Below are 40,907 nucleotides of genomic sequence, written 5' to 3'. Positions count from 1 at the left end.
GCTGTAAGAAACATAATGTCTGTGTGGAGGGCGGAAAATATCCGGCGGCGATGTTGGTGAAAGAATTGAGAACGGGGGCTTTGGACGGGAGAAAGTGGTACTATTCAGACAGCCCGGTGATGAATGTAGACGAGAAGGAAGCGGCGGCGTACGATGACAGTCTTGAAAAGATGGAGAAGAAGTGGATGCCCAGCCAGGAGGCATTTTACATTATGAGCCATTCATTTGTGGAGTAAGATTTATGATAAGAAGATTGCAGAAAACAGATATCGATGCGGTTGCACAGATCTGGCTGACATCAAACAGAGAGGCACATGATTTTGTTCCGGCAGAGTATTGGGAAAGTAATTTTACACCAGTAAAGGAAATGCTCCTGCAGGCCGAAGTATATGTTTGTGAAGATGAGGAGAGTAATGAAATCCGCGGATTTATTGGTCTGGAAGATGAGTATATAGCAGGTGTTTTTGTTCGAAAAGAAGCCCGGTCAAAGGGAACGGGAAAAGCACTGCTGGACTATGTGAAAGAGATTAAGAAGAAACTGACCTTACATGTATATGTGAAAAATGAAAGAGCTGTCAGATTCTATCAACGTGAAGGCTTTCAGATTCTTAAGAAAATGACAGATGATGCCACAGGCGAGGAAGAGTGCCTGATGGCATGGAGAACTTATACACCGATGAAATATGAGCGGGGATAATTTATGGATTATATGATTCGTGAAATGAGGGAGGACGAATATCCTCTGTTGAAGGAGTTTCTATACGAAGCAGTCTATGTTGCAAAAGGTGCAGCGCCGCCGGACAGATCTATTACAGACTCTCCTGAACTGCAGGTATATATCCGTGATTTCGGCAGTTCGCGGCATGACAGTGCTCTGGTTGCTGAGATGAACGGCGACATTATAGGAGCTGTATGGGTAAGGATCATGGACGACTATGGGCATATTGATGATGAAATGCCGTCACTTGCTATATCTGTACTCAGACCGTTCAGAAAATCAGGGATTGGTACTGCACTGTTGAACGCCATGATTGAAAGAAAGAAGGCTGACGGATACTCAGGGCTTTCTCTATCAGTGCAAAAAGAGAATTACGCCGTGGATATGTACCGGAAAGCCGGATTTCATGTTGCATTGGAAAATGAGGATGAGTATATCATGACAATTCGGTTATAGATAATACATCAATCCTGACTTGGGGAGAAGGGAGAGTGCCAGCCATGTCTAAAAAGAAGAGCGTCACATCTGTTATTATACTGTTCCTGCTGATTGCAGCCGGATGTCTAGTCTGGCGCTGTCGCTATTTTTTTCTCGGTACGAGCAGTGATCCGGTCCGGGCAAAAGAAAATGAAGATTTCGGAATAGAGGATTTCCACAGTTCAGTGGACAAAGATGGGGACGGGATCGATGACCAGACGGATATCCTTCAGGGAGCAAGAGATTATATTTCCACAAATCCGGTTTATAAGAGCAAGTATTATTCTACTGGGTATCCGGATGACAAATATGGCGTCTGTACGGATGTTGTTGCAAATGCAATGAAAAGTGCAGGGTATGATCTTATGGAACTTGTCAATGCAGATATTCTGGCGGATCCGGAGGATTACAATATTGAAGAGCCTGATATCAATATTGATTTCCGGCGAGTGAATAATCTGAAAGTATATTTCGCCCATACTGCGGTTGAGCTTACAATGGACGTCTATGATATCAGTCAGTGGCAGGGCGGAGATATCGTGATCTTTGAGAATCATATCGGAATCGTTTCAGACAAGAGAAATGATGACGGAGTGGCTTATGTGATCCATCACAATGATCCGTTTCAGAAGTCATACGAGGAGGATATCCTTGAGAGCAGGGATGATATTACCGGCCATTACCGTGTCAGTGAATAAGAACAGCGGGAGAAGGCTGATAAGAAATACAGGCAAAATAGTGGAGAACGGGGGAAAGTTATGGAGAGATGTCCGTGGTGTATGTGCAATGAAAAGATGATCCGCTACCATGATGAAGAATGGGGCGTTCCGGTGCATGACGACCAGAAACAGTTTGAGTTTCTGATGATGGAAGTCATGCAGTGCGGGCTCAACTGGAACATGATGATCCAGAAGAGGGAGATTTTCAGAAATTGCTTTGATAATTTTGATTATGACAAAGTGGCTGCGTATGGTGAAAAAGACATACAAAGGATTTTGGAAACAGAGGGGATGATTCGATCAAGAAGGAAAATTGAAGCAGTGATACATAATGCCCGGTGCTTTCAGGATATCCACAGGGAGTTTGGTTCTTTCAGCGAGTATATCTGGAGCTTTACTAAAAGGAAGACTTATCTGTATACCGGACATCAGAAAGGAGAGATCCCGGCAAGAAACGGTCTGTCGGACAGGATAAGCAAGGACCTGAAAAAACGCGGACTGAAGTATATGGGGTCTGTTACAGTCTATTCACATCTGCAGGCATGCGGTATTATCAATGATCATATGGAATCTTGTTTTCGGTATCAGGAGCTTCTGGAAATGACAGATCCGGTTCACAAGAGAAGAGATCACGAATAAGGAGGGGATTTAATGTATCAGGATTACAGACCATCGGTGGATATTAAGCTTTTGGCAAAATGGATCGGTGTTTTATTCTGGCTTACCATCGTAAGCATTGTGGCAGGACTTTTTACCGGTAATAACAGCGATGAACTGTATGGAATCGGATGGCTGATAAGAGCAGGAGCTGATCTGGCATATGGTATTGTGCTGTTACGTCTGGCTTCCGAGGATGAATCCTACAGGAGGTCAGGAATATGTGTTATCCTCTGTGCAGCTATTGGTATTGTTTCAACTGCGATGAACGTGGCAATCCCGGGAGCAGGGATCATGCTGGGAATGATTGCCGTAATCCTGACCGCAGTGCTGGATATAGCAGGCGAATATTACGAGTTTAAAGCGCATGCCGGTGTTATGAGTTATGTCAGCCAGATGATGTCGGATAAATGGGAAAGATTATGGAAATGGAAATTATGGACGATGCTTGGCATGTTGGCTGCCGTAATTGTATCGATACTGATTTCTGTGATCGGAGTGTTCATAGCGCTTGTCTCTGGAATAGGAACGTTTGTGGTAAGTATTATGAAGATCGTATACCTCCGTCAGACGGCTAAAACCCTGGAGGGATATGAATAGACTGCAGTGGAAGTACACTGTTACCGGATTGGAAACATACGGAATCCGCAATTCGTCTTTTCACGTACGATGCGATATTATATAGTTTTGATAAAAGAAAAGGAGGCTGTGTAATATGGCATTAGGGGATAACATTAAAAGGCTGAGAGAGGAGCGCCAGCTGACTCAGCAGATGCTTGCGGATAAGCTGTATGTATCAAGACAGACAGTCTGCAGATGGGAGAACGGCACAAGATGCCCGGATCTTATCATGGCGAAAAAACTCGCGGTGGAACTGAATATCAGTCTGGATGAACTGATATCAGATGAAGATGTAGATCAATTTACAAAGGAAGGATTCCCATTTCATTCAGATAAAGTGAAAGAGAGAAAAGCACTTGAGGAGCGGCAGAAGCGTGTAATGGAGTTTATTCAGCTTGTCGGTGCGATATTTCTTCTGATCTCTGTATTCTGCCGGATACAATTGGAGATGCGTGTTCCCATGTGGTGCTTCATCCTTGCATTATGTCTGGAAGCTGCAGCTTTTATTGCGAGGTATCGGATATCAAAGAGATTGGATCAGTTATACTGAGCGGTTAGAGGGAGTAGGAATGAAATTATGAATATAAAAGATACCCGGGCCGATACTATTATGGAATATTTGTGCCGGATCATGCTTATAGGGACGCTGATATACCTGATTGTCTGCTGGAGTACGATCCCTGATCAGATACCGACACACTATAACGCTGCAGGTGAGATTGACGACTGGGGCGGCAAAGGAATGATATGGTTTACTGTGATCATATCGTGGGCTTTGTATCTTGGCATCAGTTTTGTTGAGCGCTATCCTGATATATGGAATACCGGTGTAGAAATCACAAGGAAAAACAGTGAAAAAGTATATCGTTTGTTAAAGTATCTCATCAGGACGTCAAAACTCATTATGACGGCGGTTTTTAGTACATTGATTATATTTCCTGCAATGGAAAAGCCGCTGCCGGTCTGGTTCACGCCGGTTTATCTCATATTGCTGACAGGAAATGCGGCATTCTGGCTGATCCGCATATTCCTTGCACGAAATTAAGAGCCGTAATCCATTTTGGGTAAAACGAGGTATCTATGAACGAAAAAATATATGAATATGATGAAATCATCCGCTGTATTCCGGAAAAGGGCGGCGCATACGTCATTTTCCCGTGGAATATCAGAGAAGAATTCGGCAGAGGGCGGGTGAAAGTCCATGCGGAATTTGACGGACAGCCATATGATGGAAGTATCGTAAATATGGGAGTAAAACATGAGGACGGTTCTGTCTGTTATATTATCGGTATTACGAAAGCTATCCGCGCTAAGATAAATAAGGGGGATGGCGATCAAGTACATGTCATTATAAAAGAAAGAGAATAGTTATTCACTTCGGTATTTGGAGATTGACTCTTATGCCGAAGTGTTTTATTGTGCATTTTACAAAAGATATAGACACTGGATCAGGAAGAATGATACAATATTCTGGCGGCATCATAGTTGGATGTGAAGAGAATTTCCGGGGAGGCAGATCATGGATAATGAAAAAGTATATGCAATGACTTTTGCAAAGATATATCCGTTACTTGTCAATAAAGCAGTCAGAAAAGGCAGGACAAAAGCCGAGGTGGATGAGATCATCCGCTGGCTGACCGGGTACAGTCAGAACGATCTGGAAAATCTTCCGGAGACAAGCTGCACCTACGGTGATTTTTTCCGGAATGCTCCGCACCTTAATGAGAACAGAAAACTGATCAGGGGAGTGGTCTGCGGCGTGAGAGTGGAAGAGATAGAAGAACCGCTGATGCAGGAAATCCGCTATCTTGATAAGCTTGTTGACGAGCTCGCTAAGGGTAAGCCGATGGAGAAAATATTAAGAAAATAAGACTATGACGGATTCCATTTATTCATTATAGGCAGCAGCCGATAGAAAAGTGACAGGAGGCGTCAGTATGCAGATAACAGATCTGCGGATACGCAATTTTAAATCAATTAAAGAGATGCATATCAGCGGGATTGAAAACGCTCTGATACTGGTCGGCAAGAATGACACGGGAAAAACCGCCGTCCTGGACGCCGTGCGCGCAGTGGGCGGGGATTATACTGTGAAAGAAGAGGATTTCCGTGAGAGTTTTCCGAATGTAGAGATACGTGTGGAACTTCGGATCACGTCAGATGATCTGAAGCGTTTCCACCGCTTCGGACTTGTCAGCAGCTACCGAAGGTATGAGGCATGGTATCGGGATTTCTGTAGGAAGCTGCCGTCTTATCAGCCTGATGAAAGTCCCGCTGAGGAAGGCCGGGACGCGGGTACGGGCGGTATACTCGCTTTTGAGTTTACTGTCAACCGTGAGGGACGTGTCCGGTATAGTGACGGTCATCAGAAGAATAACCGGTACATCCCGCTGATATTTCCGCATATTTATTTTATGGATGCGCAGAGAAATCTGGAGAAGTTCCAGGATGATCTGCTGCTGATGCAGGAGGATGACCTGCTTAAGCAGATGCGTTCCGGCTGTTGTATGTTTGACATGGCGAAAGAATGCAACCGCTGTTTTTCCTGTATCGGACTGATCAGTAAGAAGACGACAGAAGAACTGAATGCCTTTGAAGCGGCAAAACTTCTGGAATATAAGCTGTACAATCTGAATCTGGATACATTTTCACGGAAAGTCAATAAAAACTTCCGCAAAAACGGCGGCCGTGATGAGATCATATACTCCATGAACCTTGATATCGAGCGGACGCTCGCCGTGACGGCAGATGTGAGGCTGGCCGGATATCAGGAGAAGCGTCCGGCAGGCAGCATGGGGAAAGGAATGCGAAGCATCTATATGCTTTCGCTCCTTGAGACATATGAGGAGGAGGGCATGGAAAATGCCGATATCATTATGGTGGAAGATCCTGAGATATTTCTCCATCCGAAGCTGCAGAAAGTATCAGGTGATATCCTGTACCGGCTGTCGAGAAAGAACCAGGTCATGTTCTCTACTCATTCGCCTAATCTGCTGTCGAACTTTAACAGCAGACAGATCCGGCAGGTGTTCTTAAATGAGGACGGTCTCTCTGAAGTGAAAGAGAAAACGGATATCAGCGCTGTCCTGGATGATCTCGGCTACTCAGCAAATGATCTGATGAATGTGAATTTTGTCTTTATCGTGGAGGGAAAGCAGGACAAAAGCAGGCTTCCGCTGCTTATACGCAAGTATTATTCAGAGACGTATGACAGTGAAGGCAATCTTTCACGCATTGCGATCATCACGACAAATAGCTGTACAAACATCAAAACCTATGCCAACCTGAAATATATGAATCAGGTCTACATAAAGGATAATTTCCTCATGATCAGGGACGGGGACGGCAAAGACAGTGAAGAATTGAAATCACAGCTCTGCAGGTACTATGCTCAGAGGAACGAGGAGGATGTGGACCGCCTGCCCCGTGTGACGGAGAAAAATGTGCTGATCCTCAGATATTATTCCTTTGAAAATTATTTTCTTGATCCGAAAGTGATGGCAGAGATCGGCATTATAGACTCAGAAGAACAGTTTTACAGGATATTTCTGGAGAAATGGCGTGAGTATCTCTGGCGGCTGCGCAGCGGCAGGAGACTTGTCGAAGTCATCGGGCATGATCTCGAAAATGAGCAGGACGTGGAACAGCATATGGAAGATATCAGGATCCATATGAGAGGACATAATCTGTACGATATCTTTTACGGGCGGTACAAAGAGAACGAGCAGGAGATACTGGGACGTTATATAGACGCAGCGCCGAGAGAAGATTTTGCAGATATTCTGGATTCCATCGACCGTTTCATCTACTTTGAGAGCAGAAAGAAAAAAGAATCAGAACTGTTAAGCGGAGAATAATTATGAGAGCAACGGTATTAACAGATAATACGGGAAACAATGAACTGGCAGGCGAGTGGGGGTTAAGCTTTTATATAGAATACAGAGATCAGAAGATACTTCTGGATGCAGGCCAGAGCGGTCTTTTTGCGGAAAATGCAGAGAAGCTCGGGATAAATCTGGCTGATGTGGATTATGCGGTGCTCTCCCACGCGCATTACGACCATGTGGACGGGATGCCTGTTTTTCTTGAGAAAAACAGGACGGCGAAACTATATATAAAAAAGCCCTGCGGCGAAAACTGCTATGATCTTAAAGAAGGACGTATGAAATACATAGGCATAATGAAAGGATTTCTCGAAAAGTATAAGGACAGGATCGTATATGTATCAGGCGAATGCCGGCCGGGCAGCGGAATATGGCTTATCCCTCACAGCAGACAGACGATGGAGGAAGCCGGCGAACGGGAGCATATGTATCTGAAAGAAGAGAGCGGCTGGGTGCCTGACTGTTTTGCCCATGAGCAGAGCCTCGTGTTCGAGGAAGAATCCGGCCTTGTAGTCTTTAACAGTTGCTCCCATGGCGGAGCAGCTAATATCATAAGTGAAGTGTCCGCTGCATTCCCGGGCCGGAAGATCCGGGCAATGATTGGCGGATTTCATCTGTACAATAAGTCAGAGCAGTATGTGCGGGCCCTGACAGAGAAATTGCGTGCGACCGGGGTGGAGGAAATCTACACCGGACATTGTACCGGAGAGGAGGGGTACCGCATCATGCGGGACGTGCTTGGAAACATGGTACATCCGCTTGAAGTCGGACTCAGAATAGTGTTATGATAATGTCACTTGCAGCCTGCGCGGCAGGCTTTTTCCTTGATTTTTTATTTGGCGACCCTGTATGGCTGTACCATCCGGTCAGACTGATCGGAAAGGGGATCGCTTTCGGAGAGCGGAAGCTCAGAAAATTGTGCTGCAGGAAAGAAAAGGGAGGACCGGGAGAGGACAGTGGAGAGAGCCGGGCGCTCGAAGCGGCAGGAGCCGTCCTGTGGGTATGTATCGCCGGACTCTCATTTCTCATTCCACTGGGACTTCTTGTTCTGGCGCAGAAAATCCATCCTGCATTAAGATTCGTGCTGGAGACATTCTGGTGCTATCAGATCATAGCTGCACGGTGTCTGTGCAGCGAGAGCGGGAAAGTGTATGACCGGCTGAAAGACGATGACCTGCCCGGTGCCCGCAAGGCGGTATCCATGATCGTTGGCAGAGATACGGAGAATCTGAGTGTCGAAGGTGTCACAAAAGCCGCGGTGGAAACTGTGGCAGAGAACACATCAGACGGTGTGACAGCGCCGCTTATTTATATGCTGATCGGCGGAGCGCCGCTTGGATTCCTTTATAAGGCAGTGAATACTATGGATTCCATGCTGGGATATAAAAATGACAAATATCTTTATTTCGGACGCGTTCCGGCAAAACTGGACGATGTCTTCAACTATATCCCGTCCCGTATCACAGCAGTGTTTATGATCGCGGCATCCTGGCTCTGCGGCCTGGACGGGAAAAATGCATGGAGGATCTACAGGAGGGACCGGCGGAAGCATGCGAGCCCGAATGCGGCACAGACAGAAGCGGTGTGCGCAGGAGCGCTGCGGGTCCAGCTTGCGGGTGACGCTGTCTATTTTGGAAAAGTATATAAGAAAGAATTTATCGGGGATGCCCTGCGGCCGGTCGAACCGGAGGACATCCGAAGAACAGGGCGGCTCATGTATGTGACGGCATTTTTAATGCTGATCGTATTCGGAGCAGTCAAATACGCTCTGGGGATATTGATATAAATTAAGAGGCTTGGAGGAGTATGATGAAATACGGACATGGCGGAGATATATACACTTACAGGAATATGCTGGACTTTTCTGTCAATATCAATCCTTTGGGTCCTCCAAAACGGGTGACTGAAGCAGCAAAACGAGGCGTGGAGCTCGCATCCGCCTACCCTGACAGCCAGTGCCGGAAGCTTCGGGAGAAACTGGCGCGCAAGCAGAGTATTCCGGAGGACAGTTACATATTCGGAAACGGCGCGGCTGAGCTTATCTATACCTTGGTACTGGCTGAGAGGCCGAAGCGGGCGCTGATACCGGTACCGGCATTTTCAGAATATGAACAGGCACTGAGGACTGTCGGATGCGAAATTATGTATCATAAAACGAAAGAAAATAATTTCTTCTGCATAGATGAAAGTTTCATTGATGAACTGGATGAAAGCTTTGATATTGTTTTCCTCTGCTCTCCGGTCAATCCGTCCGGCCATGTGATCAATAAGAAATTGTTACAAAGGATAGCAGAGCGATGTGAAGATCTCGGAGTTCGTCTGGTTCTTGACGAATGCTTTGTGGAATTTCTGCCTGATCCCAGGAAGTATTCTATGATCAGTGAGGCGGATAAGTATCGTCAGCTTTTTATCCTGCGTGCATTTACAAAGATTTATGCCATGCCCGGACTGCGGCTCGGATACGGGATATCATCGGATTCCGAACTGCTGGAAACGATGGGGCGGATGCGGCAGCCATGGAGCGTATCGATTCCTGCGCAGGAGGCTGGGGCTGCGGCACTGGACGAAGATGATTATGTGATGAAAGCGCGGCAGCTTGTCGCCGGCGAACGGGAATATCTTGAAGCTGAATTATATAAAATCGGAATGAAATATATTTCTTCTGATATTAATTTCATTCTGTTATATACTGAAATCAATCTGTTCGATGCAATGAAAGACCGTGGGATACTGATACGGAACTGTGAAAATTATAGAGGACTCGGAAAAGGGTGGTATCGGATAGCGGTCAGGACACATGAGGAGAACTCAAGTCTGATAAACGCCCTGAGAGATATCGGAAGCAGGAGCAAGAACGGCAATTAAAGGAAATGTAACGGAGGACTACAGATGAAAGGATCGATCATGATACAGGGCACAATGTCTAACGCCGGCAAGAGCGTGCTGGCCGGAGGACTCTGCCGCGTGCTGAAACAGGACGGTTACAGTGTGGCGCCTTTTAAGTCGCAGAATATGGCGCTCAATTCTTTTATCACAAAAGAAGGGCTTGAGATGGGGCGCGCCCAGGTGATGCAGGCGGAGGCTGCGGGAATCGAGCCTGCAGCGGCAATGAATCCGATCCTGCTTAAACCGACAAACGACACGGGATCCCAGGTGATCATTAACGGGAAGCCGGTGGGGACTATGTCGGCGGTGGAATATTACAGGCATAAAAAGGACTACATTCCTTATATTATGGAAGCATACGAGGGATTAAAGAGCAAGTATGATGTGATCGTGATCGAAGGAGCGGGAAGCCCGGCGGAGATCAATCTGAAGCAGGATGATATCGTAAATATGGGCCTGGCGGAACTGGTGGACGCGCCGGTGCTGCTCGCGGGGGATATCGACAGAGGAGGAGTGTTTGCACAGCTGATCGGGACCGTGATGCTGCTCGAGGAAAAGGAGCGTCAGAGGATCAAAGGGATGATCATCAATAAGTTCCGGGGAGATGTATCCATCCTGAAGCCGGGACTCGCCATGCTCGAGGAACGTGCGAATATTCCGGTGGTCGGAGTCGTGCCGTATTTTTATCTGGATATCGATGAGGAGGACAGCCTGACCGAACGTTTTCAGAAGAAAGATAATGCGGGGCTTGTGGATGTGGCTGTGATCCGCCTGCCGAGAATCTCGAACTTCACAGATATCGCACCGCTGGAGGCGCTCGGGGAAGTCAGCGTGAGATACGTAGGTTCCCCGGCAGAATTCGGGGCGCCTGACGCTGTTATACTTCCGGGGAGCAAGAATACGATCCAGGATCTGCTCTGGATGAGGCAGAACGGTCTTGAAGCAAAGATACTCCGCCATGCATCCGTCGGCGGGCTTGTATTCGGCATCTGCGGAGGATACCAGATGTTAGGAGAGGAAGTCTCCGACCCGGCCGGAGTAGAACAGAAAGGAAGCGTCAGAGGGCTCGGACTGCTCCCGATCCGGACTGTATTTGATACTGAGAAAACAAGAACAAGGGTACAGGGACGCTTCCTCAAGATGGAAGGAATACTGAGAGAACTTTCGGGAACAGAGCTTGAAGGATATGAGATACATATGGGAGAGACATTTGCGCTGACACCCGGAAGATCACTTGTAGAATTTGCAGATATAACAGATAAGAGCAATGATATTCCGGAAGATCTCTCCGGCGGTGTCCGTGCGGACGGCGCCCAGAACGGGAATGTCTATGGCTGTTATGTTCACGGGATCTTTGATGCCCTGGGATGTGCGAAAGGATTTGTGAGCGCGCTCCTAAAGAAGAAAGGGTACGATCCGTCTGCAATAGAGGTGACGGACTGGAAAGCATATAAAGAAGAGCAGTACGACAGGCTTGCGGATATTATCAGGGAAAGCCTTGATATGGAGAAGATATATCAGATCATAGAGAAAGGAAATGATGCGCCATGCGGTCTGTGATAAGGATCGGAAGCAGAGAAAGCCGTCTTGCGGTGAAGCAGGCGGAGATCATCAGGGATCAGATCATAAGCTGCGATCCCGGAGTTTCAGTCGAGATCATTACGATGAAAACGACAGGAGACAAAATACTGGATAAGAGTCTGGAAAAGATCGGCGGCAAAGGACTGTTTGTAAAAGAACTGGACCGGGCGCTTATGGACGGCGGGATCGATATTGCCGTGCACAGCCTGAAAGATATGCCGATGGAGGAAAATCCGGATCTCCCGATCCTTGCTTACGGCAGAAGGGAAGATCCAAGAGATGTGATCCTGTACCGTCCGGGGCTTGAAGAGCTCCCGGAGCAGGCGGTGATCGGCACGTCCAGCAGAAGGCGGATGATCCAGATGGAGAGGCTGTATCCGGGATGTACATTCCGGGGAATCAGGGGAAATGTTCAGACACGGATGCGGAAGCTGGAAACAGAAGGGTATGATGCAACGCTTCTTGCAGCGGCAGGGCTTAAGAGACTCGGGATGGAGCATGTGATCAGTCGGTATTTTTCCGTAGATGAGATGATTCCGGCAGCAGGTCAGGGGATCCTTGCCGTGCAGGGAAGAAAAGGTGAGCAGTACGGATGGACAGATAAGATTGACATTCCTCAGAGCAGGGCGGCGGCCCTTGCGGAGCGGCAGTTTATCCGTGTGACCGGGGGAGACTGTACTTCACCCTGTGCCGCTCATGCACAGGTGATCGGAAATGAACTGAAACTGATGGGACTCTACTATAATGAAGATACAGAAGAATATTCGGTGGACGTGATCGTGGCCGATACATCAAAGGCAGGGCAGGCAGGAGAGACTCTGGCAGAGCGGATGATGAGAGAAAGTCTGTAGGAAGAGGATGGTATAGAGATGGATGGCGTAAGAATGAATGACAGAGATTTGAAGGCAAATGGCGGAAAAGTATGGCTTGCCGGAGCAGGACCGGGCGATGCCGGACTGCTGACTGTTAAGGCGGCTGAGCTCATTGAGCAGGCGGACGTTATCGTATACGATGCGCTGATCAGCGCCGAGCTGTTAAGCCGTATTCCCCATGATACAGAGACGATATATGTGGGCAAACACGCGGGAAATCATCCGGTGCCCCAGGAAGAGATCAATCAGATCCTTGCGCGGGAAGCGAAAAAAGGAAAGAAAGTATTGCGATTAAAGGGAGGAGACCCGTTTGTCTTCGGCCGCGGCGGTGAAGAACTGGAGACGCTTGTTGAAGAGGATATACCGTTTGAAGTGGTTCCGGGCATTACTTCTTCCGTGGCGGTTCCTGCCTATGCAGGAATCCCTGTGACGCACAGAGATTATACCTCGTCTTTCCATGTGATCACCGGACATGCGAGAAAAGACGGAACACTCAGTATTGATTTTGATTCGCTCGTCCGACTGAACGGAACGCTTGTATTCCTGATGAGCGTTTCTTCGATGGAAATGATTCTGAAAGGGCTGATGGATGCGGGGATGGATCCTGATACACCTGCGGCAGTTCTGGAGAGAGGAACGACAGCAGGTCAGAGGCGTGTCGTTGCAACGGTAGAGAATCTGAAGGAAGAGTCTGACAGGGCGGGTATCCGGACCCCTGCTATCATCATTGTGGGGAAGGTATGCGCACTGTCAGATGAGCTTCACTGGGCGGAAGACCGGCCGCTTGGGGGACGCCAGTTCCTTCTGACACGCCCCAGACAGAGTATGTCATCTCTGGCAAAACGACTCAGGAATGCAGGAGCCCAGGTCATTGAAATGCCTGCTATCCATACAGAGCCGATCTCACCGAACGAGCAGCTTAAGAGTGCGCTTGGCCTGTTCAGACAGCATGAAGACGACAGATGGCTTGTATTTACCAGCCCAATTGGAGTAAAAGTCTTTTTTGACGCTATAAAAGAGATGAAACTGGATCTGCGATCAGTTCTCTGCGGAAAAGGCAATGTACGGATCGGCGCCATCGGATCAGCAACTGCGGACGCACTGTGCGGATACGGACTTATTCCGGACGCGGTACCGGAGACTTACAGCGCCGGAGAACTGGGAAAAGAGATAGCAAAAATGTCGGAGCCGGGAGAATATGCGCTCATTGCCCGGGCGGAAAAAGGATCTGAGGATCTGATACCGCCGCTTACAGAGAAAGGGATGTTTGTAGAAGATGTTCCCCTGTACAGTACAGAATATGAAGTAAATCCTGTACTGAAGGACGAAGCTGCACGTATGCTGCGCGACCGGGAGATCGATGCAGTGACATTTACCAGTGCCTCCACAGTCCGCGGATTTGTCCGGGCAATGGAAGACACAGAGACAGATTACAGCAGTATCTGCGCGGTGTGCATTGGAGAGCAGACAGCGAGAGCGGCAGAAGAGTACGGGATGCAGATCGAGATCGCAGATCAGGCTTCTATGGATGCGATGGTGAGAAAGATCATTGAGTTATTCGGAGCAAAAAGCTGAGATAATAAATGATGGCGGAGCGTAAATATGAAAAACGAATATGACGACAAACATTTTTTTGACCAGTACGCGCAGATGACACGCAGTAAAGACGGTCTTGCCGGTGCCGGGGAATGGCATCAGCTGAAGAAAATGTTCCCGCCGCTTGAGGGCAGCAGGGTTCTGGATCTGGGCTGCGGATATGGATGGCACTGCAAATATGCTGTGGATCAGGGAGCGGAAGAAGTTCTCGGCATCGATGTGAGCCGGCGGATGATCGAAGAGGCGAAGCGGCGTAATGCTGATAAGAGGATTACCTATCAGACAGGATCTCTGGAGGATTACGAATATCCGGCAGAGACATGGGACTGCGTAGTCTCAAATCTGGCTCTCCATTATATAGAGGACCTGGAGCCTGTATTTACATCTGTGTACCACACCCTGAAAGCGGGAGGAACATTCCTTTTTAATATCGAGCATCCTGTGTTTACCGCAGGGGTGGATCAGGAATGGATCTGTGATGAGAAGGGAAAGGCGCTGTACTGGCCTGTGGACGGTTACTTCTATCCCGGGGAGAGGAAGACACATTTCCTCGGATGTGAGGTGCTCAAGTATCACCACACACTGACCCAGATCATGAACGGGCTGATCAGATGCGGTTTTGTGATCGAGATGGTGGTGGAGGCGGAGCCGCCGGAAGAGATGATGGATCTGCCGGGGATGAAAGATGAGATGCGCCGCCCATGATGCTGATGATCCGGGCGGAAAAGAAATAACGTGCAACCTATTGCAGGAGATAACAGGAGATAAGAAGGAGCGGACAGGAGGACTGGAAATGCTGGAAGATAAGGATTATGTAATGCGGATCGTGCACGAATGGATCCGCACGCTTATCAAGCTTATATTTAATAAGGATATCGATAAAGAGGAAGACGCTGAGATTCCGCTGGAAGTGATGGAGCAATTCCGAAAACTGAACGCCATGATCGACGACGGCGAGATCAATGAGGCGGAGAATATCCTGCTGGACGGACTCAGGGAGGGGGACCGGACTTATTTTGAGATGTCTCTGCTTTTCTATGAGAAGCTGAGCGGGAAGACGGATGAATTCCTGGCAGAGCACGACTACTCCAGAGAAGAAGTTGTGGACGGTCTGAAATATGTGGTCAATTATTACGGATACGGGAGTCTCCTGGAAGCGTTTGCGGAGGATATAGAGATATGACAGAAAAGGGATGGCTATACCGGGGCAAAGACTGAGTTTGTGGAGAAGTATACAAAGATTGCTAAAATGAAATAGATATCATAAGACCTGCTGTCCGGAGAACCGGCAGCAGGCCTTACTTAGAATAGGTTTGTCGAAAGCAGAGAGTATGACTATTTTTTCCAGTATTTATTCATATAGATCTCTGACTCTTCCTGTGAAAGCTCGTATTTTTCATGAAGTTTCTTCAGAACGTTTTCGCGGGAGAGTTGCAGTTCCTGAAGTGTGGAGATGAATTGGCGGATGCCAGTCTCCTTAGCGGCAGCCAGACCTTCATTATATCCATCCTCATATCCCTCTCGCCGCAGTGTTTTGTCATGAAGTTCTTTATCATATGTTTCCAAAATCATCTGGATCACCTCGACTTTTTGTTTGATCAGGATATCCTTTAAAATATCATTGTCGATACATGAATCTACTGCATGAGAAAGTGACTGTTCTAATGGCGTGCCTGCTGAAAGTCCTTTCCGGACAGTATCAACGAAGATTGCATATTCTTTCAGCCGCCTGCATTTCTCCATCAGAACCTTATTATGTCCGTAATTAATATTCAGCATGATCGCAGTACATTCCAGACACGAAGTTTTTGGAGATGAAGGCATATCAAGCAGGTCTGTCAGCTTTAATTCAGATCGGTCTGGTTCGTCCATGGTGCCATTATAGAATACAAAGTATTGGGGGAATGGAAGCTTTTTTGGTGTTGAAGTATAGATATCTATTCCGTTTGTTACGATATATTTTTCGTATAGTTTGGAAAAATACATCAATCCCCGCACAGGCATATTTGGATTAAATGTGCTCTGATGTTCATAGAGGTTCATGGTCCCGCTGATTAGGAATGCTACATCATTTTTCATCGTTAAATACAGGACGTTATCCAGAGTATTTATCTCCAGTTCGTCCGGGTTGGAATAGTTACTTCCATTAAGAGCATTGTACAGCGAAAGCAGGTCTTCTTTTCTTTGAAACACCAAGCGGAAAAGCCCGTCCTTGTACGTTCTGTTTGCTGCAGGATAATCCTGATTATTTTGTTGTCTGATCAATAATTATACCTCCATTATAAAAAATAAAGCGAATAGTTGCAACCTTCTGCGAGCTCAAACAAAAGGAATCTGTGGCGGAAACCGCCGGATGTGGTTCATTGAACCAGATTGCTGCTTTTGGAACAGTATGACGGGAAGAAGAAACTCCCGCTGATGGTCTGTCTATTATATTCCGGGAAGTGAGAGAAAACAAGATGGCAGAATGCACAAATATAGAGCCTACAGCAGCGGTTTTAAGCATCTGACTATATTTTCGATCGTCCGCACGAAGGTGTCCGTATCCGCATCAGGATTACTCAGATATGCATAGTATGTCCCCTGTATGCTGTAAGAGAGAAGAATCTGCTTTTCCAGATCGTTTTCGTATTCCGGGTATTTGCGGAAGATCACTTCCTTGAGAGCCTTGTCAAGCCGGATGCCCAGATGGCTTAACTCCCTGCCGGAGAAAAGTATTTTAATAAGGGAAATCTGCGACATGAAGGCGAGGCAGAGTTCTCTTGTAAAAGCATCCGGGTTATCTGTTGTGTAGTCTTTCAGATGATCGATACTCCCGATGATCGAGGCGACAGTTTCCTGTTCCATCGCTTCGGAGAGAGCATAGATATCATCATAGTGAGAGTAAAATGTGGACTTGTTGATGAGGGCAAGTCCGCATAATTCTTTTACAGTGATTTTCTCAAGCGGTTTTCCGGCCCTGAGCTCGAGAAATGCATTTTTGATCGCTTTTTCTGTTTTCTGAATTCTGAGATCCATTTTTCACCCCTGTATATTGTAAATATGCGGCGGGCACATATTTGCCCATAGAATTTACAGTCGATTTTGTGTGCTGATACGGCTGTCAAAGATGAAGATACCGTCTTCATATCTGCAGTTCCCGTCTGTATACGTTCCTATTACATTTTCCCAGAACAGATATGCCTGCCGGCTTCCGAAAGACGGAGAGACTTCCCAGTTTCCCGGATACATCTCAAAACACTGGAAGGCAGCCTTTCTGCCGACGTGATTCCTGCGGAAAGAAGGAAGGATCATTAATTCTGCAATGCTGTGTCCGGTGAGGGATTTTTGCAGGAAGGTATTGATCATTACAAATCCAAGCAGACGGCTGGTGTCCTGTTCATGTATGAAGAAGGCATCCCGGTCTTTTTCTGTAAAATACAGGTCAAACCACGGATAATCAAATAATGCGTCTTCGTTTATTGTATTTTGGTCGTGCAGGCTTTCTTCAAAAAGAGAATACTGCAGAAGACGGAACAGAATTTCCTTTTTGGCCGGGTCTGCTTTTTTCAGACAGATATTCATATGTGTATACCTCATTTCTGTGTGCGCGTTTCTTTTTAATAATCTGTAGTTTTATGATTTACCCGACAGTTTTAAGACATAAGTTGTTTATCAGACTAATATCTGAAATTGCCGGTGGATTTTCAGACCTTTAGCGTATACTCTGATTATAGGATAAAAAACAACTGCTGTCGATTAATTATGAGAGAAAAGGAGTAAAATTATGGATTTCTATGGATTTTACACAGGAAAGATTTTTGATGCATACAAGTATTTGGGTGCGCATATTAACAGAGGAAAAAGCGGCAAAGCGGAAGAAGTCGTATTCCGCACATTTGCACCGTCAGCTTCAAGAATTTCTGTGATCGGGGAATTTAACGGGTGGACGGAAACCCCGATGGAGAAAGTGCATGATGGGAATTTCTGGGAGCTGATATCAAAAGAGGCGAAGCCCGGTATGATGTACAAGTACCGCATCTATGACCGTGCAGGGAACTGTATCGACCACTGTGACCCGTATGGATACGGGATGGAACTGCGGCCGAACACAGCGTCCATTATCCGTGATATGGATGCGTATAAGTTCCATGACGGGAAATGGATGAAAAAGAGATCAGATCACAGTGATCTGCCGCTGAATGTCTATGAGCTCCACTTCGGTTCTTTCAGGAAGCCGTCCGAAGAACCGGACGCATGGTATGATTATGAAGAAATGGCGGATATACTGCTCCCGTATCTGAAGGAGAACGGATACAACTATCTTGAGATCATGCCGCTGAACGAATATCCGTGCGATGAGTCATGGGGGTATCAGGGTACCGGTTTTTTCAGCCCTACATCAAGATATGGAACGGCGGATCAGTTGAAATATTTTGTGGATCGGTGTCATGAAAATGATATCGGCGTTATTCTTGATTTTGTTCCGGTTCATTTTGCCGTGGATGACTATGCACTGGCAAATTATGACGGGACGGCGCTGTATGAGTATCCGCATTCTGATGTGGGAGACAGTGAGTGGGGGAGCAGGAACTTTATGCACTCCCGCGGTGAGGTGAGAAGTTTCCTGCAGTCTGCGGCAGAATACTGGCTGAATGAATATCATATAGACGGACTACGCATGGATGCGATCAGCCGCGCGATCTACTGGCAGGGAATGCCGGAAAGAGGCGTTAATTCAAATGCGGTTGAATTTCTGAGGTATATGAATCAGGGACTAAAAGAAAGGCATCCGTCCGTAATACTGGCGGCAGAGGATTCCACATCATTCCCGGGCGTGACCAAACCGGCGGAAGAGGGAGGTCTTGGATTCGATTACAAGTGGGACATGGGATGGATGAATGACACACTGGATTATTTCCGTACAGCGCCTGAGTACCGCACGAGAGACTATCATAAGCTGACATTTTCTATGATGTACTATTATGACGAGCGCTATCTGCTGCCCCTGTCACACGACGAAGTCGTTCACGGCAAAGCGACGATCCTTCAGAAGATGTACGGGGATTACGGGCAGAAGTTCCCTCAGGCAAGAGCGTTTTATATGTATATGTACACTCATCCGGGCAAGAAACTCAACTTTATGGGAAATGAAATCGGGCATTTCCGGGAGTGGGATGAGAAAAGGGAACTGGACTGGAATCTTCTCACATTCCCGGCACATCAGGATTTCCACCGGTTTATGGAAGACCTGAATCATTTCTATCTGGAGCATCCGGCGCTTTCAGAACTGGATTACGATATGGAAGGATTTCAGTGGCTGGAGTGTCATGCGGAAGAAAAGTGCGTCTATGTCTTTGAACGCTGCACGAAAGAGAGAAGGAATGAAACAGGGAAAAGCCGTGATCAAATGAACCGTCAGGAAAGGATTGTGGCTGCTTTTAATTTCTCGGACGAAGAGCAGGAAATCGAGATCAAATGCGAGGATAAAAAATCTTTGAAAAGAGTATTCAGCAGCGAGTATAAGGAGTATGGCGGTCAGGAGGAGAAGAAAGAGAAGATAATAAAAGCGAAAAAGGAAATCGCCACTTTGAAGCTGAAGCCATTCAGCGCGGAATATTATCTGATCCAATCCTGCGATTAAAGAGTGAAATCCATCAAAATAAGAGAAAAAGGCGTGAGTGCATATTCACTCCGCCTTTTTCGTATCAAATCCCTTGCGTTTCTTCGCCGCTTCGATCAGTTCTTTCGCCTCCTCAAAGGCATCGGGAAGGTATTCTTCTGTCCATTCTTTCCCCTGTTTTTCCTGTCGTTTGATCTCATCCCAGCTTGCCTGTGATCCGTCCGTGCCCGGACCGTCCGAATCTCCGAAGACGTGCGGGTGACGGCGGACCATCTTGTCGATGATGGACTGGATCACGTCGTCCATTGTGAAAAGCCCTTCCTCTTCCGCAATCCGGGCATGGATCACGACCTGCATGAGGAGATCTCCAAGTTCTTCTTTCAGATTGTCGGCATCTCCGGTCTGATCAAGGATGTTAATGCCGCAGATCACTTCCGCGGCTTCCTCGATACAGGTGTTTTTCAGGCTCATATGTGTCTGCGCGCGGTCCCACGGGCATCCGTCCGGAGCTCTCAGACGCGCGATTACATTTTCGAATTCTTCAAACTTTGTCATGGCCGTTTCACCATACATTCCTTTCTGTAAAATGCAATACCGTATTTCAGAATATCAGTATACCCCTCCTGCCTGAGTGCTTCTTCATATTTCCGGTCTTCAATCTGTCTGAGTGCTTCATCACATTTACTTTCAAGCTCCTGATATGTCCTGGAAACCTTGATCTCCATGATCACGGCTTTTCCCCTTACACTCGGGTATTTCAGCAGGATGTCGGGACGCCCGTTCCCGGATTCCCGGTTGGAGAGTACGATATAATTCCCGATATTCTTGAGCATTCCTGCAAGAAAGCCGTGGTAATAGCTCTCCTGATAATCATAGAAGCTGATCGTTTCCATCAGATTGTCAGAGAGGAGCTGTGCCATTGTTTCGCAGTCGCCGTTCAGAATGCTCTGATAGAACGGAGTGAGTTCTTTTTCCTTTGTTTTCTCTTCGAACCAGCGCAGCACGGTATTTTTATAGATATAACGCACCTCGCTGTTGGGGATTGCCATTTCCATCAGAATATCCTCACCCTCCTGACGCTCGCTGATTTTTTTCAGATAACCGGTGAAGAACAGGAAATTCCAGAGGTTTTCCTGAGTAGAGTCCATGTCATCATAAGTGATATCCTCGTGGATAGCTTTTGTTATGGTCTTTCCTTCGATCAGGGCTTCGATTTCCTGCTTGACCGATAGATCAGCCCGCTCTACGAGAGTGCGGACGATACTGCTGGAACTTGTGTTGGACCAGTAGGGACGAGGAAATACCGTTTTGTCCTTGTAGCAGGAATCTACATAGTTAATGACACTCCATGGATTGTATACCTCGGTATCACCGAACTTATACCCGTCATACCATTTCTGTACAGATGCAAGATTCCCCTCAAATCCGTAATGTATAAGCATTTGCCGCACTTCGTCCGGTGTAAATCCGAAATGTTCTGCATAAGATTTGTCCCTGATTGAAATAATTTTCAGGTTATTTAATCCGGTGAAGATCGACTCTTTGCTGATGCGAAGGCATCCGGTGATCACAGCAAATTCCAGTGTATCGTTTGTCTTGAGAGCCGACTCGAACAACGAGCGGATCAGGCGCACCATCTTATCATAGAAACCGCTGAAATACGCGTTTTCCAGAGGAACGTCATACTCGTCGATGAGGATGACCGTCTTCTTTCCGTAAAAAGCGTACAGACACTCGGAGAGAAATTTCAGCGATGTAAGATATTCATCATCGTCAGCTTTACGGTTCAATAAAAGATCATACTTTGTGCGGTCGTCATTACTGCCCAGATTTTGGACGATCTGAGTATGTTTCTTGAATTCCCTCGCTATATCCTCTTTAAGACAGTGGAATGCCGATTCATAGCTTCCCTGCTTCATAGACTTCAGGGACAGCGAAATCACAGGATACTGTCCGAATTCCATTAGATATTTTTCTCCGGCGTCTATAATCTTCGTCCCTGCAAACAGGCGGGAGCGGTCTTCATCGGATTTTTCAAAAAAGTAGCGCACCATGCTCATGTTCAGTGTTTTACCAAAACGCCGCGGGCGGGTGAAGAGATTAACCTTTCCCCGCAGATCGATCAGATCTTTTATCAATAATGTTTTATCAACGTAATAATAGCCCTTTGTAATAATTTCTTCAAAATTATCTACTCCGACCGGCAGTGGTGTCCATTCCATACGAAGCGCCTCCTTCCTTTCGTAGTTCAATCTTACTACGTTTGGAAAGGAGGCGCAAGGGGAATGCAGTTCCGGTGCTGTCAACAGTTTATCAGGCTGTAGTGTACAGCAAAATATCTTTATCCTTGTCGCAGTGTATTTTGTCTCTGAGATCGTATACAACATTGCTGATCACATATTCGCCGTCGTTTATATATACTTCGATCAGGTGCGGATCTACGAGCACGTCCAGATGGCAGCCGCCTTTGAGTTCCGGAGTCTCTGATATGAGATGCGCGCCTTCGAAGGCCGGATATACGGAAGAGCGGTCAGTTACGATGCGGTTTCCTTTCCGGGAGATGATAAATCCGCCGATATCTGCTGCCTCGCCGTCTTCGAGGTCAAAGGAAGCCATATATCCGTCGTCCGATACGTCCTTTACATCACGCACAGCTCTGGAATATGCATTCCGGATGTTTGGATGCATACGGAAGAAGATATGGCCGTTTGCTACTTCCACCATACGGGGAGAGCAGAACATTCCGATCCATCCTTCCTCTGTTACCCTGGGCATCCTCACCCACGCGATCATAGTGCGAAGTCCGTCTTTATCGAGTGTAGTCTGCGGGGCGTAGAGATCCAGACCGTAGTCGAGGTACTGGTATGCGTCGGGAATCTGCAGGGCGCAGGAAGCCTCATCGAAAGTTACAGGAAAACAGATGGACTGGTTCCTCTCTTTTACATGATCCGGAAGGAGCTTCATCGCGGAGAGTATCAGGACTTCCCCGCCATCTGTCTCAAAGTAATCCGGGCATTCCCACATCCATCCGTATTTGGGCCCTTTCCATGCCTTGTTTACATAAGTCCATGTGTGGAGATCCTCGCTCCGGTAGAAGAGGACTTCTCCGTACTTCTCCTCAACAGTGCTGCCAAGGATCAGATACCATGCATCTTTTCCGCGCCAGATCTTCGGATCTCTTGTGTGGGTCCGGTCCCCGATGGATGGATCTGTGACAGGGGGAATGATGATTTCCTTGCCGTGTTCATTGTCAAAGCTGAATCCATCCTCAGAGGAGATCATAAGCTGGGCTGACTCAAACTGCTCATTCAGGCAGGTGTGCGGATCGTCAGGATTGACGACTTCATAGCGCACGCCTGTATAGACGAGATACAGCTTTCCGTCTTCCTCAATGGCGCTTCCGGAGAAGCAGCCGTTCTGATCCGCACGGGTTGTTGGATAGAGGGCGAGCCCCTTGTGTTCCCATGTGACCAGATCCCTGCTCACTGCATGGCCCCAGTGCATGGTCCCCCAGCGTGGTTCGTAGGGAAAATACTGATAGAAAAGGTGGTAGTATCCCTTGTAGTAAATAAAGCCGTTCGGATCGTTTATCCAGTTGTCCGGTGCTTTTAAGTGTAATGTCTGTCTTTTCATACTGCCTCCATAATTACTGCTTACAGTTCTGTATAGTTGATTCCGGTCTCTTTGTCAAAGAAATGCATCTTTGACGGCATGAATACGAAGTCGATCCTGTCGCCGATCTGGCTGATCTCGTACTTGGATACGCGGGCAACAGCCTGGGCTCCGCTGTAGTTAAAGTAGAGATTATTCTCATTTCCCATGACCTCTGTGTCCGTGATGACTGCGCGCTGCTTGTTTGCACTTCCAAGTTCCAGATTCTGGGCATCCATCTTGATATCCTCGCCGCGGATACCGAGAATCATCCCGCCCTGCCGGCCGTTCAGTTTCTTCGCCATTCCCTCGGAGAGTGTGATGATATGAGGCGATGGATATTCTCTCTTCCCAGATGGCGGAGCGGAAGAAGAGAAGACCGGAACCGTTAAAAGAACCGGTGCATAAGATCATACCGCCGGTACTGATCCGGCGGGAGACGACTGCATAGGGGGAGCATAACAATATTGGCAGGGGGGAGCGGAGTACAGAAAAGATTACATTTGACACATATTGAAATGTTGACTATAATACACTTAACAAGACAGCCGGAAGGCAGGTGGAAGCTGCCCGTCCCGGTGAAAGTATATTACGAAATAATCGTCCTATTCTTTACCAGGGAGCAGGACGGTTATTTTTTATGTATCTGATAAATTAGTGCTACGATACCTGTTATCATAATAACGAAAGTAAAGAGATCACTGAAAGTCACGTACATAAGCACCAACCCTTTCCGCAAGACTCGGAACGGGCAGAACCGTCCTACCGGCTGCCTGGGTAAATATATTAATAAATCATATCTGTACTGCGTCAGCTAACTCTCACGCAATGCTTCAAGATAGCCAAGCAGACGTTCTTTCTGCCGGGATGAGAAGTTACGGTAGTTTTCCAGAAGTATGATTTCATTTTTGTTCAGAACGATATTATGATCAGCAGTAATCTCAGAGGAGACAGAATCATCTTCTGCGAGTAATTCATAGGGGGACACCTGCAGGACTTCACAGATCTTCAGTATCTTGTCAGAAGACGGATTTGTCCGTTTGCGTTTCCAGTCACTGATTGTACTCTGGGAGATTTCAGTTTTTTCTGAAAATTCTTTCTGACTCAACTCTTTTTGTTCAAGGAGTGCAAAGATTTTTTCACTAATGGTCATATTTTTTAACCTCGCTTTTATTTTGTGTGAAATAAACAATACCATAAGGTGGATAGTATTTGACACATATTGTGATATTGACTATAATACAGTTAACAAGACAGCCGGTAAGGGAGGCAGGACTCCCCGCCTGGCAAATAATGTTTAGCTAATGGCCGTCCATTCTTTACCAGAGAGCAGGACGGCTATTTTCTATGTGTGTATGTCAGGATTGCAATGATTAGTAACGCTATAGAAATGATTATCTGCAATTCTTCATATGTATTCATAGACATCCCCTCCTGTCAAGACTCAGGCGGAGAACTTTAGCCGCTCTACCAGCTGTCTGAGTAAGTATATCATACATTATTCGTATATACAATACGTATATACGAATGCAAGAAAAGGTATACCAGTAGAGTATACGTTTTAACGTTTAAAACTGCATAAAAATAAAAAGAATTGCCGAAATTGTATTATTCCTGTATAATTTAACTATTATTCTAATTAGGAAAGGAAGAGAAAAGATGGAAAACAAAAACAAAAAGAGTCTCAGTGTCCTGATCGGCGCTGCATTTCTGATGGCAACTTCTGCGATCGGGCCGGGATTCCTTACACAGACAGGAACATTTACCGGGAGCCTGAAGGCAAGCTTCGGATTCGTTATTCTGATCTCAGTCATCTTATCAGCGATTGTTCAGCTTAACGTATGGCGCGTACTCTGCGTATCCGGCATGAGAGGCCAGGACGTGGCGAATAAGGTACTCCCCGGACTCGGTTATGTTGTAGCATTCCTTGTTGTTGCAGGAGGACTTGTATTCAATATCGGCAACGTGGGCGGAGGAGCCCTCGGATTTAATACACTGCTTGGTATTCCGGAAATAGCGGGATATTTTATTGCCGGCGGTGTTGCGATCGTTATTTTCCTGATGAAAAATGCACTGAATGCCATGGATACACTTACCAAGATACTTGGCGGGATCATGATCGTCGTAATCTTTGTTGTGATCGTGATCGTACGTCCGCCTCTGGGAATGGCTCTGAAAGAGACAGTTATGCCGACCGCTCCGATGGGAGAGCTTGGAACTGCGATCCTGACGCTTCTTGGAGGAACGGTAGGAGGATATATTACATTCTCCGGCGCTCACCGTCTGATCGACGCAGGTATCACAAAGAAAGAGAACCTTAAGGAAATCAACAAGAGTTCTGTTATGGGAATCGGGATTGCTACGATCGTGCGTGTATTCCTGTTCCTTGCGATCCTGGGAGTTGTCGTGGAGACTGCTACATCGGCAGCACATACGCTGGATGCGTCTAATCCGGCGGCAGATGCGTTCCGCATCGGTGCAGGCGAGATCGGCTACCGTTTCTTCGGCCTGGTACTGCTCTGTGCAGCTATCACATCTATCGTAGGATGTGCATATACTTCAGTGTCTTTCCTGAAGACATTCCACAAGAGTATAGAGAAACATGAAAATGCATTTATCATCGGATTTATTGCGGTGAGCACGGTTATCATGGCCTTCCTCGGACAGCCGGCAGTCCTGCTTGTACTTGCGGGCGCGGTGAATGGTCTGATCCTGCCGATCACGCTCGGCGTATGCCTGATCGCTTCCAAGAAAAAGTCTATTATGGGTGAAGATTATAAGCATCCTGCATGGCTCCTTATTCTTGGTATCGTTGTTGTGATCGCATCCGCATATCTTGGCATTACAACATTCGGAGCTAACCTTAGCCAGCTGCTCTGATCATTATCCTGAGACATCCGTTTATAAAGCGATGAATCATACAGATCCGGGAGTCGCGGTAATACAGACCTTGATTCCCGAAAAGAAAGGCAAGGGTTGAAATGAACGAAATCAAAATTTGTACTGCAGGAGATTCTTCTGTCCTGATCGAATTCGGACAGGAAATATCTCCGGAGATCAACGCACAGATCACGGCGGTGGTACGTCTGATCAAAGCCCAGCACATCGAAGGCGTTACGGACATGATACCGGCTTTCGCGTCTCTGCTCATTAACTATGATCCCAGGGTGGTAAGTTATGCCGGACTGCGCGCGCGTCTGGAGAAGCTTTTAAAGCTTGAGATCAGCGGAGAGGCTTCAGAATCGAGAATATTTGAAATTCCGGTCTGCTACGGCGGAGAATATGGCCCGGATCTTCAGAATATTGCAGATCATGCGGGGCTGACTCCGGAAGAGGTGATCAGCATCCACAGCGCAAAAGATTACCTGATCTATATGCTTGGATTCCTTCCGGGATTCTCCTATCTGGGAGGACTGGACGAGCGGATTCATACCCCGAGGCTTGCTAATCCGAGGATACGGATTCCGGCAGGCAGTGTGGGAATCGGAGGTTCCCAGACCGGAATCTATCCGTTGGATTCCCCCGGCGGCTGGCAGCTCCTCGGGATGACGCCGGTGAAGACGTACGATCCGGAGCGGGATGTGCCGATCCTTTTCGAGGCGGGAGATTATATCCGTTTTGTTCCCGTATCGGAGGAGGAATATCTGGAAATAAAGAAACAGGTGGATGAGGGCACATATCAGTGTACGATCCACCAGAAAGGAGTGTAATCTATGGGCTTTCGTGTATTAAAAGGCGGGATGCTGACCACAGTGCAGGATCTGGGACGGACAGGCTACCAGAGTCAGGGGTTCAGCGTGTCAGGCGTCATGGATGTACGCTCCTTCAAGATCGCAAACCTTCTCCTTGATAATCCGGAGAATGAGGCGGTACTGGAATTTACTCTGATGGGACCGAGCCTGGAGTTCACTTCAGAAACGATCATCGCTATTACGGGCGGTGATTTTCAGCCTCGCGTCAATAAAAAGCCGGTGAAAATGTACACGGCACTTTATATGCATAAAGGCGATGTGCTGGACTTCGCGGGATGCCGCACCGGAAGCCGCGGATATATTGCTTTTTCCAGTTACCTGGATATTCCGGTAGTTATGGGAAGCCGTTCAACGAATATCAAATGCGGGATCGGCGGTTTTAAAGGACGCAGACTGAAGGACGGAGATTATATCGGGTTCCGGATTAAGAGAAGATACCTGCCGTATTTTCTTTCCAGAAGTCTGGAACTGGATGAGTTTGACTATGATGAAGTGACGCTGCGCGTCGTTATGGGTCCCCAGGAAGAGGTGTTTACCAGCGCGGGCAGAGAGACATTTCTGAATTCAGAATATACGGTCACAAGTGATTTTGACAGGATGGGATGCAGGCTCGAAGGACCGTTTATTGCATATAAGACAACGGCGGATATTATATCTGACGGTATTGCATTTGGCTCTGTGCAGGTGCCCAGCCACGGAAAACCGATCATACTTCTTTCCGACCGTCAGACGACCGGCGGATATGCGAAAATCGCAACCGTGATCTCAGTAGATCTTCCGAAGCTTGCACAGTGTAAAACAGATAACAAAGTACGCTTTAAGGCAGTGACAGTAGAAGAGGCACAGCAGCTTCTGCTTGATGAAGTGGCAGGACTCAATGAACTGCGCAGACAGATTTATCAGCCATGCCGGGAAGTGCTTGAGTGCCGCCTTGTCGCAAAACGACTCAGCAGGCTGTTTCAGTAAATGAAAAGAAAAAACAGGAGAGTGACCAATATGGATTTGGAAAAGATCGAAAAACTGGTAAATATTATTGAAAAGTCTTCCATGCTGGAATTCAGTATTCAGGAAGGAGAAACGAAGATCAAGATGAGCCGCAGGGGCAGCGCGGGTGTTCCGGGAGAGCCGCTTACAGTTGTAAAGACAGAAGCACCGGCTGAGGATACTGTAGATGAGAATTACATTATATCTCCGATCGTCGGCACATTTTATTCTGCTCCGTCACCGGATGCCGAGGCGTTTGTTAAAGTCGGCGATGTGGTGAAAGCCGGACAGACAGTATGTATCCTTGAAGCCATGAAGCTGATGAATGAGATCGAGAGTGACTATGACTGCGAGATCGAGGCGGTCCTCGTCAGCAACGAGCAGAAAGTCGAGTACGGACAGCCGCTCTTTAAGGTAAAGAAGCTTTCAGACTAAGGAGGAGTGCTGATGTTTCAGAAAATATTGATCGCAAACCGCGGGGAAATTGCCGTCAGGATCATCCGTGCCTGCCGGAATATGGGGATCCGCAGCGTGGCGGTTTATTCAAAGGAAGATAAGAACAGCCTTCATGTACAGCTGGCAGATCAGAGGATCTGTATCGGTGAAGGACCGGCGAGAAACAGCTACCTTAACATGGAGCGGATTGTCACAGCAGCCCTGAATATGGGAGCAGACGCTATTCATCCCGGTTTCGGATTTCTGTCTGAAAATGCGGATTTTGTTCGTCTCTGTGAGAAGAACGGGCTGACTTTTATCGGACCGAAGGCCGAGGTCATCGACAGTATGGGAAATAAATCCCACGCCCGCAAGACGATGATGGAAGCAGGCGTGCCTGTGGTACCGGGGACAAAGGAGCCGGTGTATGACGCAGAGACGGGTATCAGTCTCGCAGAGGAAATCGGGTACCCGGTCATGATCAAAGCGTCTTCAGGCGGCGGCGGAAAGGGAATGCGTGTAGCAAAATCCGCCGACGAATTCGAATTCCAGTTTAATATGGCGCAGAGAGAGTCTGCCAATGCATTTGGCGACGATACCATGTATATCGAGAAATTCATCGAGAATCCGCGTCATGTAGAGATTCAGGTCATGGGGGATAAATTTGGAAATGTGGTGGCTCTCGGCGAGCGTGACTGCTCCGTGCAGAGAAACCATCAGAAGCTGATCGAGGAGTCTCCGTCTCCGGCCATTAATGATGAGATCAGAAATGCCATGAACCGCGATGCTGTTCTTGCGGCTAAAACAGTAAACTATACCAATGCGGGAACAATCGAGTTCATCCTTGACCCGAAGGGAACATATTATTTCATGGAGATGAACACCCGTATCCAGGTGGAGCACGGTGTTACGGAGATGGTGACAGGTACAGATCTGATCATTGAGCAGATCAGGATAGCCATGGGCGAACCCTTAAGCTTTAACCAGGAAGGAATCCGTCTCAATGGCCATGCCATCGAATGCCGCATCAACGCAGAGATCCCTGAGAAAAACTTTATGCCAAGCCCGGGTGTAGTGAAGCATCTTCATCTCCCGGCGGGAAATGGAGTGCGGGTGGATACGGCGCTCTACACAGGTTACAGAATTCCTTCGGAGTATGATTCCATGATCGCGAAAGTTATCGTGCACGCGCCGGATCGTAACGCTGCGATCCAGAAGATGCGTTCTGCGCTGGACGAGATGGTGATCATGGGAGTGGACACGAATCTGGATTTCCAGTACCAGATCATGCGAAATCCGGAGTTCTGTGCGGGTAATGCGGATACCGGATTTATTGAGCGGATGCTCAGACTGGATTAATCAGAGAAAGAAGTGTGAATGAATATGTATAAAGTTGATTTAAACAGCGACCTTGGCGAGAGCTTTGGACGTTATACACTGGGGATGGATGAGAAGATCATCCCGCTTATCTCTTCAGCAAATATCGCATGCGGATTCCATGCGTCCGATCCTGTTGTGATGATGGAATCGGTCAGCAGGACAAAGGCTGCGGGCATCCGTATCGGCGCGCATCCGGGATTCCCGGATCTGATGGGATTCGGCCGCAGAAATATGGCGGTTTCTCCGGCGGAGGCAAAGGCTTATACGCTGTATCAGATCAGTGCACTGGGCGGTATGTGCCAGGCGCAGGGAATGAAACTGCAGCATGTGAAACCTCACGGGGCACTGTACAATATGGCAGCAAAAGATTACGAACTTTCCCTTGCCATCTGCGAAGCGATCAAAGAGTATGATCCGGAGCTGATCGTCATGGGACTCTCCGGGAGCGAGACGATCCGTGCGGCGAAAGACTGCGGATTAAAGGCAGCCAGCGAAGTGTTCGCAGACCGCGGATATGAAGAGGACGGAAGTCTTGTAAACCGCAGGAAAGAGGGGGCGTTCATCCGCGATGAGGATGAGGCGATCGCTCGTGTGATCCGCATGGTGAAAGAAGGAAAAGTGACAGCTGTTACGGGACAAGACATCGATATCCAGGCAGATTCGGTGTGCGTGCACGGAGACGGCGAGAAAGCACTCCTGTTTGTGGAGAAGATCCGCACTGCCCTGAAAGCAGAAGGAATCGAGATCGCGCCTCTGAGCGAAATCTGCCGGTAAACTTTACAGGCAGCTGAATAATTATTATAAATAAGAACTGGCAGTGGTCGGATCAGTCTTCGACCGCTGCCAGTTCTTTCATTTTCGCATATGTAAAATGGTTGAATACCGCGATAGTCCGGCCTACGCCGACCATTGCAAGAACAGTGCCCACGCCGATTCCGACGAGATGGCCGGAAAATGTGAGACTGATACAGATGGTGATCGTGATATTTGTCAGGTCAAAGCAGTTCTTTGTAAATCCGACGCTTTTGTGGATCGTATCAGCGATTGCCTGAACGATGCCGTCGCCGGGATTCGGCACGATGCGCATATTCAGTGACATGGCGGCTCCGATGCCGGTCAGGATGATAGCGATGATAAGGAAAGCCACACGGACGGCCATCTCGCCCGCCGTGCTCTGCCGGTCTGAATAGAGATTCGGTATGACCGCGGAAAAAACGTTCAGAAACCGGGTGAAGATGAGACTGAGCGGAATCTGCAGAAAATCCATCAGCAGGATAAGCTTCAAATCTGTCTTGCCGGCATGGGAGAGTGCTCCGCCGGATTCCTTTGTATATTTTCTGCTGCTGTGTTCAGTGTAAGTCCGAGCGCCAGAACGAGCAGCCCGATGACATAGAACAGAATACGGTAGAAAACGGTTTTTTTCATATATCTAACCTGCCTTTATTGTAAAAATCACACTGTTTTATTTTAGGCATGGCGGACAGTTTTGTCAAATTGGCAGAAACGGATTCTATGTGCTTTACGATTGTAAGTTTAATAATAATATGATATAGTTATAAAAATAGAGTTTATAGTTCAAAAATGGATGAATAAGGTGATTATATGTCGTTTACTGAGGCAAAGAGAAGCGCTATCCGGAAATATATGCTGAACAAGGTACGATGTGATGATGCAGATTTTATAAAAAAGACTGCTGAGAATTTTGAAATATCTGAGACCTCCGTGCGCAGATATATTAAGGACTGTCTGGACAAGGGGATAGTGGCGGAAGATGCGGAAAGGAAGAACGGCCTTCTCCTTACGACAGTGTCTGAACAGTGGAATATAGTAAATGCAGGTATGTTGGAAGAAGATGAATTGTACTGGACGCATATCAGCCCTTTTCTTGGCGGGCTGTCCGGCAATGTACAGGATATCTGGTACTATGCATTTACGGAAATCATGAATAATGCAATTGATCATTCCGGCGGGGATCAGATCAGGTTTGGAATACAGAAAGATGCCCTGTATACGGAAATTTCGATTACGGATAATGGTGTGGGGATTTTTCGTAACATACAGGATTATTTCAGGAAGAAGTCAGGAATATCACTGAATTCTGAACAGGCTGCCATGGAGCTGTATAAAGGCAGGATGACGACAGATCCGGCCAGACATTCAGGGGAAGGAATTTTCTTTGTATCGAAAATGCTTTCGGAGTTTGCTGTCTGGTCTGATAACACGGTTTATTCATACCGATGTGATGACAGAGACCGGTTTGTGCAGTCTCACCTGATTTCTTATTATACGAAGATGGAGGGGATAGGAACAATGGCTGTGATGAAATTGGAAAACGATTCAAAAAGAACGTCCAGAGAAGTCTTCGATACATTTGCTCCGTTGGAAGAAGGATTTGTAAAGACATTGATCCCTATGAAAGAGATGTGCCCGTTAGGAGATCCGGTAGCCAGATCTCAGGCAAGGAGAATTCTCCGGCGGCTCGATGAGTTCCGGGAAATTATCTTTGATTTTCGAGATATCGATTATATGGGGCAGGGATTTGCCGACGAAGTGTTCCGCGTCTTTCAGAATCAGCATCCGGATATTATGCTGAACGTAATCAATGCAAATGAAACAGTGCTGGGAATGATCCGGCATGTAAAACGGGGATGAAGAGGCAGAGCCTTTTGGTATATACTGGCAAACTTATCGGTTATTCCACATAACGGAGGATTAAATTACAATAATCACAGGATAAAAATAGTCGAAAGAAACGGAGAGATACTGTGATAAAGAAAAAATATGCCGGTCTGGCGGGCGCCGCAGCCGCAGCAGCGGCGTGGTGTATCTGCCGGAATAAAAAGTATCCCCTGGCGGAGGGATACCCGTTCTTAAATAAATTTTTTATTCCAGGAATGTTCCTGTCCAAACCATTTCTGAGGATGGCAAACAGCCGGCTGGCGGATATGGAGCTGCCGGCTTGTCCCTGTGGAATAGTACGAAGGACAGAATGGATTGACGATCAGGATGGAGAAAGACTGCGTCTTACCATCTGCCAGCCGGAAGAATCAACGGATAATATGACTTGCCTCCTAATAAGAAAACATGAGCAAGTCCAGTAAAATCAATGTTTTCAGAGGCAAGGAACACGATGTGAAGTCAAAAATTTAATACCGGCAGGACAAAGGGTGCTGATATGAAATGTCAGCACCCTTTTCCTGTCCCAAACGCCATAGGTAACACAAACCTGTGGCGTTTTTTATGCCCTGCCGGGGGCACTCAAAATTGTATGAAAACGGGTGGGAAATCCCCTGATTTTTCGCCTGTGGGCGGCGCAAACGAGGCCGCCCATATCCTTTCCCTCATGGGAGGCCGGGCAGTGATACAGGGGCACAAAACCACCGAAACGAACACTTTTCAAAACCAACGGAAGGAGGTATCCAACATGGCGGTATTCCGCATTGAGAAAACCCGCGATTACACGGTGATGTCCAAGTATATCGCACTCTGCAAACAGGCGGAGACCTTCCAAAAAGACAAATAACGCGGTCGGGTTTGATGTGCCCGACCGCGTTACTGTTTTTACCCATCTTCATGCGGGCAAATTGATTTTTTATGTGAAATCGTCTTGAAGCTGCGCTTACTATTAGGGGCACAGTTCATTTATGTGTTTTAAAACTTCGTAGTCTAACGGTACAGGCACCGGTGTTTTGTGTTCCCCAATTATGGCCTGTTTCTCTGATAACACCTTCCCGGAAGCCGTAGACACATCCAGGGGAGGAGAATCTAATGAGTTCAGAAACAAGAAGGTAAGGGCAATATATCCCAGCACCGCTACAAACAGAACGCCAAGAACACAGACCACAGCAATCCGCAAGCCCTTATGGATCTTCTCTCTACACAAGATCAGTACCAAGATGCCCGTCGCTATGATAAGCAGGGCAATTCCTGCTACCCACAGCTCCATACGCATTCCCCTTTATGCAACAAGTTTGCAGATGCAAATGCATGGATTTTACCAGCTTCCGCCGCCTCCTCCACCGGATCCGCCGCCGGAAACACCGCCACCGCTGCTGCCGGATCCGCCGCCGGACGAGCTCTGCCGCGGAGCGGAAGACATGGCGCTGGCCGCACTGCTTAGCGTCCGATCCATAGCGTGCCACATGGTAGCAGCCGTAAATACATCACGTCCGCTGTACCACTCGGGCGGTTCGATAGCAATGTTTTCAAACTTATTTACCCATTTGTCCGACACACCCAGCACATAGGCAAAGGGCAGGATGTTGTAAAAATATTTTGGATCCTCATGAACAAGCATCTCCAGCCGGTCTTTTTCCGCCGTTTCCAAAAACTTTTTGAACCCGGTTATCTTTTCTAAATTTTTATGGCTCTCCTCTGTGCGGCCCGGGACGTAACACGTCAGCCAGAACGCTCCGGCAAGAATCGGCACGCCGATCACGAAAGGAATGAACCGCTCATTCCCACCCAGGACGTTGGCAAGTATCACAACATCAAGAACGAAGCCGCCAATAACAAGCAGCCAGCAGAGAAGCTGCAGCCGCGTGGACTTCAGGGTATGTATGCGGCCCTTTTCTCCGGAATAACCGTAATTAGAGGATATCCGATTCAGGGTGCGATAGAATTTATTCCTGAGATCGCTCCCGGTAACCATGTCTTTGCCGCTTTCAAAGAGACCTTCAAAAAACCTTTTTTTATCCTCGTCAAGATCATGGGGATACGGCTTTATACGCTCGATGCGGTACGCACCGCTCCCCGCTTCGTCGCCGTCATGAATGGCAATATAGCCCTCGTTTGCCAGCTCAATGAGCAGGGCGACTATATCTTTTTTCGGCAGCTTTCCTTTATACCAATACGCTACGTCTGCACTGTTCATGCCCTCGGGCGGATAAAATTCAACGGTCTCAATGACCTTCTTTTCCCTGCCGTATTTGAGCCATATGATAAATACAAAAATAAGGCACGCAAGAGGAATAAGCGCCATGGTGCTGAGCTTTAACATATGCAGAACCTGATCGAAGTAGAAGTATCCCTCCTCCAGCTCCAGTCTTACGGTCAGGGCCTGATATGGCTCCAGTTCCTCCCAGAGGAAGCCTTCAATCTCCAGCCCATCCGTGTAATATTCTACGATATCCGAACCGGTAAACCCATATCCGCCGGTGGAAAATCCCAGCAGGCTGCTGTCGAACTCCTTCGGCATGGTGATTGTAAAGCTCACGAAGTCGATATAGGTATCCCACCCGGCACCAATGATATTGAAGTACAGCTCATCGTAGCCGTCCGCCACATCCTGCCCAAGAACATAGTCATAGGAGATTGTATAATGCTTGTCGCCGGTAACGGTAGTATCAGCATCGCCAATCTGCAAAATGAGGTCGCTGTTTTGCGTGGACTTTTCATAATGTTTGGGATCAGATCCCATCTCTTTTTCAGATAAACGTCCATCGTGGAAAACGCTTCCTCTACTGAATTTTTCAGCTTCACAAGCGCATTATAGGTTGCGCCGATATAGATGCCGATGATCAGCAGAGGAACTGCAACGACCGCTGCGATAATCATTCCGGTCATAAAAACACCTCCTGTATTTTCTGATTGACTGCCATTCGTTGGCTATGTGTAAAAATGGCGATGCACAACGTAAAGAGCTTAGCTGCCTCACTCAGATGGAAAATCGAGTGTGAGACCGTCAAGAACCTCATACCAGGTATCGAGCATTTCCTCTGCATAATCTGCCTTCGTATCAAAAGCGTAAATATAAGTATAAAGATCGGTCGTGACCAGTAAAGCATCCCATTGGCGGGTATCCTCATTTTCCCCCTCCAGCCAGGTGAGATAGTATGCCGGCCAGGAGTCCAGTGTTGCTTCCTGAATTTCGAGATCCCGATACTCAAATTTACCGATCAGGTCAACGCAGCGGCCAATATATTCCTCTATCGTCTCGTCAGCAGCGGAAAAATCGTTAGTAAAGCCGCTGTTTATAATCGTGGTAAATCCGTCCTCGGTTCTATCGGCATAATAATAGCCGCCGTGGAAATCATTGTTGTTCTCGATTTGAGCCAGCCCGGTAAATCTTGTTTCGGGTACAAGAACACCAATTTCTGGTGTGATATCAGCTTCAGAGCCTTCCTTGATATAAATATTGCCATTGTTATTTCCCATATGGATCTGTGTGTCTGAATCGAAGTAGAAGCTGTTTATTAAGCCAAGCTCGCCGTCATACAGATCATATCGGCCGTTGCCGTCTCCGTACTCGTCCACATATTCCAGATACCCTGAAGCCTCTACGGAGCCGCTGGCGTAATAGGAGATAAATCCGCCTGTTCCGTCCATATAGATACTTGCTGTGCCTTCTTCGCCATCTAAACGCCATGTGCCCTCAGTTGCCGCGAATATGGCTGTATCATTTTCGCCCGGATCCGTGCTGGAAGCTGGATCCAGGCTTTGCGTACTGGTGGAATCCGGGCTCTCGCTTTGTGTGTTGTTTGATACGTCACTATTCTGTTGTTCGTTTGCACAGGCGGCCAGAGTCAGCGTAATGACCGCAGCCAGAAAAACAGTTATCAGCTTCTTCATCGTAATTCACTCCTTTCTGCGTTTGGGTGATCAGCCACTTTCTGCGCCGGAAGTGCGAGCGTATCAAGGATATTGATAAAATCTTCCATTTCCTTTTCCAGCTTTTCTACAAGCTGCACCGTGTTTTCGGATTTGCCCATCTCGAAAAGATTCATATCTTTTATTACAAGCAGCAGCGTACCGTCCTGAAGAAAGCGGATGGCAAACCGCTTGCCTCTCTCTGCGGACAATTCCAGCAGCTTTTGCATATAATCGGGCGTAAGCACCAGCTTCGCATCTTGCTCACTTGTGCATCTGACGGAAAAAGCATTGTAAAAGGCTTCTGAATCGGCATTGTAGGCATTTTCGTAAGTTTTAAACTGCGTTGCCATAACCGCATCACTCAGCGCAAGATTGTGGCGGCACACGACAATGACACCGTAAAATACGGTCTCGTAAGAGACATCCGTATCACCATCCTTGTCTTCCGTCACATGCTTCTCCTGTAACTCAAACTCACAGAACTCCATGGGCACTCCCCGAAGCACGCCCCTGACGTAATCGCCGCAAAAGCCGGTGCAGTCGTATTTCGGGAATCCGAAATCCTGGTTCAGGTAATACCTGTCGATATGCTTGCCGTGGTCAAATGTATCCAGCCGATCCATCACCCTGCCGAGCACGCTACTTGCATAGTTGTTCGCAATATGCTTCTGCGCCTCGCCGGCCTTCTGCTTAACCCTCAATCCTGTAAAAAGCAACGCAAAGCCACCTATTATAAGAATAATAGCAACTACGCCCGTGGGGGTTTTGAAGTTCAGAGACAGAGTGCCCCCGTTGAGGAGAATCATGAGTACAACGATACCGAGGCATACGCCGCCGGCGATCATTATGTATTTTGACAGCTTCGTGCGCTTTCGCAGGTTTTCCATCTTCTGATCGTCAAGCTGTGTGTTTGGAAGGTTATTGTCCATATATATTGTTCACCGCCTTATTTTTCATCATAATGGTACATTGTTGTTTGCATTCAAATCGCCGCTTGAAAAGACAACCTCTGCGTAACGGCTGATGCCCTTGCGCAGAGGCTGAGCTTGCCGCTCTGATCCCTTTTTCTCATTGGATTGGAATTTGCGCTCGGTTCCTTATTGCCGCAGGCACTAAGAATCGTCATGGAAAGGGTCAGGCAGAATAAAATTGTAAAGACTCTGAGATATTTCATTTTCATGATTTCTCCTTAATATGCAAAGGCTCAGGGTAGCAAATGCCGCCCTGAGCCTTTTGCGCATTCTTTCTGCTACCATATTAAGCATAGCAGAAAATGCACCTTATTTTGAATTGTTAGGAAAAACTCATATTTCGGATGATTTCGTTTCAGCACACCGTAGTGAACATATACCCCTTCCTGTATACGGAAACGATATCATAATCATTCGCATCATCCGCGTGGATTTTCCTGCGTAGATTCTTGATGTGAAACCGTATGGTACGGATATCCTCTCCAGAGGGCGTACCCCATACTTTTTCATACAACTCATGGGGAGGCACCTCCTTATCCTCGCTTTGCACCAGCAGCAGAAGCAGCGCAAATTCCTTTGCGGTAAGTTCAGCATCTGTACCGTTCACCGTTGCTTTGAATTTTGGGATATCCAGAACAAGGGAACCTTTCACGATTCTCGTCAGTTGTTCGCGCTTTTTCTTTGTCTGCAGGTGGCGCTTGATGAGCATATCAGCCACGGCCAGCAGTTCGTCCGGATCATAGGGCTTGGTTAGATAATAATCGCCTCCGTGCCCAAGACCTTCGACCTTATCGCAGGTCTCGCCTTTGCCGGTTAGGAAGATCACCGGGTGGTCGCTCGTGCTGCGGAACCTTTCGCAGATATCGTAGCCGCTGCCATCGGGCAGCATGATATCCAAAATCAGAAGATCGGGTGTCGGAGCCTCCATCCGCTCGTATGCCTGACGGCAGTTTTTCGCTGTGTACACGGTATATCCACGGCGTGTCAGCATCCTGGCGTTGATTCGCAGCACATCCGTTTCGTCCTCTACCACAAGAATAATCGGTTTTTCCTCTTTCATAGCTTATTTCTCCTCATCAGGCAGGGTAAAGGTTACCGTAGTGCCTTCCCCCAGTTTACTTTCAATCCAGATCCTGCCGCCATGGGCTTCTATAATCTGGTGGGATACATACAGGCCGATGCCGTGACGCCAGTATTCTTTGTCCGAGGATATGTACCCTTTAAATACCTGCTCCTGCAGCTCCTCCTTCATTCCTTCGCCATTATCGGCAATAACGACGATCTGCTCCCCGCCTTGCTTATAGAGGGTAATCCTGATTCTGCCGGCTTTTGTATGTTGTATGGCATTGGACAACAGGTTTGTAACCACTTGCATGATCCTTGCGTAATCTGCGCTGATAGGAAGCAGGTTTTCGTCCATATCTAATACAAGCTCGTTGCCGCCGGAAGCATCTTTGCCGAAGTAGGTGCCCGAGACTTCCTTCAGCAGCTTACTAAGCCGCATGGGCGCAAGGTTCAACGCCAGCCGCCCCTGCTCGATGGCCACAGTATCTTTTAGGTCGGTCAGAATGCGGTCGATGCGCACCACCATTTTTTCAATGACCTGCTGGTTGCTCTGAATCATCGAGACGTCTGGCTCTTCCTCGCCCATCAGTTCCAAAGTGTCGCGGGCGTAGAGATTGATGGCATTCAAAGGATTTTTCACCTCGTGGGATACGGTAGTCAGAAAGACAGAACGGGAGGCGTCGTAACGCCGCAGTTTTTCATTCTGCTCATACAGCAGCTCACGCTGGCGGTCGTACTCCCTTAAATGAAAGAAGAGCACCACGCCGCAAATCAGGCTGACACAAGTGAAGGCAAAAATAATGTCTACCAATATCTGGCCTTCTGTTTCATAATGCGTTACAAATTCAGGATTATAATAGGCAAAAACGCACACGGCGGAATATTCCGCGATTTCCAGCAGGGAAATCAGGAGCGCCGCCTTTCCCTTTATCATCAGCACTGTAAAGAGTACAGCCAGAAGGAAAATCGATGGCATACCGCTGCGATGGCCGCCTGAGGTGAAGAACATCATTGGCAAAACCACCATGAAAATGACCGTGACGGTGAGGAAGTAAGCTATCTGATACTTGCCCGTTCTCTGGGTGAATAGAATCAGCCCCAGGGAAAAGACAATCAGAACGGCAGCCAGTCCTGCGGTTTCCCACATGCCCATGATCAGGCTGATAGTCACTGTAAAAAAACTGATGGCGATGCCGCCGAAGGCTAGTATGTGAAATAGTCGGACGCGAAAATCCAGAGGCCAGTCGAAAAACCGGATATGAAATTTCTTTAAAAAAGACTTCAAGGCGAAACCTCCTCTGTATTTGGTTGGAATTTACCTGTATTCGGTTCCTGCTGCAAACGGCACATCATACGTCTTTCTCTTTTGTGCGGTTTGCTTTCCGGGGATCCGCCGGTTTTACGGCATTTTCCGGGATTGCCCAAGAGCGTCCAAAACGCTCCGCGCCTGGAATGCGCCCCTGTGTGCAATATTGATTAACACGGCGCTCCGATACGCCCCATTTATAGGAAGTTTCCCGGATGGAAAGATATCCTTTCATACGCCGCCTCCCTTTTGGTTGATACAACAATACAAGTTATATTATATACGAATATCCGTAGTTTTACAAGTGCACAAACCGTACTTTTTCTTAAACTTCTTGTTTGAATTTTTTCACTATTAGAGCAAAATGTGATTGCCACACTCGCCAATCGAAAAAGAGTTGCGTCATTTCGTTTGATCCCAAAACTGTTCGCATACTTAAAAGGAAAAACCTATCCCATTTCCTTATCCATGGCCATTTGTTTCCTTGAGAATTGTAGTATTAGTAGAGGAGATAACCGAAGGAAGGGATACGATAGCAAGCACAGCCAGCGAGTACCCACTGGCGGATTTTCGGTTTAGGGGAACCCCTGCCCCTAAACACAAAAATTGCTTGCTGGGATAGTCCCAGACCCTTATGAAAAACGGAGGCGAAGCGGAATGGCAAATCGGAAACGGAACATCCAGATGAAGTTCTGGGTGACGGAGGAGGAGAAGCAGCTCATCGACGAGAAAATGAGCCAGCTCCCCACTAAAAGATATGGAGCGTACCTGCGGAAAATGGCGATTGACGGGTACATCATCCAGGTGGACACCACCGACATCAAGGAGATGACAAAAGCCCTGGGCTTCATTGGCCGGAACATCAACCAGATCGCCAAGCGGTTGAACACCGGCGATCCCGCCTACCAGGCCGACATGGAGAAGATCCGGGAGAGATTGGAGCAAATATGGCAGTTACAAAGACGCATCCTATTAAGTCAACGCTGAAAGCAGCCATTGACTATATCTGCAATCCAGACAAGACAGATGCGATATCCGGAACTGGATCCGGGTCAATAATAATGCTCTGACCTATTTTGGCGGCGTGACACCAACGATCACCCCGGATAATTGCAAAGTAGCAGTTGCCCGGAACAAGGACTGGATCAGCCCTGTCTTA

The 40,907-nt window shown here is 47.5% G+C and carries 47 protein-coding genes and 2 pseudogenes; 30 read left to right on the top strand and 19 right to left on the bottom strand.

What is annotated here, in order from left to right; all coding sequences use genetic code 11:
• The 19 genes and pseudogenes from FNY66_RS13485 to FNY66_RS13395 all read left to right on the top strand — a co-directional run.
• Positions 1-236 (top strand): annotated as a pseudogene (locus FNY66_RS13485) (GNAT family N-acetyltransferase); the annotation flags it as partial.
• A gap of 5 nt (positions 237-241) precedes the next feature.
• Complete coding sequence (locus FNY66_RS13480) at positions 242-697, top strand: GNAT family N-acetyltransferase (protein WP_150311473.1); 456 nt, start codon at positions 242-244, stop codon at positions 695-697.
• Between the two features lie 3 nt (positions 698-700).
• Positions 701-1,174 carry a GNAT family N-acetyltransferase gene (locus FNY66_RS13475; protein WP_087151274.1) on the top strand — a complete coding sequence of 158 codons (474 nt, stop codon included), beginning with the start codon at positions 701-703 and terminating at the stop codon, positions 1,172-1,174.
• Between the two features lie 44 nt (positions 1,175-1,218).
• Positions 1,219-1,893 (top strand): DUF1287 domain-containing protein, encoded by a 675-nt coding sequence (locus FNY66_RS13470; RefSeq protein ID WP_150311472.1) that lies wholly within the window; start codon positions 1,219-1,221, stop codon positions 1,891-1,893.
• A 60-nt stretch (positions 1,894-1,953) separates the two neighbouring features.
• A complete protein-coding gene (locus FNY66_RS13465; protein WP_150311471.1) occupies positions 1,954-2,553 on the top strand; it encodes a DNA-3-methyladenine glycosylase I in 600 nt (199 codons plus the stop codon).
• A gap of 12 nt (positions 2,554-2,565) precedes the next feature.
• Positions 2,566-3,171 (top strand): hypothetical protein, encoded by a 606-nt coding sequence (locus FNY66_RS13460; RefSeq protein ID WP_150311470.1) that lies wholly within the window; start codon positions 2,566-2,568, stop codon positions 3,169-3,171.
• A gap of 115 nt (positions 3,172-3,286) precedes the next feature.
• Positions 3,287-3,742, top strand: coding sequence for a helix-turn-helix transcriptional regulator (locus FNY66_RS13455; protein ID WP_087151278.1), 456 nt, complete (start codon positions 3,287-3,289; stop codon positions 3,740-3,742).
• Between the two features lie 27 nt (positions 3,743-3,769).
• Positions 3,770-4,237 carry a DUF1648 domain-containing protein gene (locus tag FNY66_RS13450; RefSeq protein WP_087151279.1) on the top strand — a complete coding sequence of 156 codons (468 nt, stop codon included), beginning with the start codon at positions 3,770-3,772 and terminating at the stop codon, positions 4,235-4,237.
• Between the two features lie 35 nt (positions 4,238-4,272).
• Positions 4,273-4,560 carry a DUF1905 domain-containing protein gene (locus tag FNY66_RS13445; protein WP_150311469.1) on the top strand — a complete coding sequence of 96 codons (288 nt, stop codon included), beginning with the start codon at positions 4,273-4,275 and terminating at the stop codon, positions 4,558-4,560.
• A 151-nt stretch (positions 4,561-4,711) separates the two neighbouring features.
• Positions 4,712-5,062 (top strand): DUF2200 domain-containing protein, encoded by a 351-nt coding sequence (locus FNY66_RS13440; RefSeq protein ID WP_150311468.1) that lies wholly within the window; start codon positions 4,712-4,714, stop codon positions 5,060-5,062.
• 67 nt (positions 5,063-5,129) lie between these two features.
• A complete protein-coding gene (locus FNY66_RS13435) occupies positions 5,130-7,049 on the top strand; it encodes an ATP-dependent nuclease (RefSeq protein WP_150311467.1) in 1,920 nt (639 codons plus the stop codon).
• Positions 7,050-7,051: 2 nt separating this feature from the next.
• The gene (locus tag FNY66_RS13430) at positions 7,052-7,864 is read left to right on the top strand and encodes an MBL fold metallo-hydrolase (RefSeq protein WP_087151283.1); all 813 of its coding nucleotides are present in this window, start codon (positions 7,052-7,054) and stop codon (positions 7,862-7,864) included.
• The gene (cbiB, locus tag FNY66_RS13425; protein ID WP_087151312.1) at positions 7,864-8,862 is read left to right on the top strand and encodes an adenosylcobinamide-phosphate synthase CbiB; all 999 of its coding nucleotides are present in this window, start codon (positions 7,864-7,866) and stop codon (positions 8,860-8,862) included. Before FNY66_RS13430 ends, cbiB begins: the two co-directional genes overlap by 1 nt.
• Before the next feature lie 20 nt (positions 8,863-8,882).
• A complete protein-coding gene (locus tag FNY66_RS13420; protein ID WP_229409533.1) occupies positions 8,883-9,941 on the top strand; it encodes a pyridoxal phosphate-dependent aminotransferase in 1,059 nt (352 codons plus the stop codon).
• A gap of 24 nt (positions 9,942-9,965) precedes the next feature.
• Positions 9,966-11,522, top strand: a complete 1,557-nt coding sequence (locus FNY66_RS13415) for a cobyric acid synthase (RefSeq protein ID WP_150311466.1) — start codon at positions 9,966-9,968, stop codon at positions 11,520-11,522.
• Positions 11,510-12,394 carry a hydroxymethylbilane synthase gene (gene hemC / locus FNY66_RS13410; protein ID WP_150311465.1) on the top strand — a complete coding sequence of 295 codons (885 nt, stop codon included), beginning with the start codon at positions 11,510-11,512 and terminating at the stop codon, positions 12,392-12,394. Before FNY66_RS13415 ends, hemC begins: the two co-directional genes overlap by 13 nt.
• 18 nt (positions 12,395-12,412) lie before the next feature.
• Positions 12,413-13,990: a uroporphyrinogen-III C-methyltransferase gene (gene cobA, locus FNY66_RS13405; protein ID WP_229409532.1), complete on the top strand. Its 1,578-nt coding sequence runs from the start codon at positions 12,413-12,415 to the stop codon at positions 13,988-13,990.
• A gap of 27 nt (positions 13,991-14,017) precedes the next feature.
• The gene (locus FNY66_RS13400; protein ID WP_150311464.1) at positions 14,018-14,716 is read left to right on the top strand and encodes a class I SAM-dependent methyltransferase; all 699 of its coding nucleotides are present in this window, start codon (positions 14,018-14,020) and stop codon (positions 14,714-14,716) included.
• Between the two features lie 88 nt (positions 14,717-14,804).
• Positions 14,805-15,194 carry a DUF6483 family protein gene (locus FNY66_RS13395; protein WP_087151287.1) on the top strand — a complete coding sequence of 130 codons (390 nt, stop codon included), beginning with the start codon at positions 14,805-14,807 and terminating at the stop codon, positions 15,192-15,194.
• A 152-nt stretch (positions 15,195-15,346) separates the two neighbouring features.
• Here FNY66_RS13395 and FNY66_RS13390 read toward each other — a convergent pair whose 3' ends face one another.
• The 3 genes from FNY66_RS13390 to FNY66_RS13380 form a co-directional block, all read right to left on the bottom strand.
• Positions 15,347-16,276 carry a FliH/SctL family protein gene (locus FNY66_RS13390; RefSeq protein ID WP_150311463.1) on the bottom strand — a complete coding sequence of 310 codons (930 nt, stop codon included), beginning with the start codon at positions 16,274-16,276 and terminating at the stop codon, positions 15,347-15,349.
• A gap of 219 nt (positions 16,277-16,495) precedes the next feature.
• A complete protein-coding gene (locus tag FNY66_RS13385) occupies positions 16,496-17,029 on the bottom strand; it encodes a TetR/AcrR family transcriptional regulator (RefSeq protein WP_087151289.1) in 534 nt (177 codons plus the stop codon).
• 54 nt (positions 17,030-17,083) lie between these two features.
• Complete coding sequence (locus FNY66_RS13380) at positions 17,084-17,575, bottom strand: GNAT family N-acetyltransferase (protein WP_150311462.1); 492 nt, start codon at positions 17,573-17,575, stop codon at positions 17,084-17,086.
• A 202-nt stretch (positions 17,576-17,777) separates the two neighbouring features.
• Between FNY66_RS13380 and glgB the strand changes: the two genes are divergently transcribed.
• Positions 17,778-19,634, top strand: a complete 1,857-nt coding sequence (glgB, locus tag FNY66_RS13375; RefSeq protein WP_150311461.1) for a 1,4-alpha-glucan branching protein GlgB — start codon at positions 17,778-17,780, stop codon at positions 19,632-19,634.
• 45 nt (positions 19,635-19,679) lie between these two features.
• Here glgB and FNY66_RS13370 read toward each other — a convergent pair whose 3' ends face one another.
• The 4 genes from FNY66_RS13370 to FNY66_RS13355 all read right to left on the bottom strand — a co-directional run bounded on the left by FNY66_RS13370 (position 19,680) and on the right by FNY66_RS13355 (position 23,569).
• Entirely contained in the window at positions 19,680-20,168 is a 489-nt protein-coding gene (locus tag FNY66_RS13370; protein WP_087151292.1) for a MazG nucleotide pyrophosphohydrolase domain-containing protein, read from the bottom strand.
• Positions 20,165-21,835 (bottom strand): AAA family ATPase, encoded by a 1,671-nt coding sequence (locus tag FNY66_RS13365; RefSeq protein ID WP_150311460.1) that lies wholly within the window; start codon positions 21,833-21,835, stop codon positions 20,165-20,167. The genes FNY66_RS13370 and FNY66_RS13365 overlap by 4 nt, the downstream gene beginning before the upstream one ends.
• A 91-nt stretch (positions 21,836-21,926) precedes the next feature.
• On the bottom strand, positions 21,927-23,246 hold the full coding sequence (locus tag FNY66_RS13360) for a glycoside hydrolase family 32 protein (RefSeq protein WP_150311459.1): 1,320 nt from the start codon (positions 23,244-23,246) through the stop codon (positions 21,927-21,929).
• Positions 23,247-23,266: 20 nt separating this feature from the next.
• Positions 23,267-23,569, bottom strand: coding sequence for a TOBE domain-containing protein (locus tag FNY66_RS13355; protein WP_150311458.1), 303 nt, complete (start codon positions 23,567-23,569; stop codon positions 23,267-23,269).
• Positions 23,570-23,595: 26 nt separating this feature from the next.
• On the opposite strand from FNY66_RS13355, the pseudogene FNY66_RS16205 reads away from it, so the two are divergent.
• Positions 23,596-23,715 (top strand): annotated as a pseudogene (locus tag FNY66_RS16205) (LacI family transcriptional regulator); the annotation flags it as partial.
• A 363-nt stretch (positions 23,716-24,078) separates the two neighbouring features.
• Here the strand turns inward: FNY66_RS16205 and FNY66_RS13345 are convergent.
• A complete protein-coding gene (locus FNY66_RS13345) occupies positions 24,079-24,417 on the bottom strand; it encodes a helix-turn-helix domain-containing protein (RefSeq protein ID WP_087151295.1) in 339 nt (112 codons plus the stop codon).
• 185 nt (positions 24,418-24,602) lie between these two features.
• The gene (locus FNY66_RS16240) at positions 24,603-24,686 is read right to left on the bottom strand and encodes a putative holin-like toxin (protein WP_408631289.1); all 84 of its coding nucleotides are present in this window, start codon (positions 24,684-24,686) and stop codon (positions 24,603-24,605) included.
• Positions 24,687-24,923: 237 nt separating this feature from the next.
• Between FNY66_RS16240 and FNY66_RS13340 the strand changes: the two genes are divergently transcribed.
• The 6 genes from FNY66_RS13340 to FNY66_RS13315 all read left to right on the top strand — a co-directional run bounded on the left by FNY66_RS13340 (position 24,924) and on the right by FNY66_RS13315 (position 30,589).
• Positions 24,924-26,144, top strand: coding sequence for an NRAMP family divalent metal transporter (locus FNY66_RS13340; protein ID WP_150311457.1), 1,221 nt, complete (start codon positions 24,924-24,926; stop codon positions 26,142-26,144).
• Between the two features lie 101 nt (positions 26,145-26,245).
• Complete coding sequence (gene pxpB / locus FNY66_RS13335; protein WP_087151297.1) at positions 26,246-26,974, top strand: 5-oxoprolinase subunit PxpB; 729 nt, start codon at positions 26,246-26,248, stop codon at positions 26,972-26,974.
• Positions 26,975-26,977: 3 nt separating this feature from the next.
• The gene (locus FNY66_RS13330; RefSeq protein ID WP_150311456.1) at positions 26,978-27,982 is read left to right on the top strand and encodes a 5-oxoprolinase subunit C family protein; all 1,005 of its coding nucleotides are present in this window, start codon (positions 26,978-26,980) and stop codon (positions 27,980-27,982) included.
• A 30-nt stretch (positions 27,983-28,012) separates the two neighbouring features.
• A complete protein-coding gene (gene accB, locus FNY66_RS13325; protein WP_087151299.1) occupies positions 28,013-28,435 on the top strand; it encodes an acetyl-CoA carboxylase biotin carboxyl carrier protein in 423 nt (140 codons plus the stop codon).
• A gap of 12 nt (positions 28,436-28,447) precedes the next feature.
• Positions 28,448-29,794 carry an acetyl-CoA carboxylase biotin carboxylase subunit gene (gene accC / locus FNY66_RS13320; protein WP_150311455.1) on the top strand — a complete coding sequence of 449 codons (1,347 nt, stop codon included), beginning with the start codon at positions 28,448-28,450 and terminating at the stop codon, positions 29,792-29,794.
• 24 nt (positions 29,795-29,818) lie between these two features.
• On the top strand, positions 29,819-30,589 hold the full coding sequence (locus FNY66_RS13315) for a LamB/YcsF family protein (protein ID WP_150311476.1): 771 nt from the start codon (positions 29,819-29,821) through the stop codon (positions 30,587-30,589).
• A gap of 52 nt (positions 30,590-30,641) precedes the next feature.
• Here the strand turns inward: FNY66_RS13315 and FNY66_RS13310 are convergent, their stop codons facing one another.
• On the bottom strand, positions 30,642-31,100 hold the full coding sequence (locus FNY66_RS13310) for a DUF6198 family protein (RefSeq protein ID WP_229409531.1): 459 nt from the start codon (positions 31,098-31,100) through the stop codon (positions 30,642-30,644).
• Positions 31,097-31,240 (bottom strand): hypothetical protein, encoded by a 144-nt coding sequence (locus FNY66_RS15855; protein ID WP_229409530.1) that lies wholly within the window; start codon positions 31,238-31,240, stop codon positions 31,097-31,099. The genes FNY66_RS13310 and FNY66_RS15855 overlap by 4 nt, the downstream gene beginning before the upstream one ends.
• A gap of 177 nt (positions 31,241-31,417) precedes the next feature.
• Between FNY66_RS15855 and FNY66_RS13305 the strand changes: the two genes are divergently transcribed.
• Positions 31,418-32,467, top strand: a complete 1,050-nt coding sequence (locus FNY66_RS13305) for an STAS-like domain-containing protein (protein ID WP_150311454.1) — start codon at positions 31,418-31,420, stop codon at positions 32,465-32,467.
• A 113-nt stretch (positions 32,468-32,580) separates the two neighbouring features.
• Positions 32,581-32,916 carry a hypothetical protein gene (locus FNY66_RS13300; RefSeq protein ID WP_087151302.1) on the top strand — a complete coding sequence of 112 codons (336 nt, stop codon included), beginning with the start codon at positions 32,581-32,583 and terminating at the stop codon, positions 32,914-32,916.
• A gap of 524 nt (positions 32,917-33,440) precedes the next feature.
• Here the strand turns inward: FNY66_RS13300 and FNY66_RS13290 are convergent.
• The 8 genes from FNY66_RS13290 to FNY66_RS13250 all read right to left on the bottom strand — a co-directional run bounded on the left by FNY66_RS13290 (position 33,441) and on the right by FNY66_RS13250 (position 39,983).
• On the bottom strand, positions 33,441-33,761 hold the full coding sequence (locus FNY66_RS13290; RefSeq protein WP_143449265.1) for a hypothetical protein: 321 nt from the start codon (positions 33,759-33,761) through the stop codon (positions 33,441-33,443).
• Between the two features lie 48 nt (positions 33,762-33,809).
• Positions 33,810-35,234, bottom strand: coding sequence for a DUF2207 domain-containing protein (locus tag FNY66_RS13285; protein WP_190324843.1), 1,425 nt, complete (start codon positions 35,232-35,234; stop codon positions 33,810-33,812).
• A 233-nt stretch (positions 35,235-35,467) separates the two neighbouring features.
• On the bottom strand, positions 35,468-36,385 hold the full coding sequence (locus FNY66_RS13275) for a hypothetical protein (RefSeq protein WP_150311452.1): 918 nt from the start codon (positions 36,383-36,385) through the stop codon (positions 35,468-35,470).
• The gene (locus FNY66_RS13270) at positions 36,382-37,335 is read right to left on the bottom strand and encodes a DUF3137 domain-containing protein (RefSeq protein WP_150311451.1); all 954 of its coding nucleotides are present in this window, start codon (positions 37,333-37,335) and stop codon (positions 36,382-36,384) included. The genes FNY66_RS13275 and FNY66_RS13270 overlap by 4 nt, the downstream gene beginning before the upstream one ends.
• 53 nt (positions 37,336-37,388) lie before the next feature.
• A complete protein-coding gene (locus tag FNY66_RS13265) occupies positions 37,389-37,586 on the bottom strand; it encodes a hypothetical protein (protein WP_150311450.1) in 198 nt (65 codons plus the stop codon).
• Positions 37,587-37,732: 146 nt separating this feature from the next.
• A complete protein-coding gene (locus FNY66_RS13260) occupies positions 37,733-38,437 on the bottom strand; it encodes a response regulator transcription factor (protein WP_150311449.1) in 705 nt (234 codons plus the stop codon).
• A gap of 3 nt (positions 38,438-38,440) precedes the next feature.
• Complete coding sequence (locus FNY66_RS13255; RefSeq protein ID WP_229409529.1) at positions 38,441-39,727, bottom strand: sensor histidine kinase; 1,287 nt, start codon at positions 39,725-39,727, stop codon at positions 38,441-38,443.
• Positions 39,728-39,791: 64 nt separating this feature from the next.
• Positions 39,792-39,983: a MerR family transcriptional regulator gene (locus tag FNY66_RS13250; protein WP_150311448.1), complete on the bottom strand. Its 192-nt coding sequence runs from the start codon at positions 39,981-39,983 to the stop codon at positions 39,792-39,794.
• Positions 39,984-40,405: 422 nt separating this feature from the next.
• Here FNY66_RS13250 and FNY66_RS13245 point away from each other — a divergent pair, with 422 nt between their 5' ends.
• Positions 40,406-40,735: a plasmid mobilization protein gene (locus FNY66_RS13245; RefSeq protein ID WP_150311447.1), complete on the top strand. Its 330-nt coding sequence runs from the start codon at positions 40,406-40,408 to the stop codon at positions 40,733-40,735.
• Positions 40,736-40,907 lie beyond the last annotated feature (172 nt).

Source organism: Mediterraneibacter catenae (genome assembly GCF_008691045.1).
Lineage (GTDB): Bacteria > Bacillota > Clostridia > Lachnospirales > Lachnospiraceae > Mediterraneibacter > Mediterraneibacter ornithocaccae.
This window is presented reverse-complemented; position numbering and strand designations above follow the sequence as displayed.

Bases quoted from the DNA above. Each gene is read 5' to 3' on its own strand.
- FNY66_RS13480 (WP_150311473.1), top strand. From the start codon at position 242: ATGATAAGAAGATTGCAGAAAACAGATATCGATGCGGTTGCACAGATC.
- FNY66_RS13475 (WP_087151274.1), top strand. From the start codon at position 701: ATGGATTATATGATTCGTGAAATGAGGGAGGACGAATATCCTCTGTTG.
- FNY66_RS13470 (WP_150311472.1), top strand. From the start codon at position 1,219: ATGTCTAAAAAGAAGAGCGTCACATCTGTTATTATACTGTTCCTGCTG.
- FNY66_RS13465 (WP_150311471.1), top strand. From the start codon at position 1,954: ATGGAGAGATGTCCGTGGTGTATGTGCAATGAAAAGATGATCCGCTAC.
- FNY66_RS13460 (WP_150311470.1), top strand. From the start codon at position 2,566: ATGTATCAGGATTACAGACCATCGGTGGATATTAAGCTTTTGGCAAAA.
- FNY66_RS13455 (WP_087151278.1), top strand. From the start codon at position 3,287: ATGGCATTAGGGGATAACATTAAAAGGCTGAGAGAGGAGCGCCAGCTG.
- FNY66_RS13450 (WP_087151279.1), top strand. From the start codon at position 3,770: ATGAATATAAAAGATACCCGGGCCGATACTATTATGGAATATTTGTGC.
- FNY66_RS13445 (WP_150311469.1), top strand. From the start codon at position 4,273: ATGAACGAAAAAATATATGAATATGATGAAATCATCCGCTGTATTCCG.
- FNY66_RS13440 (WP_150311468.1), top strand. From the start codon at position 4,712: ATGGATAATGAAAAAGTATATGCAATGACTTTTGCAAAGATATATCCG.
- FNY66_RS13435 (WP_150311467.1), top strand. From the start codon at position 5,130: ATGCAGATAACAGATCTGCGGATACGCAATTTTAAATCAATTAAAGAG.
- FNY66_RS13430 (WP_087151283.1), top strand. From the start codon at position 7,052: ATGAGAGCAACGGTATTAACAGATAATACGGGAAACAATGAACTGGCA.
- FNY66_RS13420 (WP_229409533.1), top strand. From the start codon at position 8,883: ATGATGAAATACGGACATGGCGGAGATATATACACTTACAGGAATATG.
- FNY66_RS13415 (WP_150311466.1), top strand. From the start codon at position 9,966: ATGAAAGGATCGATCATGATACAGGGCACAATGTCTAACGCCGGCAAG.
- hemC (WP_150311465.1), top strand. From the start codon at position 11,510: ATGCGGTCTGTGATAAGGATCGGAAGCAGAGAAAGCCGTCTTGCGGTG.
- cobA (WP_229409532.1), top strand. From the start codon at position 12,413: ATGGATGGCGTAAGAATGAATGACAGAGATTTGAAGGCAAATGGCGGA.
- FNY66_RS13400 (WP_150311464.1), top strand. From the start codon at position 14,018: ATGAAAAACGAATATGACGACAAACATTTTTTTGACCAGTACGCGCAG.
- FNY66_RS13395 (WP_087151287.1), top strand. From the start codon at position 14,805: ATGCTGGAAGATAAGGATTATGTAATGCGGATCGTGCACGAATGGATC.
- FNY66_RS13385 (WP_087151289.1), bottom strand. From the start codon at position 17,029: ATGGATCTCAGAATTCAGAAAACAGAAAAAGCGATCAAAAATGCATTT.
- FNY66_RS13380 (WP_150311462.1), bottom strand. From the start codon at position 17,575: ATGAATATCTGTCTGAAAAAAGCAGACCCGGCCAAAAAGGAAATTCTG.
- glgB (WP_150311461.1), top strand. From the start codon at position 17,778: ATGGATTTCTATGGATTTTACACAGGAAAGATTTTTGATGCATACAAG.
- FNY66_RS13370 (WP_087151292.1), bottom strand. From the start codon at position 20,168: ATGACAAAGTTTGAAGAATTCGAAAATGTAATCGCGCGTCTGAGAGCT.
- FNY66_RS13365 (WP_150311460.1), bottom strand. From the start codon at position 21,835: ATGGAATGGACACCACTGCCGGTCGGAGTAGATAATTTTGAAGAAATT.
- FNY66_RS13360 (WP_150311459.1), bottom strand. From the start codon at position 23,246: ATGAAAAGACAGACATTACACTTAAAAGCACCGGACAACTGGATAAAC.
- FNY66_RS13355 (WP_150311458.1), bottom strand. From the start codon at position 23,569: ATGGCGAAGAAACTGAACGGCCGGCAGGGCGGGATGATTCTCGGTATC.
- FNY66_RS13345 (WP_087151295.1), bottom strand. From the start codon at position 24,417: ATGACCATTAGTGAAAAAATCTTTGCACTCCTTGAACAAAAAGAGTTG.
- FNY66_RS16240 (WP_408631289.1), bottom strand. From the start codon at position 24,686: ATGAATACATATGAAGAATTGCAGATAATCATTTCTATAGCGTTACTA.
- FNY66_RS13340 (WP_150311457.1), top strand. From the start codon at position 24,924: ATGGAAAACAAAAACAAAAAGAGTCTCAGTGTCCTGATCGGCGCTGCA.
- pxpB (WP_087151297.1), top strand. From the start codon at position 26,246: ATGAACGAAATCAAAATTTGTACTGCAGGAGATTCTTCTGTCCTGATC.
- FNY66_RS13330 (WP_150311456.1), top strand. From the start codon at position 26,978: ATGGGCTTTCGTGTATTAAAAGGCGGGATGCTGACCACAGTGCAGGAT.
- accB (WP_087151299.1), top strand. From the start codon at position 28,013: ATGGATTTGGAAAAGATCGAAAAACTGGTAAATATTATTGAAAAGTCT.
- accC (WP_150311455.1), top strand. From the start codon at position 28,448: ATGTTTCAGAAAATATTGATCGCAAACCGCGGGGAAATTGCCGTCAGG.
- FNY66_RS13315 (WP_150311476.1), top strand. From the start codon at position 29,819: ATGTATAAAGTTGATTTAAACAGCGACCTTGGCGAGAGCTTTGGACGT.
- FNY66_RS15855 (WP_229409530.1), bottom strand. From the start codon at position 31,240: ATGAAAAAAACCGTTTTCTACCGTATTCTGTTCTATGTCATCGGGCTG.
- FNY66_RS13305 (WP_150311454.1), top strand. From the start codon at position 31,418: ATGTCGTTTACTGAGGCAAAGAGAAGCGCTATCCGGAAATATATGCTG.
- FNY66_RS13290 (WP_143449265.1), bottom strand. From the start codon at position 33,761: ATGGAGCTGTGGGTAGCAGGAATTGCCCTGCTTATCATAGCGACGGGC.
- FNY66_RS13285 (WP_190324843.1), bottom strand. From the start codon at position 35,234: ATGGGATCTGATCCCAAACATTATGAAAAGTCCACGCAAAACAGCGAC.
- FNY66_RS13275 (WP_150311452.1), bottom strand. From the start codon at position 36,385: ATGAAGAAGCTGATAACTGTTTTTCTGGCTGCGGTCATTACGCTGACT.
- FNY66_RS13270 (WP_150311451.1), bottom strand. From the start codon at position 37,335: ATGGACAATAACCTTCCAAACACACAGCTTGACGATCAGAAGATGGAA.
- FNY66_RS13265 (WP_150311450.1), bottom strand. From the start codon at position 37,586: ATGAAAATGAAATATCTCAGAGTCTTTACAATTTTATTCTGCCTGACC.
- FNY66_RS13260 (WP_150311449.1), bottom strand. From the start codon at position 38,437: ATGAAAGAGGAAAAACCGATTATTCTTGTGGTAGAGGACGAAACGGAT.
- FNY66_RS13250 (WP_150311448.1), bottom strand. From the start codon at position 39,983: ATGAAAGGATATCTTTCCATCCGGGAAACTTCCTATAAATGGGGCGTA.
- FNY66_RS13245 (WP_150311447.1), top strand. From the start codon at position 40,406: ATGGCAAATCGGAAACGGAACATCCAGATGAAGTTCTGGGTGACGGAG.